This is a genomic window from Bacillus sp. RO2 (assembly GCF_012911845.1).
Taxonomy (GTDB): domain Bacteria; phylum Bacillota; class Bacilli; order Bacillales; family Bacillaceae_I; genus Sutcliffiella_A.
This window is the reverse complement of the sequence record NZ_JAAXCU010000041.1, coordinates 1-57671: the sequence shown is the minus strand read 5'-3', so window position 1 is coordinate 57671 and position 57671 is coordinate 1. Positions and strand designations below refer to the sequence as shown.

Below are 57671 nucleotides of genomic sequence, written 5' to 3'. Positions count from 1 at the left end.
CATCCAATCTTTCGGCCACCAACATTAAATGATTTCCTTCCGTAAAATCCATCACATCTTCTTTTTGCAATAGGGCCTGCAAGGATTGAATGCAGTTTCGGTATCTGGCTGCACGCTCGAAGTCCAAGTCATCCGCAAGCTGACTCATCTCCTGCTGCATGTGTTCCAGCAATTCCGCACTTTCCCCATTAAGCAAGTGGATGAGCTGTTCTACGATCGCGTTGTATTCCCCCACTGCTTTGCCGCCAAGACAGATGCCGCGGCATAGACCAAGGGAATAGTTTAGGCAGGGTGATCCGTTTATGGCGGGGTTAGAACAGTCGAGGCGGTACACATCCTTCAACCCTCGTATCGCAAAACTGACTGTTTTCCTGTTTGAATATGGTCCAAAGCTCCAGCCATCGCCGCCACGCAAGGGTTGGGTGGAGGGGCGAAGACGATAGAGCTTGCCGACCTTCCGGATTGTTAGATAGAGGAAGGCCTCTGGTGTTTTCATTTGCCGGTTGTATTGCGGGCGTATTTCTTGGATGAGCTGCCATTCGAGCAGTAGGGCTTCAAATTCCGTGTCTGTCTCGATGATCTCTAGATCATGGATATGCTTGACAAGTTTTCGGATTTTGTTGGTATGGGTAGCAGATTCTCTGAAATAAGATTGAACGCGTTGACGTAGACGCTTTGATTTCCCCACATAGATGACTTGGCCGGCAGAGTCTTTCATTAGATAAACGCCTGGGGTTGCAGGGATTTCTTTAATTTTTTCTAAAAGACTCATGACCAATCACCTCTCTATTGTGCTGTTTTGTAAACTTTGTTTTTGTAATGCATAGTTAAATTAGCCGTTATATTAATTACTGTCGGGCTCTTTTTTTTGTCGAATGAAGCATACTACTTGCTATTTCTATAGTACGTAAGCAGTAAAAAGTCCAACTGCCGACTTTTTACAAGAGAATAGCAACAATCTTTTAGAAGAAAAGAGCTCTCTAGGAAGATAGTTCTATGTTTAAATTTTCGAAACCTTACAAAAACGTGCGTGTTCATGTAAAATTAGAAGTGTCATTACTTAATAGAATATCAAAGAAAATAAGGAACCGACAAGAAATAAGAGGGGGTCATGCAATTGAGCAGGGAAACATGGAAAAAGGTATTTAGTACGATTCCGGATGGGGAATTGGTGGCACTAGTGGACTTTTGGTCAATCCAGGTAAAAGGCTTCCGTCAAATAAATCAGGAAAATATAAAACACGCAAGGGCAATGGTTATCGCAGAAGCCCTGAAACCGCGAAATCTAAAAATGATAAAAGCTTATTACACGATAAACGATGATGATACAGATGAACCTGCTGACAAAGGGGACGACATTACGTTAGAAGCGTTAATAGAATTATATGAAGAAGGTAAAGAGCTTCATCTGATTCTTGGTGGCTTATATGCAAGCGAAGAGGAGCAGTTTGAAAAGCTTGCATCGGAGTTTGAAGAGACGTTGATGGAAAAATATGAGGTAGATGAGTTAAGTAGTCTTGTAGATAGACAGGAAAAAAAGGAAGAGGAAGTTTTACCTGAGAAGGTAGATTCCACCTCTACAACGGAGTGGGAGAAAAAATGGAATAAGTCCGAAGACAAGAATAAGGATTTACGCGCGAAAATAGGGGAGTGGGAAAAAAAGTACTCGCAGTTAAAGCAGCAGTCTAAGGAAGAGAAACAATCAGCACTGAGCGAAAAGCTTAAACTGCAGCAGGAACTTGGAACCGAACGAGCGCAGCACAGGGAGACGGTGGAAAACAACAAGAAAACCGCCGAGGTAAATGAAGCGTTAAAAGAGGAAGTGGCAAAGTTGAAGGGAGAAATTTCTCACTTAAACGCGATGTTGCTTCACCAACAACAAGAGGTAGCCGCAACAACAACAGTTAGAACAGATGAAAAAATATCTGCTATAAAGGACCAAAAGGAAATAGTCTTGGTGGGTGACCCAAAAAATAAATTAACTGAAAATTCAGCAAAACATATTTTTTGTGTGTTGGAGCTGAAGGATGTTCCAGACGCCTTGGAATCGGATTTGCTTGAAAAATGTGATGAGGTTTGGATGATGACGTATCTTGTGCCACCACAGGTGAGAAGGAAAATAAAGCGGACGGTACAGAAGAATATAAAAGAATTTAGCGATTTTCCGACAATGAAACGTTATATAGAGAAAGGTTGAGAGCGATGAATAAGGTTTGGGAGAATGACTTAGTTGGTGTGCTGGCAGATGTCGATCAGAGTGAGTTGCTCTACAGGGACTCGATACTTATAAATAAGCAGGACAGTCTCCAGTTTTTTGTCCGAATCATTTCACAGCCTGCCGAAAGCTTTCCGAATGTAAAAGCGGTGACAGGATTCTATTCTGACTTGGAAAAATGGGGATTTGAGGATGATTATACGCAGCCGGAATTTATCCGTAAAGAAAAGTTACGGGAATGGCTTGATGATCGGCTGTTAATTTTTAAGGTGGAAAAACGCATTCGTTACAATCATGAAGAAGTGTATAACATGTTCGGGGTGCGCGTGATGCCTAAGCTACCAAGCTATGAAAAGGATTTAAAATTAATTCCAGTTCCTATTTTCAGCAAAAAAGTAAATGGGATGGAGCAGGATGTATTTCTCTCAAGGCTTGTGGAGAAGAAGTTCGTCGGCCGCATTACAGAAGTGTCACATGAGGCGAATGACACACCGCCGATTGTGTTGTGGAAAGAAGAAACGGAGGAAGACGAGCAGTTTACCGTTTATGGAGTGTTGGAAAAACATCAGTATGCTCATGGTGGGTTTAACTTTGAATTGCGTGATGAGTTGAAGATGCTTACTTTGGAAGAGGAATGGCTGGATGAGTGCTATCTGACGGATGAGAGCCCTCATGTTGCATTTGTACCAATTGCGCACTTTCAGAAGTTACTGCATCGTTTAGAAGAACAAAAGGCGGTGCAGGTGGCAGATTCGTCTGACCGAGAAACTCTACCTCAAGAGGTGGCAGTTTCTTCTTTAGACAAGCAAACCTCACCAGAAATCCAAAGCAGCAGGCAAGAGGTTGCCGTCTCGGTTATGGAAAAGCCGACAAGTGAAATTAACGTACCTATCCCAAAAGGAAACGAGAAGGAACAGGAGTTTTTGGAGCTTCTGTTCAGCCACACGCAGGATGCGGGACTCATTTATCGGAAAGAGAATCTAATCAATTTTCACACTTCCATGAAGTCGTCGTCTCTTGTCATTTTGTCCGGAATGAGTGGAACTGGCAAGACAAAATTGGTGGAATTGTATAGCCAGTCACTTGGCTTAAAAGGAGAGCAGCTTACTGTTATTCCAGTAAGCCCGTCCTGGACGTCAGATTCAGATTTAATCGGCTATGCGGACACGCTGAATATGGTGTATCGTCCTGGGGATTCGGGGTTGATCAATGCGCTTCGTAAGGCGGAAGATGACAAGGATAAACTGTATATCATCTGTTTTGATGAGATGAATTTGGCAAGAGTGGAGCATTATTTCTCCCAGTTCTTATCGATTTTGGAAATGGATCATGGGAAGCGAGTGCTCCGGTTATATAACGACGATTTGGAAAGCAGGCTGTATAACTCTGCACAATATCCACCGACTATTGTGATACGTGAAAACGTCTTGTTTGTCGGCACGGTCAATATGGATGAGTCGACCTATCATTTTTCCGATAAGGTGTTAGATCGTGCGAATGTCCTGTCGTTAGATGTGATGCCGTTCACCGAGATGAAACAGCTTCCGGAAAAGAAAAAAGGGATGGTCGCACGTGCGGATGAAGTGGATTATGATACGTTTGAATCTTTTCAATATAAAAATAGAAGTTTAAGTCTTCATGATGATGAATTGGGATTGTTATGGGAAGTTCATCAAATGATGCAAAATGTGAACAAGCAGGTCGGGGTGGGGCCGCGGATTGTAAAGCAGATAGATCAGTATTTGGGCAATCTTCCGGCACAGGAATATATTTTACGAGAAGATGCTTTTGACCTTCAAGTTGTTCAGCGTGTGTTGACAAAAGTGAGAGGGTCAGAGGATCAGCTTAGAGACTTGCTTGGTCGATATAACCGTGAAAAGGATACCGTGGAGGGCAGTTTGATCATTCGGTTATTTGATCGCTACACGAATATTTCCATTTTCAAGGAAAGCAGAAATGTTATCAAACAAAAAGCGAAAGAGCTGAAATATAATGGATACACCATGTAGAACGCAGCCTTTTTCGGTTATTTTTACACATGTTTTTCAAAATGGATCTCGGGAGGATACGGAGGTTCAAAGCTTTGTTGAGCACCTTTCTGACTGGGATGAAGCTGTACATGTTTACACGGAGATAAGAGAGAACGTCAATCTTGAGCTGCGGTTCCGATGTGAAGATCGCGGGGCAAGATGTTATATGGACGGATTTGATGGGCTTGGAGATGATAGGTTGCTGGTTGATCAGGATTCAGAGGAGAATTATCTAGGCTGCGATGGAATGGTGACACTTTTCAGGCATTCCACTTCTGACAATTATTATCCTTATATTCCTGGTCTGTACAGCTTGAGAGTCGAAACGTCGGATGGGAAGACGTTCTACACGCTAGTAAAGGTCATATCTAACAGACTTTTTGACGATCAGCTTGCAACGATGCGCTCTGAAGTGGAAGAGAAACTAAAGGGTGTAGCACTCGACGTCATCCGCAAACAGCATAGTCCGAAGAGTTTAGCGGCACTCCGGATTGATCCGAAGTTGTTTCGGCAGTATCAAATGTTGCAACATTACTTTACGGATATCTATGCAATTGTTTCCGACCTTGCACAAAGGGTGAGGTCGTCGGTTGCGAAGGAATACCAGATGCAACCTGCTGAGATGCCGGCGCATGTGGATGTTGTGTCCATTCAGCATCGGCTGAAGCGGCCTGACACAATGAATCTGGTGAAATCAGTGCAAAAGCGGATAAATTATGACCTCCCTGAAAATCAGATGTTAAAAGCGATTTTAGAAAAATGGAATCAATTATTGCACGAGTTTGTGGCATGTATGGACACGACCATTAAAGGGTTATCAAATCGCAAGGACTACTCCTTCTCCATTTCTCTTCCATTGGAGAGGAAGCGTCGCCTAGTGGAGGAATTGAAGGAATATCGCGGAAAAGCGATGCGGATGAGTGGTGCGTTAAATCTTGTGAAATCCAGTCACTGGTATAGGGAGGTGTCTTATAAAAAGGCGCTTTCGGTTCCAATGGTGATGTTTGTAGATGTTCGATACCGAAAGCTATATCAAATTGATCAGTCTCTTCAGGGAGAGGAGATTCCGGTTCATACTGGGCTTGGCCAGCAGTGGAAACGGACTGACCAGTTATATGAGATTTGGGGTTGGCTGCAGGTGGTGGATGTGTTTGGCATGGTTGACAGTGGAGAGCCAGGGAACCGTGGCAGCCTCGTGATAACTAGTAAGCCAGTCGCAAAAGATAATATGATTCAATATCAATTCGGGGAAATCTCTCTTCATATTACCTATGACGGAACCATCCCGAGCCATCCGGAAGCAACGGATAAATGGACGGTCCCTGTCTATACCACTGGTACGAATAATAACCCAGATGTGCGGATGGATTTGTTCTTACGGGAAGTTTATATCGGCACCATTATGATTGACATGAAGTATCGCAAGCGCCATGCGCTGACAGATTCTATGAGACAGCTGACGAGTTATGCCGATAATGTAAGGTCTCCCTATATTTACGGGAAAAAGCGTTGGCAGAAGTATCGACCTGTTCATCAGGTGCTCGTCTTCTATCCTGAAAAGCACGGTGGCATCGAAGTGGAAGAACTGGACGGAAAAAGTATCAGTTTCGTCCCATTGACTCCTGCTGAGGATCAGACAGTTTTCCAAGAGACATTAAGGTGGCTTGTGGCGGAGATGCTGTTGGAGGCAGAGGAGGAAGGGATACAGTAGAGAGAGGTATGGTCGGTGGGTCTAGTAAAGAAGGACCACGGCGGATGAAGGTTTTGGTGGCAAAGCTCCCGATTTGGGGAGCTTTGTTTTTTGTTAAGTAGGCTAAAATGGATATATTGGATTTACAATGGATAAATGATTTTTGCAATGGATATATCTTTTTTACAATGGATATATCTCCGCTTACAATGGATATATTATTTTTACAATGGATAAGTCCCATTGCGCCGTAACAAATAGAACCTCAGTTATTACCGTATCGCCGGCACCTTGATTTTCACGGTAAATTCCTCATCTTTACACACAAAATCCAACAAACCGTGGTGCTCTTCCACAATATCCTTCATTATTTTGGTCCCTAATCCTTCGTGCCCGCCACCCTTTGTGGTATGTCCATACGTATCGAACAGGGAGTCCAAGACATTAACGGGTACAGGCAAGGTGTTATTTTTGCAAATCAACATATACAGGCCACTGCGTTTATAAAACTGTAACGTTAACATGGCTTGCCCACCTCGCTCCCGCTGCCATTCTTCGCATGCGTCAAGGCTGTTGCCCAACAGGTTTCCAAGGAGCCCGACAATTTGCTGGTCCCCAATCGGTAACATAGACAAAGGCAGATCTAAATCATACACCACACTGACCCCGGCAGCTTTGCCGCGTCGATACATTTGATGTAGCACGCCAGCGACAACCCCGCGCTCTCCTCTAATAGAGTAATTGGTCTCTTCGTAGCTTTTCACAAGGTCATCAAGATAAAGTTTTGCTTCTGAAGCCTTATCGTTTTCTAACATGAAGTGGACGGCTGAAACATGCTTGAGGAAATCATGACGCTCGCTGCGGACAATGCGAAAGGTTTCATTGATATGGGCTCGTTGCTCTTCGTGTTGAGCAAGTTCGCGCTGCAATCTAGTAAAATGCTGACCAGTCGTTATCCGTACATATTCACAGGCAACAAACACGATTATCGGTGCAACCGCAAGCCTTGGAGGCAGGGACACACCTAAAGCAATCGTCACAACCAACACTTGCACAATCCACAGACCACTATTGGCTTTCCATCCTAACCTTTCAATCTCCACTGCTATTTTTCTATGAAAATAAAAGGCAATTACTGTGGCAACCATTAAACTAACATAAGGCAAAATCCACTCACCGAAGAGTGCATGCATATGTAAAAATAAGAGCGCACCTATCGCCCCCGAGTAAATAAAGGAAGTCTTCAACGCTAATCAATCCTTACTAAAAGTAATTCTCTTGCAGAAATTCCACTTTATCTTTGGTAATCATCGCCTGTTCCTCCATGCCTTCAAACGTTACGATGTATGAGTTCTTGGCATAGAGTGAGAAGTTTTTCACGTGATGAATGTTTATAATGAAGGACCGGTGGGAGCGGAGAAAGTCTCGCTCACGCAGTTCTCCTTCTAGTTCATTCAATGTCTGGTAGGTTTTGATGGGTCCGCTTTTGGTGTAGATGGTGGTGGAGCGGCCAGATCTTTCAATAAAAACGATGTCCTTCTTTTGAACAATGTGGATGTCGTTTTTTTGTTTAAGATAGAGTCTTCCAGCAATTTCAGCAGACTTGGATTTCTCCAGTAATCTTTCCATACTTTTGACAAGTCGGTCTTTTGTATAAGGCTTCATGATGTAGTCATGTACATTCAACTCGAAGGCGTGGACGGCATAGCCACTGCTTCCTGTAACAAAAATAACAGCGATGTTCAATGCGTGCGAGTGGATGATGTCTGCGAGCTCGTACCCGGATAGGTTGGGCATTTCAATGTCCGCAATCAAAAGGTCCACTGCTTCTTTTTTAATATATTCATAGGCTTCTTCCGCAGATTGAGTAGAGAAGACAATCTCCACATTCGGTACGGCTGCTACAATTCCATTTAGTTTGTCCAAATCTATGTATCTGTCATCTACAAGACCAACTCGCATCGTTTTACCCTCACCTTGAAGTTTTGTTTCATTCCATATTCATGGTAATTATCTTTATTTTACCATCAAAAAGGATAGAAAGGTCATTTTCGCGACATCAAAAGGAATATTCGCGACATAACTAGAGATTCAAACCAAAATAGTTTGTATGATAAAAACAAGAAATCAAACAGACGAGGTGAAAGAATTATGATCGAAATTAATCAAGTAACAAAGAAATTTCAAGATAAAAAGGCTTATGTGACGGCGCTCAAGCATGTAACATTTACAGTGAACAAAGGGCAGGTTGTAGGATTGCTTGGGGAGAACGGAGCGGGGAAAACGACGCTGTTAAGGTCCATCGCAACGTTATTAACTCCGACTGAAGGGTCAATCAGTGTAGCGGGTTTTGATACGGTTAAGAATTCCGACTCCATAAAAAGAAAAATCGGGGTGCTCTTCGGCGGGGAAACCGGTTTGTATGACCGCCTTACAGCACGCGAAAACCTGGAGTATTTTGCTGCTCTATACGGAATGAGCAAGCATGAGACAAAGGTACGGATTGAAGAATTAGCAAAAATGTTTGGGATGAAGGATTACTTGAATCGTAAGGTCGGCGGCTTTTCAAAAGGGATGCGTCAAAAAGTGGCAATTGCCCGCACATTGATTCATAACCCTGATATCATCTTGTTCGATGAGCCAACCACCGGTTTGGACATTACATCTTCTAACGTATTTCGCCAGCTCGTCCATCAGTTGAAGCGCGATGGAAAAACAATTATTTTTTCTAGTCACATCATGGAAGAAGTGAGCATGCTGTGCGATACGGTGGCGATGATGCATAAAGGTGAACTCGTCCACCATGGTTCATTGGAAGCTTTATATAAATCAGAAGGCTCTCGTGACCTTAACTATATTTTCATGAGTAAACTTGTAAGGGGGAACGAACACTATGCTTCGTAAAATATACGTTAAAGAAATGAAAGATTCGTTCAGGGACAGACGAACTCTTTTATTAACCGTTTTATTGCCGATTGTGATGATGACAGGACTTGTGTTGTTTTATGAAAGCATGCTGTCGGATGGAGAAGGGGAAACTTATTCCCTTGCTGTGAATGAAACATTTGGTACAGAGGAAGAAGCGTTATTCGCGGGGATAGAGAATATTGAATTTGTAAAAACGGCAGATCCGGAGGCGGTGTTGGAAGAAGGAGATGCTCAAGCTGCATTGGTTTTGGAAGGCGGATTTTTAGAAAAAGTGGAAAAGGGAGAAGAGGCCGGTGTAACGCTTATAGGAAATTCCTTTAGTCAAAACTCTTCTATATTAATGAACCAGGTTACTACTGTTCTTGGAGCCTATGAAAAACTAGTCATTGCCGATCGATTAGAAGCACAGGGTACTCCTCAGGAGCTTGTTCAACCATTTACGATTGAACAAAAAGAACTGACAGAGGAGACAGCTGGTGTGAATATGGTTGCCATGCTTGTACCATTGATTTTGGCATTGGCAATAGGGATCGGCGCAGGTCCGTCTGCCTCTGATTTGTTTGCCGGAGAGAAAGAGAAGAAAACAATGGAAGCGTTATTGATGACACCAGTTAACCGTATGACTTTATTACTTGCCAAGTGGCTCACTATTTCAACTATTGGCGCTCTAACTGGCATTGTTACGTTGATTGTAGTGGCTTTAGAGATAAATTTCTTAACGGAGAATATGAAAAATGCCATTTCGTTTGGTGAAAATGTGTACTTGATTGTTGGATTTGCCATTTTGGTTTCTGTCGTCTATGCCATGTTTATGGCAACTTTCCAGATGATCACAAGCATTATGGGTAAAACAGTAAAGGAATCGCAGAGTTACAGTACTCCAATCATGATGATTGCTGTATTTCCAATCATGATCATCTCAGGTATTGGAATCAATGAATTATCATTCGAGCACTTTGCAATACCAATCATGAACATTTTCACAGTACTAAAAGAACTGAGCTTCGGCATCATCAACTACGAACACCTGGCCATCATGATTGGAAGCAACCTAATCTGCATCATCGTAACATTTGTGATTGCTAGAGTTATGTTTATGAAGGATAAATGGGTGATGAACTAAAGATGGGGTCTGACCCGCTCTGCGTTAAAGTGTTAAAGAGGGGTCTGACCCCTCTTTTTTTGCTTATTTTAATTATGTCAACAATACGTTTGCCAAATGGGTCTTTAGTAACAATGGATTGTTTGGTGAAACCGCTTTATCATAAGGGTAAGCAAGAATATTATGATAAGGGGGCAGTAAAATGAGCTCTGAGACAAAATCATCTTCTAATTTTAAAGTGAAAATACAGCGTTTTGGTAGTCATCTTAGTGGTATGATCATGCCCAATATTGGGGCGTTCATCGCATGGGGACTTATCACGGCATTATTCATACCTACTGGCTGGTGGCCAAATGAGGAACTAGCGACTCTTGTCGGTCCAATGATTACGTTCCTATTGCCGATATTGATCGGTTTTACGGGAGGACGCCTTGTGTATGACCTGCGCGGCGGAGTTGTTGGGGCAACTGCGACCATGGGGGTTATCGTGGGAGCAGATATTCCGATGTTCCTTGGTGCGATGGTGATGGGTCCGCTTGGTGGATATGCGATCAAGAAATTTGACCAAGCGATTGATGGAAAGGTACGACAAGGGTTTGAGATGCTTGTGAACAACTTTTCTGCTGGTATTATTGCCGGTATCCTTACGATTATTGGTTTTAAAGGTATCGGACCGATTGTTTTAACTTTGAACAAAACGTTAGCGGCTGGAGTAGAAACGCTAGTACAGGCGAACCTGCTTCCGATTGCAAGTATCATTATCGAGCCGGCAAAGGTTCTCTTCTTGAACAATGCGATCAACCATGGGATCTTAGGGCCTATTGGTATTGAACAGGCGGCACGTGAAGGCATGTCTATCTTGTTCCTACTTGAAGCAAATCCTGGACCAGGTCTTGGAATCTTGTTGGCATTTGTCATTTTCGGAAAAGGAATGGCTAAACAATCTGCATCTGGAGCAACCATCATCCATTTCTTTGGTGGGATTCATGAAATCTACTTCCCATATATATTGATGAAACCTGCACTTATCTTGGCAGCAATTGGTGGGGGAGCATCTGGTGTATTCACGCTTTTACTATTTAACGGAGGGCTGGTTGCTGCACCATCACCTGGTAGTATTTTTGCTATAGCTGCTATGGCTCCAAGAGGTGGGTTCCTTGCAGTCATGGCTGGTGTCCTTGTAGCTACTACTGTTTCCTTCTTAATTGCATCTGTCATCTTAAAAAATTCTAAATCTACAGATGATGATTTAGCAAAAGCAACAGAAAAAACATCTGCACTAAAGGGGAAAGAAAGCAGAGCGAGCTCTCTTGTTGCAAAAGAAAAAGAAGCTCCTTTGGAAGAAAAAGAAGTAAACAAGATTATCTTTGCATGTGATGCGGGAATGGGGTCAAGTGCCATGGGTGCATCCATCATGAAGAATAAAGTTAAAAAAGCAGGATTGTCCGTTGATGTAGCGAACTCCTCCATCAGTAATATTCCAATGGATGCTGACATCGTCATCACGCATAAAGACTTAACAGACCGTGCAAAGGCAAAGCATCCGAATGCGACTCATATTTCTGTTGAGAATTTCTTGAACAGTCCTAAATATGATGAGCTTATTAAAAACCTAAAGTAATATTAAAGAAGGAGGAAAGAGCACGGACTCTCTCCTTCTTTTTTGCATGCAGGGGGAATGGAAAAGAGATGTCATTATTAACTTTTGTCAACAATAATTTTGACGAATCCTTACTTTCCTTTCATTGAATCAATAATATCTGTGTTTTATGATGAAACTATAAACATAGTATTAAAAAATTGTCATCATCCAAGGGTATTGGAGTGAGCGCTATGTATATTACCGCAAGAGAGAGGCAGATCCTTGAGATTCTTTTATCGACGGATAAAGAAATGACAGTCGGGGATCTGGCGAATGAAATAAATGTAAGTACCCGAACCATCCACCGTGATTTAAAAGAAGTCGAGGGAACCTTGGCTCAGTATCAGCTGTCTTTACTAAAGAAATCAGGTGTGGGTGTCCAGATAATCGGGGAACAGGATAATATAGAACATTTAAAGCTTTTTCTTTTCAATGTAGATCATAATCAGTACACCGCTGAAGAAAGGCAGACAATCATTCTATGTGCACTATTGGAATCGGTCGAACCGGTCAAGTTGTTTGCGCTCGCTAATGATTTGAATGTCACTATCGCGACGGTTAGTAATGATCTTAATAAAGTGGAGGAACGGCTAAACCAATTTCGCAATCTATCACTTATCCGAAAAAGAGGATATGGTGTACAGATAGAAGGCGATGAGAATGACAAGCGTAAGGCGATGAGCAAGGTAATCACTGATAATGTGGATGAGTATGAACTGCTGAGCCTTATAAAAGAAAGCATTCAAAAGAAGAGTAAGCCGTCATCCGACCCGATTTCGGAAAGATTGCTTGGTCTAGTAGAGAAAAAAAATCTGCATATTGTAGAGCGGACAGTGGATGAAATGAACAAAGAGCTGCCCTATTCCATTGCAGATAGCGCGTATATGGGGCTGGTTGTTCATTTGGCATTGGCGATGGAGCGAATCATGCGTGGAGAAAATATTTCCATAGATCAGGCCTACCTTTTAGAACTGAAAGGGACTCCTGAATATATGATTGCCCAAAAAATCATTGAGAAGCTTGAAAAAGTGTATCAAACAGAGATTCCAGTCGCCGAAATTGGCTACATCACCATGCATCTAAGAGGAGCGAAGTTAAGACAGGACAAGGAATATTTTGCAGAAGAAGCGGGAATGCAGGATGCCTTAAAAGCAAAGCACCTCATCCGATTTGTAGAAGAGAGGATCCACCAAAATCTTTCAGATAATCCTTCTTTATTGCAGGGGCTTGTTGCCCATCTTGGTCCTGCATTATTCCGCATCAAGCAAAATATGGGCATAACAAACCCGCTCTTAGATCGAATCAAAACGGAATATGCAGAATTATTTTCCATTATTAAAGAAGGTGTCGAGGTGACATTCCATGATCTCGTGATTCCAGAAGAAGAAGTCGGTTTTCTGGTCATGCACTTTGGCTCTGTCTTATTGAACATCCATCAAGCCAGACCGCTGCAGGCACTTGTCGTTTGTTCGACAGGCATTGGAACCTCAAAAATGCTTGCGACAAGGCTTCAAAAAGAAATTCCTGAAATAAAAGTATGTCAGAATGTATCTCTTTTCGAGTTGAATCAGTTAGATGATGCAAACTATGATCTGATCATCTCTACGATTCGTTTGCCTGATTTAAACAGAGACTATTTTATCGTCAATCCAATTTTAACAGATGAAGAATTAGATAAAATCAAACAGTATATCTATGAGCAGCATAAAAACAAATTGATAGAGTTAAAAGGTAATCTAGAACTAGAGGAAGCCTTTTATAACCAAGATCTTTCTATAGAAGCGGTGGCAGATAATTTAGAAAAGGTTTCTCTCTATTCCAAAGCAGTTTCAACCTTATTGAATGGCTTTATTTTTAAGAAGGGGGAAGGTGGCGAGTCCATTAGGGCTGCGTTGCAGATTCTATGCTTGGAGTTACAACATTTGGAGCAACTCTCCGATGTGACTCAGGTATTAAAAGACCTTTTGGAGAGGGAAAGGATGGGAGGACTTGGGATACCGGGTACAAAGCTGGCATTGTTCCACGCCAAAAGTGAGGCCGTTATTAAACCAACTTTTTCTATATACAAATTAACTCATTCATGTCCGACAACAGGAATGGATCAGGAGCCCATGAAAGTGGAGTCAGTCCTCCTTCTTCTTGCCCCCTCAAAGGCAGAAAAAGAGGTATTAGAAGTACTGAGTCATATTAGTGCATCTATCATAGAAGATGACCGAAGCATTGCACGATTTGAATCAACGGACGGGGTTGCGATCGGGAATCATCTCGCTGCCACATTAAACCGTTATTTTAACGAAAAATTAACTGAATTAAGGAGTGTTTGAATCATGACCTTACCAATCTTAGCTAAAGAAAATATCTTATTAAACGAAACTGTAGGGACAAAAGAGGAAGCAATTAAAAAGACAGGACAATTGTTAGTGGACCGTGGATACGTAGATGAAACATATATTGAAAAGATGTTGGAACGGGAGGAATTAACGTCCACCTACATGGGTAATTTTGTTGCGATTCCACATGGTACAGAAGATGCAAAAAAAGCGGTGAAAGAATCCGGGATTGCTATTGTACAAGTTCCAGCAGGTGTGGAATTTGGAGCAGAAAATGAAGTGAAATTACTGATTGGCATAGCAGGGAAAGGCGATGAACACCTAGAAATTCTATCGCAAATTGCGATTGTCTGCTCTGAAGAAGAAAATGTTCAACAAATTGTGAAGGCAACATCTGCTGAAGAGATCCTTGAATTATTTGAAGGGGTTCAATAACATGAAGGCACTTCATTATGGTGCAGGCAATATCGGCAGAGGCTTTATTGGAGCTTTGCTTTACAAGGCAGGCTTTACCACCACTTTCGTGGATGTAAACAGTGAAATAGTAGATCTGATAAATGAAAAGAAAGCTTATCGAGTGGTGCTGGCGGATAAAACACAGGAAGAGTTGGTTGTACGCAATGTGTCGGCCATCAATAGTATAAAAGATAGCGACAGGTTGGAAAAGGCGATAGTGGAAGCGGATATCATTACTACTGCAGTAGGCCCGTCCATCCTTCCAATTATTGCGAAATCGCTTGTAAGTGGATTGCGTAAACGTCTTGAAACCAACGATGCGCCATTAAACATCATAGCTTGTGAAAATCTTATTGGCGGAAGCTCCTTGTTGAAACAGCATGTATACGAAGATTTGGCACCAGAAGAAATCGTGTTATTTGATGAGCTATTTGCTTTTCCAGATGCCGCTGTCGACAGAATTGTTCCAAATCAAACGAACACTGATAAGCTGATGGTCACAGTGGAACCGTATCATGAGTGGGTAGTGGATGAAACTGCACTTGTTGGAGAATCTCCGGCCATTGAAGGAATCACATTTGTCGGTGATTTGGCACCGTATATTGAACGAAAGTTGTTCACGGTGAATACAGGACATGCCGCAGTTGCCTATTTGGGTTATCAAAAGGGCTGCAAAACGATAGACGAAGCACTGACAAATGGGGAAGTCCGTAAAGTGGCGGAGTCCGCTTTGAAGGAAACAGGAATGGTCCTTGTTGGGAAATACGGATTCGATAAAAAAGAACATGAGGCATACATCGACAAGATTCTTTCGCGTTTTGAGAATTCCTATATCACGGATGATGTCACTAGGGTAGGACGCGCTCCGCTCAGAAAGCTCGGTGGGAACGACCGCCTAGTAGGACCGGCAAAACAATACCTTGAGCTTTTCGGTCACCCTCCAGAAAACCTGATAAAAGCAATCGCAGCCGCCATCACATACGATGTGCTAAATGATGAGGAAGCCCAGACAATCCAACAACTAATCCGCGAAAAAGGATTGCAGCAAGCCATTACAGAAATAACCGGACTTGAAACGGATAACCTTATCGTGGAGGAGATCATGAAGGAAGTAGGGGTCTGGAAATAGGGGTCTGACCCGCTGTGCGGTGAAGTGGTGAATAGGTAAAGAGATAAAGAGGGATCTGACCCTCGCTACCGGTTGTGGGAGTTATGCTTTTTGTTTCGGCGGCAAGGCTAGTTAAGATGGATATATTGTTTTTACAATGGATAAATGACTTTTATGATGGATATATTGTTTTTACAATGGATATCTCCCCTTTTACTTTGGATAAATCATTTATACAATGGATATAACCATCAATTGCTGGTTTTCGCTAGATTGCATCCTTCAATTTTCCAAAAGAACACCTTCTTTCTTGCAGGATTCGTCAATCGTTTAGGTCTTATTGGCAAGAAAGTGGATATCCGTAAGCTAAACAGGTTGATTGCTCAGCAGATCTTATAACATAAACAATCTATTATTATAGACCATGCACCTCCCCACACTCGTTCTGCATAAGTTATTAGGCAGAAGTCTAGTTAGGGGAGGTTTTTTATATGTTTTCACATCAGAATCCCGGTCAAAATCCTTATGCGTATCGGCAAACGCCAACTGATGAGCGGCTGATTTTTTTCTATCCTCGTCCAAGGCCATATTATCCTTATTATTATCCATATTATCCGGCGCCATATTATTACCCATATTACTACCCTCGCCCACGTCCATATCCGTACTATAGAGATGACGAAAATGAGATGCGGGCAAGTTGGCGAGAGTGGGAGGATCTTGGGTCGCCTTTGCTCGGTATGAAAGGGGCACCCGCTGTTTCATCGTGGTCTGCCAATCGTCTTGACACGTTCGTGCGTGGGGAAGACAATCGTTTATGGCAAAAGTTTTGGAACGGAAGGCGATGGAGTCGCTGGAATGACCTTGGCGCTCCTCGAGGCGGATTGAAAAGTTCTCCGGCAGCTGTATCTTGGGGACAGAACCGGATTGATACGTTTGCCCGCGGTGCCAGTGAAGGGATGTGGCACAAATGGTGGGATGGACAGCGTTGGAGTCAATGGGAGGATCTTGGTTCCCCCCGTGGCGGTTTTAAAGGAACGCCATCAGTAGCTTCTTGGTCAGTGAACCGCTTAGACTGCTTTGTACAAGGAATGGACAATAATATGTGGCACAAGTGGTGGGACGGATCTAGCTGGAGTCAGTGGGAGAATCTTGGCGCACCACGAGGCGGCTTAACGGGATCACCAGGTGCTGTGTCATGGGGGCCAAACCGCATCGATTGCTTTGTCAGAGGAATGAATGAGCGCATGTGGCATAAATGGTGGGACGGCAGTAGCTGGAGTCAATGGGAGAATCTCGGTACCCCAAGAGGCGGATTTGAAGGTGCACCAGCTGCGGCATCATGGTCACCAAATCGGATTGACGTTTTTGTAAAAGGTGATGATAACCGCATGTGGCAGAAATATTGGAATGGCCAGCGTTGGAGTGAGTGGGGCAACCTTGGCGCACCACGAGGTGGCGTACAATCCCATCCAGCTGCCGTATCATGGGGAATGGGCCGAATTGATACTTTTGTAAGAGGCAACAACAAGAAAATGTGGCACAAGTGGTATGCGTAATTAACAGAAAATTATTGAAATTAATACCAATAGAGGATAAACTGGTAATACCACTCGTAATTTTGGTATTACCAGTTTTATTTTATTTTTTATAGAAGGAGAGGCTCTCAGCAATATGCGAGTAAGTGATAAGGTCGAAAAGTTATTTATCCAAAAAATCCTACAAGGGGAATTTGTGCAGGGCACACAAATACCATCGGAACGAGAACTTGCAACCACAATGGAAGTAGGACGGCCAGTCATTCGTGAAGTATTGCAACGGCTTGAACGTGATGGATGGTTAACTATTCGCCATAACCAACGTGCTACCGTGAATGATTACTGGAAAGAGGGCAATCTCATGACAATCGCCCACATTTTAAATGAAGAGGACAGTATTCCGAACGAATTTATCATCCACCTCCTCGAGCTGAGAAAAAACCTTTCTCCTTCCTATGTAAAAGGAGCGGTCTTACATAAACCTATGGAGGTCATTTCTTTATTAAAAGAAAGCGAAAGCGTTGAGAATCATCCGGTTTCTTTTGCTGAGTACGACTGGCGTCTCCAAAGAGGGCTTGCAGCTGCTGGACAGAATCCTATCTATCTACTTACCCTTAATAGCTTCGGGCATCTTTATCTTAAACTTGCAACCTACTACTTCACAGACGCCTCCAACCGGGAAGCCTCAAAAAACTATTATATGAAGTTGATGAAAGCTGCTTTAGATAAAGACGGTGACAAAGCGGAACGGCTTGTGCACGACATGATGGAACAAAGCATTAAGATGTGGAAGGAACAAACCGCTGTAAAATAATATAAAACTAGGGGGAAGAGAGATGAAGGGGTACTACAGGGAGTTCTTTTTATTTCCAGACATCACTGTTTTAATGATGCTGATTGTTGCGAGTATGGGGTGGCTGGGTTGGAGTGGGTTGACGTGGGGAGCGTTAGCGGTGTTTGTGTCAGGAATGCTGACCTTCATGTTCAGTGAGTATCTTACACACCGTTTTGTATTCCATCTGAAGCCGCCAAAAAATCCATTTTTACTAAAACTGTTAAAACGTCTCCATTATGACCACCATACTCACCCGAATGATTTGCATTTATTATTTTTACCGCTTTGGTACAGCATGCCGAATCTGTCGGTGCTCGCTTTAATCTTCTATTTAATAGCTGGCAGCTGGGGATTGACGGTGGCGTTTACATGTGGATTGATGATGATGCTCTTTATTTATGAGTGGAAGCACTATGTTGCGCACCGTCCCATTAAACCGCGGACGAAATTTGGCAAATGGGTGAAGAAGACTCATATTCTGCATCACTTTAAAAATGAAAATTTTTGGTATGGGGTGTCTACGCCTTTTGTGGATGTGCTGTTTGGCACACTTAAAAACGAGAAAGAGGTGGAAACGAGCAAAACTGCCAAAGATTTGGAAAAGCGAGTGTGAAACACAAACAAGGGAGGATGGGTATTCCATAGAAAAGTTCGAAAATAGAAGCATTGTTTACCATTCGGTCGCAATCCTCCCCTTTTGAAAGATAAGTGGGCCTCGAAGGTATATACTGTCGAATATAATGGATTATCATTCCTCCTCCCTTTTTCCAATCTATCAGTATTGTGGTTTAATTAATAGGATTGTAGGGAAAAGATTAAAGATTATAAAAAAGGGATGTTGATGCTTATGGACAGGTCAGTTTTTAAAATTTCGGTGGGAATCGCCGCAGTGTTTGTATTAATAGGTGTTTTAATTCCAGATCAACTTGGTGATGCAATGGGAATTGCGCAAGCTTTTGTTTTGGAAACGTTTGGGTGGTTTTATCAGTTAGTTGCCACATTCTTCCTCTTATTTGCCGCATTCATGATCTTCAGTAAATATGGAAAAATAAAACTCGGAAAAAAAGATGATAAGCCTGAATATAATCGTCCGACATGGTTTGCGATGCTTTTTTCCGCAGGAATGGGAATAGGATTGCTCTTCTATGGCGTTTCAGAGCCGATTTCTCACTTTGCTGCACCGCCACTTGGTGAAGGAAGCACGGAACAGTCTGCAATCTTAGGTATGAGATATACGTGGTTGCATTGGGGACTTCATGCTTGGGCCATTTACGCAATCGTAGCGATGGCGCTTGCTTATCAAAAATTCAAAAATAATGCACCTGGATTAATGAGTGCAACACTTCGCCCTGTACTTGGTGAAAAGGTGAAAGGACCCATTGGTAAAACCATTGATGTTGTGGCTGTATTTGCTACATTGTTTGGCGTAGCTGCATCACTCGGACTAGGTTCGCAACAGATAAATGCCGGGCTGGAGTATTTAGTCGGCATTCCAAATAACTTTATGGTACAGTTCATCATTATGGCTGTTATTACCGTACTTTTCATCGTTTCAGCAACTACAGGTATTTCAAAGGGAATCAAGTACTTGAGCAATATTAATATGTCACTTGCGGTTGTGTTGTTTTTAGCCATGCTGATTCTTGGACCAACTCTTTTCTTATTAAATATGTTCACTACTACCTTAGGAAGCTACGTGCAAAATGTAGCATTGATGGGCTTGCGCCTATCACCTTTTGATGCCACAGAAGCTGCATGGACACAAGGCTGGACCGTATTTTACTGGGCTTGGTGGATTTCTTGGACACCATTTGTCGGTATGTTTATTGCACGTGTGTCCAAGGGAAGAACCATCAGGGAGTTTACAATCGCCGTTCTCCTCGTTCCAAGTCTGGTTTGTGCTCTTTGGTTTACTGTTTTTGGGGGAACAGGGATACATTTAGAATTTGTTCAAGGTCTGAATGTCTCTGATCAAAGTCTAGAAACGGCATTATTCTATGTTTTTGAACAACTGCCTTTTGGAGCGCTTTTATCGGTATTAACGGTAGCGTTAATTACCACATTCTTTGTCACTTCTGCTGATTCGGCAACCTTTGTCTTGGGAATGCAGACAACTGGCGGGAAACTTAACCCTCCAAACAAGATTAAAGTTGTTTGGGGAATTATTCTAGTGGCATCAACGCTAGTATTGATGGCCTCAGGAGGACTAGCTGGTTTACAGACCGCAATTATTGTTAGTGCCCTGCCTTTAACATTTATCGTTTTAGTTATGTGTTATGGGTTGTTAAAGGAGCTAAACAAAGAGTTGAAGCATGAAAAAGGTAGAGATAAGCAAGTAAAAAAAGTAAGTTAATAATTTTGAGGCCTGCCCTGGTTTTGGGTAGGCCTTTTGTGTATTTAGCCACTACAAAACACTACTAAAGCGATAATAGCCAAGGAATCCACACTCACCCACTATAATATTTTCATATTCACTCGAACCCCAAAGATATCTCTATTTATTTATAATATTCTGAAAAAACCTTTATTTCCAATATAAAAGAAAATTTGTCCAAAATATGAAAACGTTTTTATGGTAAATAGAAAGTTTTTTCTGTATAATTTAGGTGTGAGAGAAATAGGCAAGGGTATATGATTTATAGATGATCGAATTAAGTACCTGAGCCTTTATAATAATAACTATTTCAGAGGCATTTTAAAAACGTCACAGCCTAAGATGGGGGCATATAATAATGAGTAAGGTCGAAGTTGAACAAATTTGGGAGCGCTTTTATGGACCAAATATGGGTTATGTGTATGACATGTATGAAAAGTACCAACAAGATCCGGAATCAGTGGACGGATCTATTCGTGCGCTTTTTGAAGAACTGGGCCAACCGCCTGGAATGGATTCCATTTCCATTTCAAATGAAAATCCAGCTAGCGAGGCAAGCAACCCTCAAGCTGTACCTCAAATGGCAATCAAAAAAGTAATCTCTGCCAACAAGCTTCTACGTAATATTCGTGAGCTTGGGCACCTTGCTGCAAACATTAATCCCCTGCACAAGGAGCCACAAGATGATGTTGGTTTCCTTGATGTAGAGACATACGGATTAAGCAAACAGGACCTTGTGCAAATTCCAATTGATCTTGTATGGGAAGCTGCACCAGAGGCAATTTCTAATGCGTGGGAGGCATACGAGCACCTAAAGCGCATTTATACAGGAACAATTGCGTATGAATTCGGTCATATTCATGATGAGGAAGAGCAAACATGGCTGAACTCATATATTGAGAATACGAGAATTGAGCGACCGTTCACTAAAGAACAGCGAGTGGAACTTCTTGAAAGGTTGATATCGGTTGATGGCTTCGAAAAGTTTTTACATAAAACATTCGTTGGCCAGAAGCGTTTCTCGATCGAAGGGTTGGACATGCTTGTACCGATGTTTGACAAATTAATTCAGTCCGGCTGTGAGGATGGAACGAAAAATATCAGTATCGGGATGGCGCACCGTGGCCGTCTGAATGTACTTGCGCATGTTCTTGGCAAGCCGTACGAGCTGATTTTCTCTGAATTCCACCATTCACCAAACAAGGAGCTGGTTCCTTCTGAAGGTTCCCGCGGGATCAACTTTGGTTGGTCTGGTGATGTAAAGTACCATATGGGTGCAGACCGTCAAGTGACAGGTGAAAAGGAACAAGTAGTGCGCATCAATCTTGCTCACAACCCAAGTCACTTGGAATTTGTCAATCCTGTTGTTCAAGGGGTGGCACGTGCTTCCCAGGAAGACCGTTCAGAAAAAGGTTATCCAAAACAGAACAAACAATCTTCCTTCAGTGTTCTTGTACACGGAGATGCAGCGTTCCCTGGTGAAGGTGTCGTTGCAGAAACGTTAAACCTGACAAAGCTAAAGGGATACGCAACAGGTGGGACGATTCATATCATTGCAAACAACCTGCTTGGATTCACAACAAACTATGGTGATTCCCGTTCAACGAAGTATGCAAGTGACCTTGCAAAAGGATATGAGATCCCGGTTATCCACGTGAATGCTGACGATCCGGAAAGCTGTTTGGCTGTTATGGTGTTTGCTTATGAATACCGTAAGAAGTTTAAGAAAGATTTCGTGATAGATCTAATTGGTTACCGCCGTTTCGGACACAACGAAATGGATGATGCCAATGTGACACAACCACTTTTATATGAAAAAATCAACAACCATCCGGTAATTGCAGAAAAGTACGGAAAAGAGCTTGTGAACAGAGGCATTCTTTCTGAAGAAGAATTTACGGGCAAAAAAACGGAATTCATGCAGAAACTGCAAGATATTTTCGATAAGCTGCGTAAAGAAGACGAAGGCAATGTGAAAATTAAGCAGGTGCCAAAACCGATCAGTGATCAGGTTCCTGAGCTGGAAACGGCAGTGCCCGAAGACTTGTTGAAATCCATCAACAGTAATCTGGTGAAGTTCCCGGATACTTTTACTGTCTACCCGAAACTTGGCCGTATTTTGAAAAAGCGTGAAAGCCTACTTGCTAATGACAACAAAGTGGATTGGTCCTTAGGGGAGACACTTGCGTTTGCATCCATTCTTGCTGACGGCACGCCAATTCGCTTAACAGGTCAGGACAGTGAGCGCGGAACGTTCTCACACCGCCACCTTGTGTTGCATGATAATAAAACGGGCGAGCGTTTCATTCCGTTGCATGAATTACCGGAAGCAAAAGCTTCTCTTTCCCTATACAACAGTCCTTTATCGGAGACGGCAGTTCTTGGTTTTGATTATGGATATAGCGTACAATCGCCAGAATCCCTTGTTATTTGGGAAGCACAGTTTGGGGATTTCGTAAACGTAGCACAGGTAATCATTGACCAGTTCATCGCATCCGGAAGAGCGAAGTGGGGCCAAAAGTCAAGCCTAGTTATGCTTCTGCCACATGGTTACGAAGGACAAGGTCCAGAGCACTCCAGCGGCCGCGTGGAACGATTCTTGAATTCTGCTGCAGAAAATAACTGGATTGTTGCAAACGTGACAAGCGCAGCGCAATACTTCCATCTTTTAAGAAGACAGGCTAAGCTGACAACAAAAGAAGATGCAAGACCACTTATCGTTATGACACCAAAGAGCTTATTGCGTAACGCTATGACTGTTTCCGATGTGTCTGAGTTGACAGAGGGTAGCTTTAAGTTGTTGGTCGAAGAAAAGCGTACAGGTCAAAACAAAGATAAAGTAAAACGATTGGCATTATGTACAGGTAAAGTGGCAATTGACCTAGCTTCTAAAGTGGATGAGATGAGTAGTGAGGAAGTAGATTCCTTACACATTGCCCGTGTTGAGCAACTATACCCATTCCCTCATAAGGAAGTGGAAGAGCTTGCTGCACAATTCCCTAACCTAGAAGAAATCGTTTGGGTTCAGGAAGAACCGAAGAACATGGGAGCTTGGCCTGTTGTTAAAGCAAATCTTCATGAAATTGCAACAGACGGCATCGCAGTGGACTACATCGGGCGTCCGAAACGCTCAAGTCCTGCAACAGGTGAGCCGCATATTCATAAACAAGAACAAGCATGGATCGTGGAAGATACAGTGAACGTACACAAAGGGCATGGAGGGGAAAACAAATGATTGAAATTAAAGTGCCAGAACTAGCAGAATCAATTACAGAAGGTACGATTGCAGAATGGACAGTAAAAACAGGTGACGCGATTGAAAAGGGAGAAACAATTGCAGAGCTTGAAACAGATAAGGTAAACGTAGAAATTAAAAGCGATTTCAGCGGGGTAATCCAAGAGCTTTTAGCTGAACCAGGTGACAATGTTGTTGTTGGACAAGTTATAGCAAAGCTTGGAGAAGAAGGCGCAAGCGCTGCTTCTGATGCTGCGACTAAAGAAGAAACACCTAAAGCGGAAGAGGCTCCTAAAGCAGAGCCTGCTAAAGAGGCGGCACCAGCTCCAGTTTCGGAAGAGAAAAAAGTAAGCAAATCCAGAACGGTAGCTTCTCCTGCAGCGCGCAAAAAAGCAAGAGAACTTGGCATCGATCTTGATGAAGTTTCCTTCCGCGATCCAATGGGACGCGTTCGTGTGGAAGATGTGGAAGCACACAGCCAAGCTAAGAATGCACCAAAGGCCGAAGCTCCATCCAAACCGGCAGCTGCACCATCTAAACCAGCTGCGGCAGCCCCGGTTCAAGACGACGCACGCGTAGAGCGCATCAAAATGAGCAGAAGACGTCAAACAATCGCGAAGCGCCTAGTAGAAGCTCAGCACACAGCAGCAATGTTAACGACATTCAACGAGGTTGATATGACAGCAGTAATGGACGTCCGTAACCGTCGTAAAGATGCTTTCTTCAAAAAGAATGGCGTCAAACTCGGCTTCATGTCTTTCTTTACAAAGGCAGTTATCGGCGCGCTTAAATCTTTCCCATTGTTAAATGCGGAAATCCAAGGCGACGAAATTCTTTTAAAGAAATTCTATGATATTGGTGTAGCTGTATCAACAGAAGAAGGACTAGTAGTACCTGTTGTACGTGACGCTGACAAACTAAGCTTCGCCGGTATTGAAAAAGAAATCGGTGACCTTGGTAAAAAGGCTCGTGACAACTCCTTAGGATTAAAAGATCTTCAAGGTGGTACGTTCACCATTACTAACGGTGGAATCTTCGGTTCTCTTTATTCCACTCCTATCCTAAACACACCACAGGTTGGTATTCTTGGAATGCACACCATCCAACGCCGTCCTGTCGTTGTGGATGACAATGATACAGTGGAAGTAAGACCGATGATGTATATCGCTCTTTCTTACGATCACCGTATTGTCGATGGAAAAGATGCTGTACAGTTCTTAGTACGCGTAAAACAATTGCTAGAAGATCCGGAAGACTTGTTGTTGGAAGGTTGATAGTTTGGAGAGGGCCTATCACTATGATAGGTCCTCTTTTGTGTGTGTTCCTGAAAATGGAATTAAAATTTGCGGAGAATATTGTCGGAATACTAGCAATTCTGCGAAAACATACAGTATAATCATCCATATACACAAAAAAGAGATTCAGTCACACAAGGGGGAAACATACTATGAAGAAAGTTCTATCCTTATTTTTAATAGGGCTACTAGTTGTGGTGCTTGCGGCATGCACATCAGATGATAAGAAAGCAAATGAAGAAGGGTTTGCAGAAGAAACTGAGGAAAGAGAAGATGAAGAGAGTTTAATTCCAGTTGGTGAAACTGCTGAAACAGAGGGTGGAAGCTTTACGTACCACGCGAGAAACAACCGACTAAAACCAATTGAAACAGACTCTTTCAACATTAATGTGGACAAAGTATCTGTTATGAGTGGCAAGCTTGCTGGAGGATTCAAAGATTATATGGGTCAAGAAGAAATTCAATATATTCAATTCGATTTGGAAGTTGAAAATAAAACGTCCAATTCTCTTAATTTTGAAGCTTATCAAGCTAGCATCGTGACAAATACAGGAGAAGAAGTTGCTGCACCTGATTCCAGGCTGACAACCAAGAGTGAAGATACTGCTGAATTGAATGAAAAATTCGCTGGCGGCGAAAAGAAACAAGGAGCTATATTCTTCCTCTTAGAAGAAACAAAAGCAGAAGATGTAGAGTGGGTGCAGATCAATATGAAAGCACCTGTGGATGAGAACAACGAAAAAATCGGGGAAGATATTCAAATAAAAGTAAAGCTATAAGTATGTCTGGTTGTATATAAGGCAGGGGCGACTCTGTCTTTTTTTGAATGTACTTAATTAACAGTCGTAAAAAAGGAGGCACCACTTATGATCAGAACTGCCCTACTTAGTAAATGGCATGTACATGCACAAGAATACGCAGAGGAAGCGATTCAGAACGAACACATTACCCTGACACACGTCTGGGATGAGGAAAAAGAAAGAGGACAAGCATGGGCAGAGGAGCTGAACCTTGCCTTTGAAGAAGAACTAGAGAAGATATTCACAAATCCGGATATTGATGCGGTCATTGTTGCCTCTCCCACCAACATGCACACGGAAATCATCACAAAAGCCGCTCAGCACGGTAAGCATGTTTTTACGGAAAAAGTGCTCGCAGAAACCGAAACAGACGCAAGGTCAATCCTGGAAGAGATAGAGCAGCACGGGGTCAAATTGATGATTTCCCTTCCGAGACTAACAGCAAACTATTATCTCTACGCTCAAAAAGTAGTGGACGAAGGATTACTGGGAAAACTGACTACCATTAGGTGCCGAGTTGCCCATAATGGATCCGTTCCGACAAAGCTGAATCCTAATGGTTGGCTGCCACAGCACTTTTACGATAAGGAACTCTGCGGTGGTGGTGCCTTCATCGATCTTGGCGCCCATCCAATTTATTTGACAAACCGACTAGGCGGACAAGCAAAAGCAGTAACAGCACGATTTAATCAAACGTTTGATTATGAGGTAGATGATAATGCTGTTGCCATTGTGGAGTATGAATCTGGTGCACTTGGGATCTTAGAAACAGGGTTTGTTTCTTCAGGTAGTCCATTCCAATTGGAGGTTTATGGAACAGAGGGAACCTTAATGATAGAAGACGATATCATTCGAATCAAAAGTGTGAAGCTTGAAGAAGGCTGGCATACACCATCTGAAGGTGAACTGCCTGAGTCCGCTCCATCTGCTATGATGCAATGGGTCACGGAGATCTTATCAGGTAAAAAGCCCGACATCAGCCACCAAGACGCATACTTACTCACCTTGATAAATGATGCAGCACGTCGTTCCAATGAAGATGGCTGTAGAATAGACTTGAAAAGAAGTTATGAATAACAATTAAACAAATAAAAATGGTGTCCCTAATAGTTGGGACACCATTTTCTTATTCTTCTTTCTCGTTTTCATCCATATTAAACCAAAGTGGATCCATCTCATCCACATCACCGTTATAGTTAATGAGGATCTCTTCTCCGGCTTTAATGTCCTTATAGGCAAAAAAGTCAAAGACATGTTCATCAAAGTTAATTTCATACCTTGCATTTGGTTCATAGGAATGGTTGAAGAGCATTCCGTAGCCGAGCAAGATGGCTGAGTGGTTAATGCCATATTCAAACGCGTAGTCCGCTAGTAATGTCTTTTCGATATGTTCATGCTGTTCATTTGGATAGGATATTACCGGTGCGGAATGAAACAGAGTACCTTCTTTGATATCTTCCGTTGCAAATACACCTCTATTGAATTCCCCATCACTGACTGGAGAGCTTTTTACTTCGATCATGGTCATCACCTTCACGTTTCCGAAAAATTTCCTGACCTATTAAGGGTGCCACTTTCTGCAACGGAATGCAACTGGTTAGTTTAAACAAATGAAAAAAGCTCTCTCACATTGCCTTTGTGAGAAAGCTTTTGTTACATTCCAATAAAAAAATATTGTTTATTGGAATGTTCCATTGCAGAAACTTGTTTTGTGTAATCAACCCAGAATACTTGCTGCATTCTCTTATCTGCTTCAGCCTTTATAGCCTGCTCAATCTCTAGCATAAGACTTCGTGCAGTTTCCACAGGCATGTGAAAATGCTCTGCTGCCTGCACATATGGATGGCGTTTCACAAGTAAATCAAAATATTGGTCAGGGGTTTCTGCTTGATCTTCATAGGCATATTCCACGTCCTGAATATAATGGTAGAAAAGTTGCTTTTCAGGGGGAAGCTCCGCCACACTGCATTTTATAAGGTATCTATACAAGCTTTCCTTCATCTAAAACACCTCACCATCTGTAAATGGTTTCTCATAGTATATGCATGAAAAGCGTTGGAAGATGCTAACTTACCAACTTGCCTTCTTCACGCCAGGAACCTGCCCCTTGTGTGCAAACTCACGGAATGCAATACGTGACATCTTGAATTTGCGAATATAGCCTCGTGGTCTGCCAGTTACCTCACAACGATTTTTTAAACGCGTTGGGGAAGAGTCCCGTGGCAATTTACGAAGACCTTCAATATCACCTTTTGCTTTCAGTTCTCTGCGCATCTCTGCATATTGCTCAACTAGCTGCTGACGCTTCCTTTCTTTTGCTACTTTAGATTTCTTCGCCATAATGTATCTCTCCTTTTGTGAAAATAGTAATCGTTACGATTTATTAAAACATAAATCATTTTAGAGTTCAAATGAAAAGTAATCCTTATGTATTTTTAATTTAGTTTGGACCATAACGAATGTTTGGAAGACGTGGTCGATATTTTGTTGAGATTAGATTTGATGCACCTAGAAAAAGCGCCTTCTGTTTTAAAAGAGTAAATTTTAACAAATGGATTAATCATCACCAGTAACAAGCGAACACTTCCACAAAATAATTTTTACTCGTCCACATTTGGAATGGTATAATTAAAGAAAGGTGAGCCTAAGCATGTTCCTTTGTTTAGGTTTTTTTATTTTCTATAGGGGTATTGCCCTTTACATATGACTTTGACTTATCGACTACGGAGTGATGATTATTTATGCGAATGCGGACACGTCTTATAAAAAGCATACCCAACATGTTCACACTGGGGAATTTATTTTGTGGTTTCTTATCGATCGGCTTTGCCGCAAGTGGAGAATATAGTAACGCTGCTATCTTGATCCTTATTGGAATGATGCTTGATAGTATGGACGGTCGCCTGGCGAGGATGTTAAATGCGGATGGAGAACTTGGGAAAGAACTAGATTCCTTGGCGGACGTCGTTACATTTGGTGTGGCACCTTCCTTTTTAGTGTATTACACTTACTTTTATCAGTTTGGCATGCTAGGCATGGCCATTGCAGGTTTATTTCCACTGTTTGGTGCATACAGATTGGCTCGTTTTAATATAAGTACAAGTAAATCTTCCGGAAAATACTTCACGGGAGTTCCGATCACAGCAGCTGGAGGTATCCTGGCGCTGTTAACTCTTTTCGGAGATTTTATACCACAGATTGTAACAACCGTTATTTTTACAGCGTTTTGTTTCTTGATGGTTAGTAAAATAAAGATTCCGAGTTTTAAGGATGTCCCATTACCGAAGTATGGAACGATTGTTACATTGTTTTTAGGAGCGTCTTTATTTATCGTTTATAAAGGAACTTACGCACAATACCCTTATTTAATTTATATTGCCATTCCGTTATATTTTGCTTATCTTGCATACAGATTTGTACGTGTGCGGGGAAAGAATAGACGAGAGACGGATTGAGTTTGAATGGACTTACCTTTTTAAGAAAGGTAGGTTTTTTTTTGTTTCAAAAAACTGTTGAACTTTACGTTAACGTCAATGGTAAACTGAAAATATCTAAATTTTCAGTAAAGGGAAGTCGTCATCATGTATACAATTTCGCAACTGGCCAAAGAATTTCACATTTCCACGAGAACGGTCCGCTATTATGAGGAGCTCGGGCTACTCGATCCTTCCCGAACTGAAGGAAACCAACGAGTTTTTTCTAAAAGGGAGTATGCCCGCTTAAAGCTGATTACGAGAGGCAAGCGGTATGGTTTTCAGCTTGATGAGATTAAAGAGATGGTTACATTGTTTGATAAAGATCGAACAGGTACAAAACAACTTCAAAAAACCATTGAATACGGGACAAAGAAAGTAGCGGAAATCGACGAAAGAATACGAGAGCTCAACGAATTGAAGGATGAAATGAATGAACTTCTCACAGATTTTCAAAAAAGGTTAGGAGGAGAAACGCATGACTATGACACGTAATTTTTTTACAGAGGATAATCATTTGCAACAAGTTCTTAAAAAACACTTGGAGCCGACATTTTACGAGTGGGCAAAGAAAGAGCTTACAGAGTTTGGGGAGAGTTGTGCGAATGAGATAGAAGAGCGTGCAGTCCACACAGATAGGGAAGGGCAACCAAGGCTCATAAAATACAATAGGATGGGCGATGACGTTTCAGAAGTGTGGGTAAATGAAGGGTATAAAAAAACGGTACAGGAAACCTACAATAGAGGGATTGTTGGATATGTGCATAAGGAAATCCCGGAGTTAGGCCAAAGAGGAGACTACTTATACTCATACGCTCAGGGCTATCTGCTTTCCCAGACAGAACCTGGATTCTATTGTCCGGTAACGTTGACCATGGCTACTGCCTACCTACTTGAGCATTATGCCGATGAACACATAAAGAATAAATTCCTGCCGCATGTCATTTCAACTGGAGAAGTGGAACTTTTCGAAGGAGCGACATTCTTGACGGAAAGACAAGGGGGATCCGATGTCGGGGCGAATGAGACGCAGGCGGTGCCAAGCTCAAATAAGTATCTTTTGACTGGTGAAAAATATTTTGCATCAAATGCCGGGCAGTGTGGTGTAGCGATGGTGTTAGCAAGAATACCGGGAGCACCAAAAGGAACGAAGGGACTCAGTCTATTTGCCGTTCCTTGGAGAAAGGAAGATGGCAGCGGCAAGCTGAACGGTATTGAAATTCGCCGTTTAAAGGATAAACTCGGTGTCAGGGCAGTTCCTTCTGCAGAAGTTCTCTTTAACGGTGCCGAAGGGTATCTAGTTGGAGAACCGAGCAAGGGCATCCATTATATGATGGAAGCCTTGAACTTGTCGCGTGTCTGTAATGCGATTGCATCTCTTGGAATCATGCAGAGAGCATATACGGAAGCACGCAATTATGCAAAAAGCCGTGTCACATTTGGTGATCAGTTGATCAATTTTCCTATGATCCGAGAATCATTGGTCGACATGGCGGTAAAGCAAGAGGTGGAGACGAGTGCTTGTTTTGAGCTTGTGTCACTTTTTGATCGGGTTATGCGGGATGGTGGGGCAAAAGTATCCGAAGAAGAGATTGCATTGAATCGACTCTTGATTGCATTGTTGAAAAAAGAAACCGCAGAACAGGCCGTCCACTTTTCCCATGAAGCAATTGAAATGCATGGGGGTAATGGTTTTATTGAGGATTTTGTTACACCGAGGTTGCTTCGGGATGCACAGGTGTTAACTGTATGGGAAGGAACCGCGAATATTCTTGGGATGGAAGTGCTCAGATTAATGGGGCGTTTTAAAGTAGAACGTATTTTCATAGAGTCTATGAGAGAGAGACTGGCGTCACTTCAAATCGACAATACGATGAAGGAACCGGTGGAAGAGGCACTTGTGAAACTTCAGGATCTATGCAATTTTTCTAGCAGTAGTGCGCCAGAGATTCAAACCGTCTATTCGAAAAAGATTGCTAGCCTGATGGTGAAGATTTTTGAAAGTGTGGTAGCTTTGGACGGCGCTAATTCTGGTGATGCTCGTGAACTAGCAAAGGCAGAACTGTTCCTTCAAATAACTTGGAAAGAGTCAGATTTGTGGTTTGATCGTGAAAATAAAAAACTTCGATACTTCAATTTAATCGTAAACTGGGAGAAGAGCTCGGTTGGAGTGGAATAGAGGAAAAAACAGGCAGCCGAGAGAGGCTGCCTGTTCTAGTATTATGCTACACGCTTTTCTACAGTGCTAGACTTCATGTTACGATGTTTCCAAATTTGACTTACAAACCATCCAAGTATCACGAAAGTCAAAGCAGAACCTATTAGTAACGAAGTGTTATAATCCATTCCAAATCCTTCTGGTGCATAGAAAATATACGTGCAGACCACTCCTGACATGAATAGTGCCGGAACGCTTGCAATCCAGTGGAATTTATTTTCTTTTACAAGATACATAGCCGCTGTCCAAAGCATCACAGTGGCAACAAGCTGGTTTGTCCATCCCACATATCTCCAAAGGAAGGTATAGTCTATCGTAGCAAGGTAAAGGGCAGGTACAGCAAGCAACAAGGTTACTAGTAAAACTTTTACCTTTCCTTCCATATTGAAAAACTTCGCGAATACTTCTGTTAAAATCATTCTGGAAGAACGTAGTGCTGTATCACCTGTTGTAATGGGAAGGATGATAACGCCAAGGATGGCAAGAATCCCACCTAGTGTTCCTAGTAAAGAAATAGAGATTTCATTTACCACATAAGATGGTCCCCCAAGGGCAAGTGCTTCTTGCAGGCCACCTGTGCCATTGAAGAATGTCATCCCCGCTGCTGCCCATACTAGTGCAATCACACCCTCTGTAATCATCGCGCCGTAAAAAATCTTACGACCATGTGATTCCTTCTTCATCGTGCAAGCAACGATGGGACTTTGTGTACAGTGAAAACCAGAAATCGCTCCGCAAGAGATGGTGACCATCAATAACGGCCAAATTGGCAGTTCCTGAGGATGCAAGTTTGCAAACGTCAGGTTTGGAATCTGTTTATCAGTAAATAACAGTGCAGCGGCGATGGCTACTGCCATGAAAAGCAAAATGGCACCAAGTAATGGATATATTTTACCGATTACTCGATTGACCGGTAATAGAGTAGCCAATAAAAAATACCCGAAGATTAACAGCAAGGCCATCATGAAGCTAAGTGGTGTTAATTGTGCGATTAGTTGTGCGGGTCCTGCAGTAAAAGCCGCCGCCACAAGTACCATTAATACTAGGGAAACTACATAAATACAAGACTTCACTACATTACCTAGATATTTTCCAACAATGGTCGGATATTGTGCCCCGTTATGACGCAGGGATAACATACCGGAAAAGTAATCATGAACCGCACCGGCAAAGATGCTTCCTACCACAATCCAAATGAAAGCAACCGGACCATATAATGCCCCAAGGATGGCACCATAGATAGGACCCAATCCAGCAATATTTAAGAGCTGAATTAAATTCCCCTTCCACCAAGGCATAGGAACAAAGTCAAAATCGTCCCTCTTCGTATAGGCAGGAGTAGGGGTTTGATCATTAATAACGAAAACACGTTCTACGAATTTAGAATAAAAAACATAACCTAAAACTAGTAATAGTAGTGCGCCAAAAAATGTGATCATGTTGTTCTCCTCCTGTTGAGTAAAAATTACAATTTCAAACATTTTAACACGTTTAAGCATAAAAACAACAGATTGTTCTGAAAAATTTAAACTTTTTGTAAAATAAACTGTTTGCATGCCGGATAGGATTTGATGAGAGGGGAAATAGTTTAAATATTCGCCAAAAATTGCTTTGGTCATTGATATGGAATACAATGAAAGCTGATTAATTTACTAGACAACTCAGAGATTCGAGTGTGATATCGATGGAAACTTACTATCAAAGACATAAATTGATAATAAACTTACTTGTCGTATTCCTATTAGGCTTTGGCCTTTTTATCGTACATCTGCAAACTCCGGTTCCCTTTTTTACAACGAAGCCAACCCTATTTGTTTTACTGGTAGTTTCACTTGTGCTTTTAAATATTAATACCGTTCCTCTTCCGCCAAAAGGAAATTCACTCAGTATGGACTCAGCCATTTTTCTAGCGATTTTGTTTGTATTCGGTTTGAATCTGTCCTTGTGGACCTTGCTTGCCAGTGGAGTAGTATATGGTTTATTAAAAAGGGATATAGCCTGGTGGAAGCATCTTGTGAACTTCGCCATGTATTCTCTAATGATTACAGGAGCACATTATATCTTTTTATGGACAGGTGGGGCGATCGGATTTTTACAAGCTTCCAACATGTTGTCTTATTTGACCACCTTAATTAGTTATTTCTTTATTAATATAGTAATTATTGGCGTTTTCTTTTACTCTATGAATCATCCCCAGTTAATCCAGGAATTGAAAAGCACACTGCAGAAATCTGTTTCCAATTATGCTATATCATTGGCTTCTGCGCTCTTATTAGCATTGTTGTTTGAGTCAGATGCCGTGCTGGGGTTGATTATTTTTACTGTGATTATTTTATTGGTATCGAAAGGGTTCAAGGAATACTTTTACCTTAATGAAGAAATAAACAAGGATCGTTCTTATCGGCAACAAATTCTCAATTCCTTGCCTGTTGGGATTATTACAGCGGATGATAAGCAATCCAACTTTTCATTGAACACTTCAGCTTCCTGCTTATTGGACCTGAACGCTCAAGAAATCAGAGAGGTCCTTATGATGAAGGAACCCCCATTGTTCAATTCATCTTTTTGGGAAATCATGCTTTCCAAGAGAATTTGTCAAAATGTCAAAGTAGGCTATTCAAGAAGCGGGGAAGACCTGCACTTGCTTGTATCACAGTCCGTATTGCATGACGAGGAAAATAACATTATCGGAAGAATTTTTTATTTTATTGATATAACAGAAACGGAAGAACTGGAGAAAAGGATGAATCAATCGGAAAAACTTGCTGCCTTGGGGGAGCTTGCTGCAGGAGCGGCACACGAAATTCGGAACCCATTGGCAGTGTTGCATGGCTTCTTCTCTTTGATGAAACAATCTTTTACGAAAGAAGAGCTTGAAAAGTACCAGGTGCCTTTACTAATAAAAGAGTTTGACAGAATCAACGCGATTATCGAAGACATGTTGCTCATGGCGAGACCCGGAGCACCGAGATTACAAGAAACTACGTTCAAGTCGATCTTTGATCAGATACCTTCATACCGTGATATAAATGAAAATGAACTTGAGTTGAAGGTGATGCTTGACGATACGAAAGTAATGGTTGATCTGAAGCAGATGAAACAGGTTATCTACAACCTTTATCGAAATAGCAGAGAGTCAATTAAAGGAAAAGGTGTCATAACCATTACCTCTCAGAAAGTAAACGGAAAGTATCTTCTATTTTTCAAGGATAATGGGACAGGTATCAAAGAAGAAATGAAGAAATCCCTTTTTCACCCGTTTCATACTTCCAAAGAAACCGGCACTGGGCTTGGGCTGACGATTGTTCAGCGTATTATTGAAAACCATGAAGGGAGTATCGAGGTGTATGAGACATCGTTTAGAGGGACGACTTTCCTAATAACGTTACCTTTATCCCCTTATTAAAAAAGAAGGAGTGTCAGCATGTACCTATCCGTTAAAGAGACTGCCGAATATTTATCCTGTTCAGAGTCGTATGTGAAAACCCTCATACAAGAAAAGAAGATTCGGGCATTGTATGATGGGGCCGATTATATGATCAACAAAGAACAATTTACCACCCATATGAGACAGATGGAAAAATATAAAGAATTGATTGAGGAAGTAAGAAGCGAACCGATTCCTGAGGATGTTGATATCAAGGATGAGGATTGAGGAAAAGGCACCTGGTTAGGGTGCTTTTTTTATAGAAAAATTTATAAAACTTTGATTTCCGTTCCAGGCGCTTCGCTTGCCTGCGGGCGGTCCGTGAGCCTCCTCACTTCGTTGCGGGGTCTCACCTGTCCCTTCCTCCCGCGGGCGTCTCCGCGCCTTCCACTCCAATCAATAGGGTGACTTCATTTATCTTAAGGGTAAGGAAAGCTATCTAAGCGAATTGGTGATTAACAAAACAACTAAAGTCTTTTAGCTTTGAAAGACCGGATGATTTTAGTCCAATTTTTCTCTTACTTGACTACTATTTATTGAATGTTTAAACTTTTAAACATAATAACAGGCAAAAACTTGTCTATTTCATTCTATTTGTAAGACAATAGAAATAACATAATTTGAATATGCGAAAACAGGAGGAATCTTGTATGACGACAGCAACAACTAACATAAACGAGACGGTTGAAACATTACTTGCCAATCATAGGAGTTATTTTGAAAAAGGGGAAACGAAGGATATTGAGTTTCGGTTGAAGCAGCTGGCAACGTTAAAGAAGGCGGTTCAGAAATATGAAGCGGAATTAATGAATGCTTTAAAAAAGGATTTAGGGAAATCAATATTCGAAGCATATGGTTCTGAAGTGGGGTATATTCTCGACAGTATTGGCTTTTTTATGAAGAATTTAAAAAGTTGGGCAAAAGTGAAAAAAGTCAAAACACCGCTAGTTCATACCGGTTCCAAAAGCTTAATATACTCTCAGCCATATGGGACAGTATTGATTGTAGGGCCCTTCAATTACCCGGTTCAATTAGTATTAGAGCCTCTAATTGGAGCAATTTCAGCTGGAAACTGCGCTGTGATCAAGCCTTCAGAATTCACGCCGACGGTATCTAGTGTGCTTTCAAAAATGATAGGAGAGTTTTTTAATAAAGAGTATATCAGTGTGGTGGAGGGAGCGAAAGAAGAAACAGCCGCCCTTATACATGCGCCATTTGATTATATCTTTTTCACAGGAAGCGTAGAGGTTGGCAAAATCGTGATGCAGGCTGCGGCCAAACGACTTGTCCCGGTAACCCTCGAGCTTGGAGGCAAAAGCCCATGTATCGTCCATAAAGACGCCAATATTGAGGTGGCGGCGCAACGGATTGCGTGGGGGAAATTTATGAATGCTGGCCAAACATGTGTAGCACCTGACTATATCCTTGTCCATAAGGATGTACGAGAGAAACTTGTTAAGGCATTGAAAAAAACGATACATGATTTCTATGGAGAAAACCCACAACAAAGTAAGGACTACGGACGTGTGGTGAATGAACGTCAATTTGACAGGCTAGCTTCTTTAATCGATAAGGAGAAAGTGGTCGTTGGCGGAGGTATAGATCGGGAAGAGCTTTATATGGAACCGACTGTGATGGATGGTGTTTCGTGGGAAGATAAGGTGATGAAGGGGGAGATATTTGGCCCTATTTTACCTGTTCTAGAATACAAAGACCTGAACGACGCCATGAGACAGATTAATAACTATCCAAAGCCCCTGGCATTGTATGTGTTTACTGAAAATAGTGAAGTAGAGGAACAGGTTATTGAAGGTACTTCTTTTGGAGGAGGTTGTGTGAACGATACGGTCACGCATTTGACCAATCCGTACTTGCCCTTTGGTGGAGTGGGTACATCAGGCATTGGTTCCTATCATGGAAAAGATAGCTTTGATACTTTTTCCCATAAGAAAAGTGTGATGAAAAAAAGCACGAAAATCAATTTAAGCTTTCTCTATCCTCCTTATTCTGATAAAAGCATCAAAATACTAAAGAAATTTATGAAATAGAATAGCTTGGAATCACAGGAATCAGGAAGTTCTTTACATTTCTTTTAAAAGTCTTCTGTGTTAATATTTAGATAGACGAAATATATAGCAGACGCAGCCTTTCTTTGGAAAATGAATCTTCGTACATGGAGATTCATTTTCCTATTTATTAGCAATTGTTACGCAGGCGCGTCTTTTTATAATGGGAGAGTGTAAGAATGGTACCGATTCAGAAAAAAGAAGTGTTATGGACGAAATCGTTTATCATGTTGATGGTAGGAAATTTGTTTGTGTTCATGTCTTTTCAGATGCTGATACCTACGCTGCCTCCTTATGTAAAATCGTTGGGAGCAACGGGCTTTGAAATTGGATTGGTCACAGCCTTATTTTCCATTGGTGCCGTCTTGAGCAGACCATTTATCGGTTATATGCTGGAGTACCGGGCACGAAAACCGCTTGTGATGATTGGTGCAGTTGCGTTGCTTGCTGTGACGATTATCTATCCGTTATCTCAGATAGTGGTGGTATTTCTATTATTCCGTTTGATCCATGGTCTGGCATGGGGATGGTCCACAACCGTGAATGGAACGGCAGCGGTAGATGTTATTCCGCGTTCCCGTTTAGGTGAAGGGATGGGATACTACGGACTATCGATTACGATTGGGATGATTATCGCCCCTAGTTTAGGAATCTATCTTTATCAGGTAACAGAGTTTTCTAACTTGATTATGGTAAGTGCAGTTCTTGGTTTGATTGCGCTTGTACTGTTAGGGGTTGTTCATTACCAGACACCTCCTTCTGTGGAAAAGGCGAATAAGGAGGACCTCAAGTTTTCCTATTTCGGTTCGCTTGTGGAAAAGAGTAGCTGGTATCCCGCATTTGTTACATTAATTGCGACGTTTGGCTATGGCTCGATTGTCACGTTCATCGTTATATTTGGGGAAGAACGTGGCATTGATCAGATTTTTCTTTTCTATCTTGTTAATGCAATCATGGCTTCATTATCTCGTCCGGTAGCAGGTAAATGGTTTGATAATCATGGACCCCGCGGCTTGGTGCTATTGTGTATGTTCCTATCGTTTGTTGGAATGTGGGTACTTTCCTTTGCGCACTCCAATTTGTTTATTGTGATCGCTGGTGCGTTGTTTGGGGTAGGTTTCGGATCTTTGATTCCAACTTTGCAATCATGGACATTATCCATGACACCTGAAAACCGTCGCGGAGTGGCAAACGGCATGTTCTTCTCTTCCATCGACCTGGGAATTGGATTAAGCGGGATTATCTTTGGCCTTCTTGCCCAATTCGTCCAAACCGCCGCACTCTTCCAAATCTCCAGCACCTTCATGCTCCTCGCCATGCTCTTCGCATGGATCGAAGGAAAACGAAGAAAACGAACACTGCTTGAAGAGATGAGGGAAGGGGCTTAAAGAAAAGGGGTCAAAAAAAGGGGTCTGACCCGCTGTGCTTTGAAGTGTTAGAGAGATAAAGAGGGGTCTAACCCGCTGTGCTTTAAAGTGTTAGTGGGGTAAAAAGGGGTCTGACCCTCACACTGTTAAAGCATTAAAGCAAAAAAGCGTAACCGCCTTCAGATGGAGGGGTTACGCTTTTTCGATTTGTTTGACCCTGCCGACTTGTCCGTCTTGGAGGCGGACTTTGATGCCGTGGGGGTGGTTGGGGGATTTGGTTAGGATGTCTTTGACGATCCCGCTTGTAAGTTTGCCTGTGCGTTGGTCTTGTTTAAGTACAATTTTAACTGATTGGCCGATAGCGATATCTGACCGTTTTTGTCCATTCATTTCTAGAGCCTCACGTTTCATATTTACTAATAGTTATTATAACATAATAAAGGTCCCCGCATTCTTAGTATCCCATTTCCTTCCTCACCTCAAGCAGCAGGTCTGGGCGATTAGTCAGGATCCCATCTGCCCCTCGTTCAAGCAAGTAGCGCATCGTTTCCTTGTCATCAATAGTCCAGTAGTGCATCTGCACACCGCTTCTTTGGGCATCGCCTATTAGCCGTTGATTTGTCAAATCGAATATACTCTCTTGTAAAGGCACTTGAAAAGCATCTACTTCTGGTTTATAGAGGTTGCGGGCAAATAGCTTGTGAAGAAGGACGAATCTAGTGATTTCCTGTCTGCCGCCAACAAGTGCCACTTTCCCATCTGTTAAACGATTAAATGTCTCCAGAATTTCCTGGTCGAAAGATGCGACAAGCAACGTATCTTCTCTGTTATACTGTTTGGTTAACTCCCATAGTTTCCTTGCAATCTCCTCATATTTTTCAGTAGGATTGGTGTCTTTGATTTCAATTTCAATTCGGGTGTTAGGAAAGGATTGAAACATTTCTTCCACGGTAGGGATAGTAGCTCCTTTACCGCGAAAACTGTTATTGCCTTCAAGATCTACGAAATGATAGCCTGCATCTAACTGTTTTATTTCCTCTAAGGTCAGCTCTGCTACCGTTCCTTGCCCATTTGTAGTTCGATCGACAGTGGGGTCATGGATTGCAACAAGGTGCCCATCTTTGGTGATATGTATATCTGTTTCAAGTACATCAACCCCCATTTCGACGGCCTGTTCAAAAGCAATCATCGTATTGGAAGGGGCGAGGTGTTCCCCGCCTTGATGGGCAATGACTAACGGAACTCCACCATTTTCAAAATAAGGTTTTGATGCCAGTTTGTTAATTGGGAAAAAAGTAAATATAAGTCCTAGTGTGCCAAGCGTACCCGCAATGGTCCCTAGGGCAACCCAAACTTTTCTTTTCTTACGGGATTTCTTTTGTGAAGGAATAATAATTTCGGCCATGTGTGAACAACCTCTCTCTTTTCGTCTACTAGTACTTTAATTATAGAATACTCAGAAAATAAAAAAAGAGGGAAGCCTTAAATTTTCCGGCTCCCTTTATTATTCTAAAAACCCTAATTCCCTCGCAATGTCGTCTACTAGATCTTTTCGGTTGTATTCTTGATACAGTCCCATAGCTAATCGAGTCGGACAGCCAAAGAAGAAGCGTTCGTACAGCGTTTGACGGGAACCGAATGCACTCATGCTGACATCCCATGCTAATCGGAACAGCTTGATGCGGCTCTTTGCATCAGTAGTGGCTGATTGAAGGTATTGGTCAATGTCAGCGCGAATTGGGGATTCCAGGTCTGCTTCTGTAGGAATGGATACCAGTCCGCTGGCACCAAGCAGCTGTAGAATTTCCATGAATCTTGGATACACTTTAGGAAACTGCACGACCGCAACGGATAGAGGCGTGACGTCCGGAATCATTGTCCCATGTTTATCCGGTTTAGCGTTGATTTCTGAAGCGAGGAGCAAAGCCTTATGATTTTCCACTGCAATGATCATCTCGCTTATCTTTTCTTTTACATGCCCATACTCGCCAATCGCAATGGTATTGACTAAAAGTTGTGCAATCCCTAAAACAAATTCAGCTTTCATTACCTGTCTTGATACGACCTGGTGAGTGACAAGCGGTTTAAAATTACTAATTGAATACAGTTTATTGGCAACATCAATATTTTCCGATACAAATACCCGTTCCCATGGCACCAAAACATTATCTAGCACGACAATGGCATCCATCTCCTCAAACCTCGACCCAAGTGGATGATTGAATGGAGAAGAGTCATAAGAAAAAGATTCGCGGCAGATAAATTTCAGACCTTCTGTGTTACTTGGAATACTGAACGCATAGGCGAAGGGCTCTTCAAACATTTTTAATCCAGAAGACGAAATGATAATTTCATCCGTAATCCCGGCTTGTGTAGCCAATAACCGAGCCCCTTTTATAACAATCCCTTCCGATGTTTTATCAATCATCCGTGCCGCTACAATGTTATCATCATCTTCGTAATGAAAAGAAGAGCGGTTTACTTGTGGAGAAATGAATGTATGAGTAAAAGAGAGATCCTTTTCTCTAGCGTACTCGTAAAAGTTTTTCAGGTTCTTTGGAAATTGAGGTCCTTGTTCCTCCAGTAGGTCCGCAGAGGAAGCCAGAGCCATCAAGGTAGAGTTTTTATAGTCAGGGGAGCGTCCCATCATTCCAAAGGTTGCTTTTGCCCAAATCTGAACCATCTTTCTTCTTTTCTCCAAATCCTCTTTGGATGTTGGTCGAAGAAAAGAGGTTCCTACCAGATTTCCGGTTGTATCCGATTTAAATGTCATAATGTCTTTGTACTTTTCATCATGTTGCATATCAAACAAAGCAGCTTGACTTCTCATTACACCTGAAAAAGCCGGGTGTTCTGAAATATTACCTTGGACCTGTTTTCCGTTATGCCATACATTTGCCTGAAGCGAGTCGATTCGGTCCAAATACTGTTTACCATTGATTATTCCCATGCATCTCACCCTTTGCCCAGATTACTTCTTTCAATGTATGCATATGGGATTGTCTGATTTACAAATGTGCATTCATCAAAATTATGAACGGCCCTCATGGCGTGGTATAGTGAGGAAAAGAAGGTCTGGAGGGAGAAAAAATGAAGCAGGAATGGATGGAACTTGATACACCGACCTTATTATTGGATAAGGGGATTCTAATGGAAAATATCCGCAAAATGGGCGATTTTGCGAGAAGAAATAATGTGAGTTTGCGTCCACATATTAAAACGCATAAATCTGTCGAAATTGCTAAACTCCAGTTTGAATATGGAGCAATAGGTATTACAACTGCAAAACTTGAAGAAGCAGAAGTGATGGCAGCCGCAGGAATCAAGGATATTTTAGTGGCATATCCGGTTTCAAACACCGCTAAAATAGAGCGGGTAATTACTCTTTTAAACCTAGGAATTGATTTGAAAGTTACAGTAGATAATTTGGAACAGGTGAAGTTGCTTCAAAAAGCATTGGAAAACACAAGGCACACGTTAGAAGTGTGGATTAAAGTGAATTCCGGTTTAAACCGATGTGGTGTGGAGCCAGGAGCGAGTGCTGTTGAGCTTGCAAAAGCCATCATATTATTATCCCGGCTTCGAATCGGCGGAACCTTCACCCATGCTGGTCACTCTTATGGTGCAAGAGGAGAAGAAGAGCTAGAACGGATTGCTCTAGCTGAAGCAGATGCGGTGGTTAAAAGCGCGAAAGCATGTGAAAACGCAGGTATTCCTATCTTGGTAAGAAGCGTTGGTTCTACCCCCACTTATCGCATTTCCGGATTAGTCGATGGCATTACAGAAGTACGGCCCGGCAACGCCGTCTTTTTTGATAGCATTCAAGTGGGACTTGGAGTAGCAGACAGGTCAGAATGTGCGTTAACTGTTTTGGCCTCCGTAGTAGGTGTGTATGAGGGGAGGATTGTTCTGGATGCGGGAAGTAAAACTTTGTGTCTGGATAAGGGAGCACATGGATTGGACTCTGTTAAGGGATATGGATTTGTGGTGGACCATCCGGAACTTACAATTGAGAGGCTGTCCGAGGAGCATGGAGTGGCGGTTTTTAAAGGCGATTGTGGATTACGATTGAATGATAAAGTGCGCATTATTCCCAATCATGCGTGTACAGTGGCTAATATGTTTGATGAGTATGTGGTTGTGGAAGGCGAGCGTGTTTTAGAGAAGTGGAAGGTGGATGCGAGGGGGATGCGGAAGTAAGAAGGCGTAAGCGCCGTGTATTCTTAGCAGGATGTTAGGTCAGGGCGGTGTTTCGTTCTAGAATATCCTATTTTTTAAGGGAAATAGGTGCTTTTGATACGGTTTAAAATGGTTCGGACATTTAAGTTGGTGTTTTGGTCATTTATGCTTCTTGTTTTATATAGCTTTGGTCAAAAAAGCTCTCCCTTCGGACAAGAAAGGAGAGCTGTTCGGTCACTTCAAAATCTCGTTCGGTCAACTTTCCTAAAACTTCGCAAAAACTTCGGTCAACTTTCCCAAAACTTTGGTCAACTTCGCAAAATCTTCGGACATTTATCAAAAGATGATCTAGAAATTTGTGTTGCACCAACCAAAATTCACTGCAATTGCTGGCCATCACAAACTAAACGATCACTCCACATTCAACGCTACCGCCAACTCCTCCCAATACGCACATAGTGTCAGCAAACCTTTATCAAAATTCTTCAGCTTAAAATTTTCATTAGGTGCATGCACATTGTCAGAAGGCAGTCCAAAGCCCATCAACACAATAGGTGCTTGCAACACTTCATCCAACGTGGAAACAATCGGCAAGGAGCCGCCTCCACGGGTAAAAGTGGTCGGGACTTCCCAGATCTTTTCAAAAGCGCGACTTGCCGCTTGAATGGCAGGGTGATTGAATGGTGTCACAAATGGCGCTCCTTTGTCAAAAAGGGAAACAGTAACCTCTACTCCAGCAGGTTTATGCATAGTAACATGTTCTTGCAAAAGTGCCAGAATTTCATCTGGATCCTGATCTGGTACAAGGCGGCATGTTATTTTTGCATGTGCTTCAGATGGAAGGACTGTTTTAATTCCATCTCCTTGGAATCCACCGTATACGCCGTTTATTTCCAGTGTCGGACGTACCCATGTACGTTCATAAAAGCTATATCCTTTTTCTCCATAAAACTCTTGAACACCGACTTCCTCTTTGACCACAGCTTCATCAAAACCAATCTCTTCAAAAGCTGCTTTCTCTTCTGACGTCAATGGGACAACCTTGTTATAGAATCCATCGACTGTCACCACGCCATCGCCATTATGGAAAGAACTTAGCAATTCTACCACTGCATGGATCGGGTTTGCCACAGCTCCACCATAAAGACCGGAATGAAGGTCACGTTTTGGGCCTTTTACATCGAGTTGAAATCCGCACATCCCGCGCAGACCATAGCAAATGGTCGGTTTGTCTTCTTCAATCATCGATGTGTCTGACACAACCACTACATCAGTAGCAAGCAATTCTTTATTTTCTTCAATAAATGCTGGCAAATTAGGACTACCGACTTCTTCCTCTCCTTCAATGCAGAACTTAAAGTTGAATGGAAGTGTTCCCGTCGTCGCAAGAACGGCCTCCAAAGCTTTTATATGCATAAAGGTTTGCCCTTTGTCATCGCTAGCACCACGTGCATAAATGCGCTCGTCACGGATTGCGGGTTCAAAAGGCGGGGTATCCCATAAGTGAAGGGGGTCAACGGGCTGAACATCATAGTGCCCATATATTAAAACAGTGGGCTTGTCCTCTCCTGCGTGTAGCCAATCACCATATACAATGGGGTGCCCTACTGTTGGGTGCAGCGAAACATTTTCCATGCCAAGCTTTCTTAAAGACACTGCCATCCATTCCGCAGCTCGTAACGTATCTGCATTATGTGCAGGTAGGGCGCTTACACTTGGAATAGATAATAGGTCCTTTAACTCTTCTAAATGCCTTTTCCTATGGTCTGTTAAATAAGAAGTGATGGTTGCAGTTGTCATGATTTTACCTCCGTCTTTTGAAGTGTAGGTGCTTTACGAAGCTTTGTTGCTTGTTCATAGCCATAGGCAATCTGGATGAGGGTGCTCTCTTCAAAGGCCCTTGCGGTAAATGTCACTCCAACTGGTTTCCCCTCTTTCGTATAGCCTGCAGGAACAGTGATGGAAGGATAACCAGCCTTAGCAGGAATACCGGCGCCGAAGTTGTTAGGTGTAAGAATTGCATCAAGTCTGTGTTTTTTCATGGCGGCATCTAATCCGCCTTCCCTAGAGCGATAAAGATCTTTTTCACGACTAGAAATATATTCTTCTTCGGTTAATGTACCGCTGTGTGTTTCGCTTTCTTCCAAGACAGTCTGCTTATGCTGAAGCATTTCAGATGAATTTTTTTCGTTAAAAGCAATTAAATCTTTTAAACTCTTAATCGTTACAGACGCACCGGTATTGCGCAAGTAAGCGTTGAGACTTGGTTTGAATTCATAAAACAGCGTATGGTAATCCCATTCTTCTTTTGCAAAAGGAATGTCGATGGAGCCTATTACTTCTGCACCTTTTTCTCTAAGGCTAGCAATTGCTTCTTCCATAAGGAGGGCTTCCTCGTCAGAAAAATAGGTAAAATAAGGGTCGCGGGCCACTCCTATCCGCATCCCGTTAAGTCCTTCTTTTAATAGGAAGGAAGTGTAGGATATTCCTGGGGTTGGATTAGTCTTGGTGGCAATATCTTTTTCATCAGCCTCCGTCAATACGCTCAAAAGGATGGCGGCATCTTTAACTGTTTTAGTCATGGGTCCGGCGGTATCCTGACTGAAAGAAATAGGGATGATGCCTCTGCGACTAATGAGACCTACAGTTGGTTTTATCCCAACAATGGAATTAGAACTTGCAGGGCTTAAGATGGAACCGGAAGTTTCAGTTCCGATGGCTGCCGCTGCTAAGCCTGCTGCGATAGCTGCTCCAGAACCACTGCTTGATCCACCGACATCAAATTGTCCTGGTCCATATGGATTCAGTACCTGACCACCTCTGGAACTGTAACCGTTTGGCATTTTCTCTGTCATGAAATTAGCCCATTCTGTCATATTTGTTTTACCAAGGATGACGGCTCCTGCTTTCCGTAACTGGCTTGCGACCGCGGAATCTTCCACTGCTACGTGATGTTCCAAGGCAAGGGAACCTGCGCTTGTGTGCATCATATCGCCTGTATCAATATTATCTTTTAATAGAATAGGTATGCCGTGAAGAGGCCCGCGTGCACCAGACTGTTTTCTTTCCAAGTCAAGCGCTTCGGCAATAAAAACCGCATCAGGATTAACTTCAAGAACTGAGTTCAACTTTGGCCCGTTTTTATCGTATTTGCTGATACGGTGAAGATACATGAGAACTAAATCTTTCGAAGTAACTTTGCCATTTTCCATTGCCGTTTGTAGCTCCTCAATCGTCGCATCCGGCAACCAATCGTCTACAAGCCCAGAGAGTTTCGGGTGGTTCATCCAAAAAACCTCCTTTATAATTTAGGGTAAATGTTATTACCTTGGTAAACAGTATCTCCTGTAGATTGTAGTGCAAGGTGTGAGACACCGCAGGCAAAGCGAAGCAACTGAAAAACTGAACATCATGTAATTAGTAATTTCAAGCTGTGGATTGGAGTAAAAGGCGAAGACTCCTGAGGGAGATAGCTGTAGCTTGAGACCCCGCAGCGAAGCGAGGAGGCTCAAGCACAGCCCCTAGGAAAGCGAAGCCATTTGCGGAAATCCACAGCGGCGTCTAAACAATTGCTAAAACTAAAGACTTTTTCAGTGGCTCAAGCACCGTCCCGCGGAAAGAACATCTGGAACGAAAATCTACAGGAAGTTTAAACAGTAAATTTTTTCAACTTCCTACCAATAATAATAATTCAAACTATTTAAAAAACATAGTAATAAAGGTATGATAATAGGATAATATATAAATTTCAAGATATTCGTTTCGCTAAACGAATTACCACATGCGTTTAAAATAGATTTACTCATTTCAACGCAGACTAAACAGAGTGAAAGGTTTGGAGGATTACGTATTATGGGGAGAATTTTTTCATACTTAAAACCGTATAGGCTGGCCGTAACAATCGCCTTGCTCCTAATGCTGACAGAACTCGTTGTGGAACTGTTGCATCCACTTCTAATGGCCAAAATTATTGATGAGGGAATTCTGACAGGCGACTTGGATGCGGTGATGAAATGGGGAGGCATCATGGTGCTGTTCTCCTTTATCGCCTTTGCTGCAGGGGTTACTAACTCCTTTTTTGCCGCCCATGTCAGCCAAAGTTTTGGATTTGACATTAGAAGAGGGTTATTTGGAAAAATACAGTCGTTTTCGTTTGCGAATTTCAGCTTGTTTCCGACTTCCTCTCTCATCACACGAATGACAAATGATGTGATCCAAGTTCAAAATACAGTCTTTATGAGCTTGCGAATCATGCTCCGTGCACCACTTCTTGTGGTAGGTGGCGTGATTATGGCTTTGATTGTCAATTGGCAGCTAGCTCTATTTCTTGTCATTGGAGTACCAGTACTTTTTATTTTCCTTGTATGGGTGATGAAAAAAGGTGGTGCGCTGTTCAAAGCTGTACAGGAAAAACTGGATGGCGTGAATAATGTAATGAGGGAAAACCTTGGGGGCATCCGCTTAATTAAAGCTTTTCTCCGTAAAAAGCATGAAATTAAACGGTTCGGTAATGCAAGCGAAGAATTGAAGGACCAGACGGTATCTGCACTTCGACTAATGGAGATCACTATGCCGATTCTCCTTTTAATTATGAACGGAAGCATCCTTGCTGTCCTTTGGTTTGGTACCATCGGCGTCACTAACGGTGGAGCCCAAGTTGGGGAGGTTGTTGCAATCGTCAACTATGCGACCAGAATCACAGGTGCATTATCCATCTTTTCTTTTATCATCATGGCATTTGCCCGTGCAAAAGCCTCTGCTCACCGGATAACGGACGTGTTGGAGGAAGAAATAGACCTAGTGGATAAGGTAGATGTGGATAAAGAGGCTACGTTTCATCAAGGAGGAATCGAATTTGACTCCGTATCTTTCCGCTATCCGAACACAGACATACCGGTTCTCGAGGATATCAGCTTCCGTGCGGATGCAGGATCGACTGTTGCCATTATGGGAGCTACAGGTGCTGGAAAATCATCCTTATTCCAATTGATACCTAGGCTTTACGATGTCGATAAAGGAGTCATCAGGGTAGACGGAAAAGACCTCACCGATTTGTCCCTGAAAAAGCTAAGAAAACAAATAGGCTATGTGCCACAAGAAGCGCTCCTTTTTTCAGGAACGGTTAAAGAAAATATAGCATGGGGAAAAGAGGATGCTACATTAGAAGAAATCATTCAGGTGGCGAAGGATGCACAGATTCATGAAACCATTGATCGCTTGCCCAAAAAATATGAGACTGTTCTTGGTCAAAAAGGGGTCAATCTCTCCGGTGGCCAAAAACAACGCCTCTCCATTGCAAGGGCTCTTGTGAGGAACCCGAAGATTCTCATGCTCGATGACAGTACAAGCGCACTTGACTTAAAAACAGAAGCAAAGCTGCTTGCGGCCATTAAGAAATATCAATGCACGATGTTCATTGTGACGCAAAAGGTAAGCACGGCCATGGAAGCAGATAAAATCTTACTGATTGAAGACGGAAAGTTACTGGAAGAGGGAAGCCATGAGAAACTTATGGCAACCTCGGAACTTTACATGAAAATTTATCATTCTCAGTTTGGAACGGAGGTGGCAGAGCATGTCTAGGCGTATAAGTAGCAGTGCCGCCGTTGCAAGTAAAGCAAATCCAAAGCCGAAAGCAAAGGATTGGAAAGGAACCATTAAACGAGTTTGGAGATATTTAGGGGAAAATAAAGGCTTATTGATACTCGTTATGCTAATGGTGGTTGCTAGCTCCGCCTTAGGGCTGTTGGGTCCTTTTATTGTCGGAATGGCCATTGATAATTATGTAGTCGAACAAAATACTTCAGGACTATTGAATGTCCTTATAGGACTTGTATTCATTTATATGTTCTATTCTCTATCCATGTGGCTACAAAACTATTGGATGGTCGGGATTGCGCAAAATACAGTATTGAAGATGAGAACACAACTGTTTGAACATTTACAGAAGCTCCCAATTCCTTATTTTGATAAAAGACAGCATGGTGAATTAATGAGCCGTGTTACCAATGATATGGAAAATGTCAGTTCAACGTTAAACAGTTCTGTCATTCAGATTTTCTCCAGTATCTTGACCTTGGTTGGAACAGTTTCGGTCATGTTATATCTAAGTCCAATGCTTACAGCCATTACACTAATAATCGTGCCAGTCATGTTCTTTGGTTTAAGGTGGATCACAAACCGAACAGGCCCATTGTTCAAGCAAACGCAAAAGAATCTTGGAGACCTGAATGGTTATATTGAAGAAACCATCTCAGGACAGAGAATCGTGAAAACATTCTCTCAAGAAGACAAGGTGATGGAGGAATTTACGGAAAAAAGTTTGAATCTGAAGAAGTCCGCATACTGGGCTCAGACCTATTCCGGATTTATTCCAAAACTTATGAACATGTTGAATAACTTAAGTTTTGCCATTATCGCGGGAGTTGGTGGAATACTGGCTTTAAACACGCAATCGGGAATAACCATTGGAGTTATCGTTATTTTCGCGGAGTACTCCAGACAATTCACGCGTCCGTTAAACGACCTCGCCAACCAGTTTAATACATTGTTGTCTGCTGTTGCAGGTGCGGAGCGGGTGTTTGATGTGCTTGATGAACAAGAGGAAGAAAGTGATGAAACTGAGGCAATAGAACTTGAAACAGTAAGAGGTGAAGTAGAATTTCGTGATGCTTCCTTCTCTTATGAGGACGATGACATGACTATTCGCAACATAAGTTTTCATGTTGACGCAGGGGATACAGTAGCGTTTGTTGGTCCGACGGGTGCCGGTAAGACAACGGTCATCAATTTGATATCCAGGTTCTATGACCTCGATAGTGGCAGTATCTTATTAGATGGTCACCCAATCAATAGAATTAAACGCTCGAATTTACGTAAACATATGGCCTTCGTTTTACAGGATTCGTTTCTTTTTGAAGGAACGGTTCGAGAAAATATCCGCTACGGAAGACTGGATGCTACGGACGCGGAAGTAGAGGAAGCGGCAAAAATGGCCAATGCACATTCCTTTATTAGAAAATTACCGGGAGGATATGATTTCAAGCTGAAGCAGGATGGAAGCGGAATTAGTCAAGGACAGAAACAGTTATTGTCCATTGCGCGTGCGGTTTTAGCAAATCCTACCATTTTAATACTTGATGAAGCAACAAGTAGTATTGATACTATTACTGAGATGAAAATACAGGAAGCGCTCCAACGCTTGATGGAGGGAAGAACTAGCTTTGTTATCGCCCATCGCTTGAATACCATTCAGAGTGCCGATCAGATTCTGGTACTGAAAGAAGGGGAAATCATTGAAAAAGGATCCCACAGTGAATTGTTGACAGAAGAAGGGTTTTACTATGATTTGTTTACTAGTCAGTTGAAGAAGGAAGTAGGGTAATATGGAATATTTATTGCACCTGAACGTTCATGGAAAGTTATCATAAACGTTCAGGTGCTTTTTCGTTCAAGTTCTACAATTAATAAAAAAAATCATGTGATTTTCCCCGGGAAATACGTCGTCCTATAAAGGTTCTTGTCTTAATGGCGCATTAATTGTATAAGACATGTATTGTCTATTTCCCGAATATGATTTATAATGCAGTACAGAACGAAAATTCTAAATATTACAAATAAGTTAAAGGGGGATTACAATTTGGATGCATTTTTGCAAGATCCGATTGGTGGTTTAGTAAGTCTTCTTTGGAGCACACCTATGATTGTTTTCTGTTTGGGAGTCGGATTGTTATTTACCATTTTGACAAAGTTTGTACAAGTAAGATTATTCGGGGATATGGTGAAACAAATATTCGCCGGTAAATCGTCTAAAGCAGGGGTTTCTTCCTTTCAGGCATTATCCATTTCATTATCAGGACGTGTAGGAACCGGGAATATTGCTGGTACAGCAACTGCTATTGCGATGGGGGGACCTGGTGCCGTATTTTGGATGTGGACCATCGCTTTTATAGGAGCGGCGAGTGCTTTTGTTGAATCCGCTCTTGCTCAAGTATACAAATCAAAGCAAGATGGAGAATATCGTGGAGGTCCAGCTTATTACATAGAAAAAGGGATTGGCTGGAAATGGTATGGAATTGTCTTTGCATCTGCTGCACTTTTAGCAATGAGTCTATTAATGCCAGGTTTGCAAGCTAATGCCATCGGGACAGGATTGAATAATGCTTTTGGAATTAATAAGCAAGTAATCGCAATTACACTAGTTGTTATCATAGGATTAATTATTTTTGGTGGAGTTAAACGTATTGCGTCTGTTGCTCAACTTGTCGTTCCTTTCATGGCGATAGCATATATGTTAGTAGCTTTTGGTATCATTATCATGAATATTACGGAGTTACCGGCAGTATTCGGATTGATCTTCCGTAGTGCGTTTGGCTTTGATTCTGCGTTTGGCGGTATCATTGGGGCAGCTATTGCATGGGGAGTTAAACGTGGTATCTTCTCCAATGAAGCGGGTCAAGGTACTGGACCGCATGCAGCAGCGGCTGCTGAGGTATCACACCCAGCTAAACAAGGGTTAGTTCAAGCGTTCTCTATCTATATTGATACTATTCTAGTTTGTTCGGCTACAGCATTCATGATTCTTTTCACTGGATCTTATAACGTGGTAGATCCTGCAAACGAGGGACAATTCCTTGTCAATAACCTTGGTGCAGGAGTGGAAGCAGGAGCGGAATATACTCAGGCTGCCGTTGAGACCGTCTTACCTGGCTTCGGTGCTGGTTTTGTAGGAATTGCTTTGTTATTCTTCGCATTTACAACGATCATGGCTTATTACTATATTGCGGAAACGAATGTTGCTTACTTGGTAAGAGGTAGAAGCAATAAGATCCCGATGTTCATATTAAAGGTTGTTCTTTTAGCTGCCACTTATTTTGGGGTTGTCAGAACCACTCAAGTAGCATGGAATTTGGGGGATATTGGACTTGGATTGATGGTATGGCTCAATCTGATTGCACTTCTCCTACTTGCGAAACCTGCCCTTGCAGTGCTGAGGGATTATGATGAACAAAGGAAGCAAGGTGTGGACCCTGTATTTAACCCAGACAAATTGGGTATTAAAAATGCGGAGTTCTGGACAGAGGAATACAAGAAAGACGATGAAAAAGCTTCATAATACATGAATGAAAAATCCCTCACCATTGCGGTGTGAGGGATTTTCTTCATTTACAAGGCTAAAACTGGCGTTAAAATATTGGGGCCGGGCTTGCCAATCAGATAGCCTTGTCCATAATGGATTCCAATATCGCGGCAAAATTCCAATTCTTCCAATCTTTCTATTCCTTCTGCCAACACTTTGATATTCAGTTTGGTGGCAACATTTAGGACGCTTTTTAAGAAGAGTTGCTTTTCGAGTATCGTATCACATTGAGAAACATAGTCACGGTCTATTTTGACAAAGTCGGGCTGTAGCTTTTCGAGTACTTCTAAAGTTGAATATCCGGCACCAACATCATCTAGTGCCACTTGCATTCCAGATTTCTTATATGTTTTAAATATTGATTCTAAGTGGTCGATATCATGAATTTTCTCGGATTCTACCACTTCAAAAACGAGCTGATCAGGTGTGATATGATTCTCTCGTACAATCTTGAATGTATGCTGTAGGCAATATTCTGGATTGTAAATGGATGATGGCAGGAAGTTGATAAATAATTTTACTTGAAAAGGAATCTGTTGCTTACTTCCTGAAACAATCGAGCTTTCGCGAGCCTTTTGGTCTAAATAGTTATGTAGATTTGTTTCACGGGCGAATTCAAATAGTTTAAATGGTGGAACTGACTGCCCCTTCCAGTGTGGGCGTAACAAGCACTCGTATGCAAATAGTTCATCGTTGTTCTGTAAATCTATGATTGGTTGAAAGTGTGTGGTGAAGGAATCGAATGTAATTAATTCTAATAGATCATGATTCTTCACCAATTCCAACAATTGCTTCGGTGGATAAAAGCCCCGTTGTGAAGAAGTTTTCACCAAAACGTCTGATTTTTTATTTTGTTTATCTATTTCTTGAAGGAGTTGCTCTAAATCTTCAATCGATTCATAAAGGTGTTCTTCTTGTATTTCTCCTCTTTTTATGAAAAATACTCCAGAATGTTCAATCTTGTCAGGTACCCCGCAATCCGTACAGTGCATATAAATCACCCCATCTCATATATAGGATGATTTTACTATTAATTTATTGTTGGCAGAAGTTTTTAGACTGAAATGTTGAAAAAAAGGTTTGAATAGATGGAAAGTAGTAGAATAGATACATTTTTTGACGGATTGTACAAGGATTTTCTCCGATATTGTCGAAACATAACTATACAATACAATTTTAAGGATATGGTTAGGAGCGGGCTTGTATGTTGGCGGAAAAACTACTTTTACATGTATTGATCATTTTAGCACCGGTGCTGATTTATTATGTTGTTTCCGAAAATAAAAGGTTTGGTCAATCGCCATATTTTATAGGGATCTTGCAGGGGCTTTCTGCGAGTCTATGTTTATTTTTTGCGTTCTATGATTATGGCCTCTATTGGGACTTGAGATACATACCGTTGGTGCTAGCCATCCTCTATGGCGGACCAAAGGCTGGGGTTATTGTGCTCGCTGCCATTCTGGGGACAAGAACATACCTTGGAGGCGATGCTTTAGCATTTGGGTATGTTAGTGGACTTGTGGCAGCAGCCATTCCATTTTTGATGCTAAGGCGTTTTAAAAAAGTTAAAACGAAGAAAAAAAGAATCCGTTTTGCTGTGCTTGTAGGGTTATGGCCAAACTTTGTCATGCTAGCAATCTTAATAGCTTATTTGGTCAGTTCACCTACTGTAAACGATGGACCAAATCTACTATTATACATCTTGCTTTTCGGACTGATTCAAGTAGTAGGTGTGGGTTTCGCGTCCACCTTACATGAAGCGGTGCTTGAGCGGGAATTGCTGAAACAGGAAATTAGGCGTGCGGAAAAGTTAAATACATTAGGTGAACTTGCAGCATCCATTGCCCATGAAGTAAGAAATCCGTTAACTGTAGTGAAAGGGTTTCTCCAACTCATGCATAGAGAAGACAAGGGGAATAGTTTTCAATATATTGGACTCGTATTAAGTGAATTGGCAAGAGCAGAATCCATCATAAATGATTACCTCAATTTTGCCAAACCAGAGTTCAAAAAAATTGAAAATGTGGATCTGGGAGAATTATTGAATGATGTAAAAATGCTGTTAAATCCATTAGCGGTAAAAGAGGGTATTCATCTTGAAAGTTATCTCGAGAAGAATGTTTTTATGGAAACGGATAAAAATCAGTTTAAACAAGCACTTGTCAACATACTAAAAAACGCCATTGAAGCTACTCCTCAAGATGGCAGAGTCTATATCAAGTTGTTTTCCAATGCAACAGGCATCCAGATCCTCATTAAGGATACAGGGAAAGGCATGACCAAGGAGCAAGTCTCTCGGATCGGAACCTTATTTTATACGACCAAGGATAAGGGGACAGGTCTTGGCACCACTGTTTCGATGCGAATCATTGATACAATGAATGGTAAGGTTGGGTATTCAAGTGAAATTGGGAAAGGGACTGAGGTGAAGATTTCTTTTCCGCCTGTGAGGCAGGAGGAACAGGCTAGGAAGGAGTCGGTTGTGGGATAAAAAAGAAGAGACTGTCCAATAACCTAGGAGGCCACTGAAAAAATCTTGATTTTAGTTTTTTTATTAACACCGCTGTTGATTTCCGCAAATGGCTTCGCTTTCCTAGGGGCTGACGTGAGCCTCCTCGGCTACGCCTGCGGGGTCTCCACCTAGCGCTAGCTCCCTCAGGACAAGGAAGGCTTCGGCAGCGATTCATCGCACGAAGAAAATGCGTAGCATTTTCGAGGAGTCTTCGCCTTTTGCTCCAATCACCAGCTAGGAATCATAAAAAACTTTACGTTATCAGTTTTTCAGTGGCCTCATAACTTAGACAGCTTCTTCTTTTCTTACTCTACAATTTCTCCAACGGTTTATCAGCTGGGCCTTCTAGTACATCGCCATAGATGGAAAAGCGTGAGCCATGGCAAGGGCAATCCCAACTTCTATCACCATGGTTCCACTCCACTTCACATCCAAGATGCGTACAGGTCGTGTCGACGCAGTGCACTTCTCCTTTGTCGTCTTTGTAAGCTCCTGCACGGCGACCGTTGATCATAACGACTCCGCCTTCATCTAGTCCAAGATCTTCGGGCTTTTTTGAAGGGCGATCGAGCTTGCCTTCAATAAGGTGTCCAGCAACATTCATGTTAGAGCTGATGAACTTTTTCAGACTCGGATCGGCAACAAACCGAGATGGTGAGAACAAGTTTTCATAATCGTTCTTTCTCCCAAGTATTAAATCCTGAAGGAGCAGTGCCGCTGCTGTTCCGTTTGTCATTCCCCATTTCCTATAGCCCGTAGCAATTAAGATATTTGGATGCCCAGAGGTGATTCGACCTATATAAGGTACCTTATCTAACGTGTATAAATCCTGTGCAGACCATCGATACATAATTTCCTTGATTCCAAGCACTTCTTCGCCGAAACTTTTCAACGCTTCGTAGTGTTTTAATGTATCTTTGCCTTGCCCTGTCCTGTGGCCGTCTCCACCGATTAAGGCAACCTTTTCCCCATTAATCGTCACATATCGTAAAGACCTTGATGGCTGACCAGCGCTGTAATACATGCCCTCCGGTGGTTCTTTTTCTGTTTTTGCAGCAAGCACATAGGAACGCTCCGCATACATTCTTGTAAAAAAGAAACCATTGCCATCGTAAAAAGGAAAATGGGAGCCAGCAACAATATAGTCACACTCAATCTTGGCTCCGTTCTTCGTCACCACCGATAATCCACGTGACTCCTCCACATCTGTCGCTACTGTATGTTCATAAATTTCTCCACCTTTTTCTACAATGCCATCTACTAACACCTTCAAGTATTGCAGCGGGTGAAACTGTGCCTGATTTTTCATCACGACGACAGATTTTGTCTCAATCGAAAAAGGAATGTCATACGTTATATCACCATCGATTCCTAGTTTTTGATAAGCCTCGAATTCTTTTCTTACCTTTTGGTCATCCTGCTCCGTTTGAGAATAAATATAGGCATTCTGTTCACTAAAGTCACATTGAATACGTTTAAGGTCCACAAGGTCTCTGATAAAATGAAGCCCTTCCTGGTTTGCTTGGTAATAAAGTTTTGCTTTTTCCTGACCTAAATGCTGTAGGAATTCATCATAAATCAGACCGTGTTGAGCAGTCACTTTCGCTGTTGTGTGGCCGGTTGTGCCGTTTAGGATTTGATCTGCATCAATAAGAATGACCTTTAGTCCTTCTTGAGCAAGTTGATAGGCTGTCGTTATTCCAGTAATGCCGCCTCCCACTACACATACATTCGTTTTTTTATTTTCATTTAATGTAGGAAAAGAGGGAAGGGGGGCAGAGTCCCTCCAATATGCCTCAGGTCCTTTTGGAAGTTCGGAAAAATGATGTTGCTCCATAATGTAATTCCTCCTCTAACGTATAAAGATATACATAATTTTTCCAAAAGTGAGGAAAACATGTATCTTTTTAGCGGAAATGACAACGATATTTCTATTGGAACCTCTAGGGAAAAAGGGTAGAATGGAGAATAGCGTAAAACCCCGTATGAGGGTCATAAAGGAGAAAAAAATGTCTACAACTTTTATTAATACATTACAACCTTTTATACAAAACATTTGGGAAAAAAGTGAATTTGACGCTGCAACACCTGTTCAAGAGCAGGCAATTCCAGTCATTCTTGAAGGAAAAGACCTTCTTGTTGAGTCACCGACAGGTACAGGTAAAACTTTAGCGTACTTATTGCCTATCATTGAGCGTATTGATTTATCTAAACAGCATCCACAGGCTCTCATCGTGGCGCCGTCCAAGGAACTTGCCATGCAGATATTAGAACAGATCCAGAAATGGACAGAAGGAAGCGAAATTACTGGCGCATCCTTCATTGGTGGAGCCAATGTGAAACGCCAAATTGAAAAGCTGAAAAAACGACCGCACATCCTCGTTGGGACACCTGGCCGACTGCAGGAGTTAATTCAAATGAAAAAAATTAAGATGCATGAAGTGCAGACCATTGTCATGGATGAAGCGGATCAGTTGTTTGTACCGGAACACAAAAAGACCATAGAAAATATCATTAAATCTTCTATGCAAGAAAGGCAGTTACTATTGTTCTCGGCGACATTAAAAGAGGAGACTGAAAGGCAGGCCGTGGGCTTGTTGAAGGAGCCTCTAGTTATCAAGGTTACTAAGGCGGACTTGCCGCCAGCTCGAGTAGAGCATGTGTACACAGTGGTAGATCAGCGAGATAAAGCAAATGTCCTGGCTAATTTGCTACGTGAGCCCGGGATTAAAGCATTGGCATTTGTACGTGATATCGGAAACCTTGCCGTATTAACGGAAAAACTCATTTATAAACAGTTAAATGTCGGATTCTTGCATTCTGAATCCTCCAAACAGGAGCGTGAGAATGCCATGAAAAACTTCAGAAAAGATGAGTATCCGGTTCTTCTTGCGACAGATGTGGCAGCACGAGGTCTTGATATTAAAGAATTAAGCCATGTTATTCATTACGACCTACCCGAAGAAGTGGAAAGTTATGTGCACCGTTCCGGAAGAACAGGCCGCCAAGGAGCAGAAGGGACTGTTATTTCCATTGTTAGTGAACGTGAAGAGCGCCGCTTGAAGCAGTTTGCTCGCGAACTTGGTTTGACACTTAAAAAGCGAGTTGTGTTTGGCGGAAAGCTTGTTGGAGAAGACCAGCTAAATTCAGGAAAGTCTGGTTCAGGTGGGGGACGAGGCAAAGCTGGAAATGTGAAAAGATCTGTTGGGAACAAGAAGGCCGGTGGCACGAAGGGATCTTTTGGACAACAGAAGACTGGTGCAAAAGCTGGAGTTGTCAGCGGTTCTTCCAAAGGCGGAGAGAAGGCTAAACCGAAGAAACCGGGTTTAAAGAAACAAGGTAAGAAAAAATAAATGTAGGATTCGATGTTACGTGGACCATTCCAATTTAGGGATGGTTTTTGTTGTTTTAGGAGAGTGGGGATTTCTTTCTTCCCACTTTTCGAGGTCTTTGTGACGGAAGTATGAAGAATTGCTGTTTTTTTAGGAAAATGCTGATATTTTTGGTGCGAAAATTTAGTTCGGACATTTACCTTCTCTCTTCGGACAAGTGACGACGGGAAAATGAGGGGGTTCGGACAATTCATGGAGTTCTGTCAATAAAATAGACATCAATACGTATAGGATTGGCGTATTTTTTTCTTCCGCGCTACGTATTCACTTCGCTTGCACGCCTCTACTTAGAGGATCAATTAAAACCGAATTGATCCTCT

Annotated in this window: 45 protein-coding genes (1 of these 45 running past the window's edge); 31 read left to right on the top strand and 14 right to left on the bottom strand. The window is 42.1% G+C overall.

The window, feature by feature from the left end:
• Positions 1 to 772 carry the 5' portion of a GIY-YIG nuclease family protein gene (locus tag HF078_RS10350; RefSeq protein ID WP_169291078.1) on the bottom strand. The gene continues 284 nt to the left of window position 1, outside the view, so the window shows 772 of its 1056 coding nt (coding positions 1-772); the start codon lies at positions 770 to 772; its stop codon lies beyond the left edge, outside the window.
• Positions 773 to 1117: 345 nt separating this feature from the next.
• Here HF078_RS10350 and HF078_RS10345 point away from each other — a divergent pair, with 345 nt between their 5' ends.
• Genes HF078_RS10345 through HF078_RS10335 form a run of 3 tightly spaced genes read left to right on the top strand, consistent with a single transcriptional unit; the run spans position 1118 to position 5956 of the window.
• Entirely contained in the window at positions 1118 to 2197 is a 1080-nt protein-coding gene (locus tag HF078_RS10345) for a hypothetical protein (protein ID WP_169291077.1), read from the top strand.
• A 5-nt stretch (positions 2198 to 2202) separates the two neighbouring features.
• Positions 2203 to 4224, top strand: a complete 2022-nt coding sequence (locus tag HF078_RS10340; protein ID WP_169291076.1) for an McrB family protein — start codon at positions 2203 to 2205, stop codon at positions 4222 to 4224.
• Complete coding sequence (locus tag HF078_RS10335; RefSeq protein ID WP_169291075.1) at positions 4208 to 5956, top strand: DUF2357 domain-containing protein; 1749 nt, start codon at positions 4208 to 4210, stop codon at positions 5954 to 5956. The genes HF078_RS10340 and HF078_RS10335 overlap by 17 nt, the downstream gene beginning before the upstream one ends.
• 251 nt (positions 5957 to 6207) lie before the next feature.
• Here HF078_RS10335 and HF078_RS10330 read toward each other — a convergent pair whose 3' ends face one another.
• Together HF078_RS10330 and HF078_RS10325 are read right to left on the bottom strand one after the other, a co-directional pair.
• Entirely contained in the window at positions 6208 to 7182 is a 975-nt protein-coding gene (locus tag HF078_RS10330) for a sensor histidine kinase (protein WP_240951719.1), read from the bottom strand.
• Between the two features lie 16 nt (positions 7183 to 7198).
• The gene (locus tag HF078_RS10325) at positions 7199 to 7897 is read right to left on the bottom strand and encodes a LytR/AlgR family response regulator transcription factor (protein WP_169291074.1); all 699 of its coding nucleotides are present in this window, start codon (positions 7895 to 7897) and stop codon (positions 7199 to 7201) included.
• A gap of 189 nt (positions 7898 to 8086) precedes the next feature.
• Between HF078_RS10325 and HF078_RS10320 the strand changes: the two genes are divergently transcribed.
• The 15 genes from HF078_RS10320 (at position 8087) to HF078_RS10250 (ending at position 26655) form a co-directional block, all read left to right on the top strand.
• Complete coding sequence (locus tag HF078_RS10320; protein ID WP_169291073.1) at positions 8087 to 8839, top strand: ABC transporter ATP-binding protein; 753 nt, start codon at positions 8087 to 8089, stop codon at positions 8837 to 8839.
• Positions 8829 to 9986: an ABC transporter permease gene (locus HF078_RS10315; RefSeq protein WP_169291072.1), complete on the top strand. Its 1158-nt coding sequence runs from the start codon at positions 8829 to 8831 to the stop codon at positions 9984 to 9986. Before HF078_RS10320 ends, HF078_RS10315 begins: the two co-directional genes overlap by 11 nt.
• Positions 9987 to 10167: 181 nt before the next feature.
• Positions 10168 to 11586 carry a PTS mannitol transporter subunit IIBC gene (locus tag HF078_RS10310; protein ID WP_169291071.1) on the top strand — a complete coding sequence of 473 codons (1419 nt, stop codon included), beginning with the start codon at positions 10168 to 10170 and terminating at the stop codon, positions 11584 to 11586.
• A gap of 212 nt (positions 11587 to 11798) precedes the next feature.
• Positions 11799 to 13931 (top strand): BglG family transcription antiterminator, encoded by a 2133-nt coding sequence (locus HF078_RS10305; protein WP_169291070.1) that lies wholly within the window; start codon positions 11799 to 11801, stop codon positions 13929 to 13931.
• Positions 13932 to 13934: 3 nt separating this feature from the next.
• Positions 13935 to 14372: a PTS mannitol transporter subunit IIA gene (locus HF078_RS10300; RefSeq protein ID WP_169291069.1), complete on the top strand. Its 438-nt coding sequence runs from the start codon at positions 13935 to 13937 to the stop codon at positions 14370 to 14372.
• A 1-nt stretch (position 14373) separates the two neighbouring features.
• Positions 14374 to 15522: a mannitol-1-phosphate 5-dehydrogenase gene (locus HF078_RS10295; RefSeq protein ID WP_169291068.1), complete on the top strand. Its 1149-nt coding sequence runs from the start codon at positions 14374 to 14376 to the stop codon at positions 15520 to 15522.
• 153 nt (positions 15523 to 15675) lie between these two features.
• On the top strand, positions 15676 to 15900 hold the full coding sequence (locus HF078_RS10290) for a hypothetical protein (protein ID WP_169291067.1): 225 nt from the start codon (positions 15676 to 15678) through the stop codon (positions 15898 to 15900).
• Positions 15901 to 15992: 92 nt separating this feature from the next.
• Positions 15993 to 17060, top strand: coding sequence for a PLL family lectin (locus HF078_RS20790; RefSeq protein WP_205831580.1), 1068 nt, complete (start codon positions 15993 to 15995; stop codon positions 17058 to 17060).
• A 115-nt stretch (positions 17061 to 17175) separates the two neighbouring features.
• Positions 17176 to 17853: a GntR family transcriptional regulator gene (locus HF078_RS10280; protein WP_169291066.1), complete on the top strand. Its 678-nt coding sequence runs from the start codon at positions 17176 to 17178 to the stop codon at positions 17851 to 17853.
• A gap of 22 nt (positions 17854 to 17875) precedes the next feature.
• A complete protein-coding gene (locus HF078_RS10275; protein WP_169291065.1) occupies positions 17876 to 18487 on the top strand; it encodes a sterol desaturase family protein in 612 nt (203 codons plus the stop codon).
• Between the two features lie 234 nt (positions 18488 to 18721).
• On the top strand, positions 18722 to 20227 hold the full coding sequence (locus HF078_RS10270) for a glycine betaine uptake BCCT transporter (protein WP_240951718.1): 1506 nt from the start codon (positions 18722 to 18724) through the stop codon (positions 20225 to 20227).
• Between the two features lie 379 nt (positions 20228 to 20606).
• Positions 20607 to 23483 carry a 2-oxoglutarate dehydrogenase E1 component gene (locus HF078_RS10265; RefSeq protein ID WP_169291063.1) on the top strand — a complete coding sequence of 959 codons (2877 nt, stop codon included), beginning with the start codon at positions 20607 to 20609 and terminating at the stop codon, positions 23481 to 23483.
• Positions 23480 to 24757, top strand: a complete 1278-nt coding sequence (gene odhB / locus HF078_RS10260) for a 2-oxoglutarate dehydrogenase complex dihydrolipoyllysine-residue succinyltransferase (RefSeq protein WP_169291062.1) — start codon at positions 23480 to 23482, stop codon at positions 24755 to 24757. The genes HF078_RS10265 and odhB overlap by 4 nt, the downstream gene beginning before the upstream one ends.
• Before the next feature lie 173 nt (positions 24758 to 24930).
• Positions 24931 to 25557 (top strand): hypothetical protein, encoded by a 627-nt coding sequence (locus tag HF078_RS10255; protein WP_169291061.1) that lies wholly within the window; start codon positions 24931 to 24933, stop codon positions 25555 to 25557.
• A gap of 87 nt (positions 25558 to 25644) precedes the next feature.
• On the top strand, positions 25645 to 26655 hold the full coding sequence (locus HF078_RS10250; RefSeq protein ID WP_169291060.1) for a Gfo/Idh/MocA family protein: 1011 nt from the start codon (positions 25645 to 25647) through the stop codon (positions 26653 to 26655).
• Positions 26656 to 26704: 49 nt separating this feature from the next.
• On the opposite strand, the gene HF078_RS10245 is transcribed toward HF078_RS10250, so the two are convergent.
• The 3 genes from HF078_RS10245 to rpsN all read right to left on the bottom strand — a co-directional run bounded on the left by HF078_RS10245 (position 26705) and on the right by rpsN (position 27918).
• Positions 26705 to 27100 (bottom strand): SET domain-containing protein, encoded by a 396-nt coding sequence (locus HF078_RS10245; RefSeq protein ID WP_060664277.1) that lies wholly within the window; start codon positions 27098 to 27100, stop codon positions 26705 to 26707.
• A gap of 131 nt (positions 27101 to 27231) precedes the next feature.
• Entirely contained in the window at positions 27232 to 27579 is a 348-nt protein-coding gene (locus HF078_RS10240) for a hypothetical protein (protein WP_169291059.1), read from the bottom strand.
• 69 nt (positions 27580 to 27648) lie between these two features.
• Entirely contained in the window at positions 27649 to 27918 is a 270-nt protein-coding gene (gene rpsN, locus HF078_RS10235; RefSeq protein ID WP_169291058.1) for a 30S ribosomal protein S14, read from the bottom strand.
• A 401-nt stretch (positions 27919 to 28319) separates the two neighbouring features.
• Between rpsN and pssA the strand changes: the two genes are divergently transcribed.
• From pssA to HF078_RS10220, 3 genes are all read left to right on the top strand, one after another.
• Positions 28320 to 29033 carry a CDP-diacylglycerol--serine O-phosphatidyltransferase gene (gene pssA, locus HF078_RS10230; RefSeq protein ID WP_205831579.1) on the top strand — a complete coding sequence of 238 codons (714 nt, stop codon included), beginning with the start codon at positions 28320 to 28322 and terminating at the stop codon, positions 29031 to 29033.
• A gap of 126 nt (positions 29034 to 29159) precedes the next feature.
• Entirely contained in the window at positions 29160 to 29546 is a 387-nt protein-coding gene (locus tag HF078_RS10225; protein ID WP_169291057.1) for a MerR family transcriptional regulator, read from the top strand.
• Positions 29530 to 31230: an acyl-CoA dehydrogenase family protein gene (locus tag HF078_RS10220; RefSeq protein ID WP_169291056.1), complete on the top strand. Its 1701-nt coding sequence runs from the start codon at positions 29530 to 29532 to the stop codon at positions 31228 to 31230. The genes HF078_RS10225 and HF078_RS10220 overlap by 17 nt, the downstream gene beginning before the upstream one ends.
• 41 nt (positions 31231 to 31271) lie before the next feature.
• Here the strand turns inward: HF078_RS10220 and HF078_RS10215 are convergent, their stop codons facing one another.
• A complete protein-coding gene (locus HF078_RS10215; RefSeq protein ID WP_169291055.1) occupies positions 31272 to 32708 on the bottom strand; it encodes a carbon starvation CstA family protein in 1437 nt (478 codons plus the stop codon).
• A gap of 245 nt (positions 32709 to 32953) precedes the next feature.
• On the opposite strand from HF078_RS10215, the gene HF078_RS10210 reads away from it, so the two are divergent.
• The 4 genes from HF078_RS10210 to HF078_RS10195 all read left to right on the top strand — a co-directional run bounded on the left by HF078_RS10210 (position 32954) and on the right by HF078_RS10195 (position 38150).
• Entirely contained in the window at positions 32954 to 34675 is a 1722-nt protein-coding gene (locus HF078_RS10210) for a two-component system sensor histidine kinase NtrB (protein ID WP_169291054.1), read from the top strand.
• An 18-nt stretch (positions 34676 to 34693) separates the two neighbouring features.
• Complete coding sequence (locus tag HF078_RS10205; RefSeq protein ID WP_169291053.1) at positions 34694 to 34924, top strand: excisionase family DNA-binding protein; 231 nt, start codon at positions 34694 to 34696, stop codon at positions 34922 to 34924.
• 422 nt (positions 34925 to 35346) lie between these two features.
• On the top strand, positions 35347 to 36744 hold the full coding sequence (locus HF078_RS10200) for an aldehyde dehydrogenase (protein WP_169291052.1): 1398 nt from the start codon (positions 35347 to 35349) through the stop codon (positions 36742 to 36744).
• Positions 36745 to 36941: 197 nt separating this feature from the next.
• Complete coding sequence (locus HF078_RS10195) at positions 36942 to 38150, top strand: MFS transporter (RefSeq protein ID WP_169291051.1); 1209 nt, start codon at positions 36942 to 36944, stop codon at positions 38148 to 38150.
• A gap of 171 nt (positions 38151 to 38321) precedes the next feature.
• Here the strand turns inward: HF078_RS10195 and HF078_RS10190 are convergent, their stop codons facing one another.
• The 3 genes from HF078_RS10190 to hpaB all read right to left on the bottom strand — a co-directional run bounded on the left by HF078_RS10190 (position 38322) and on the right by hpaB (position 41079).
• Positions 38322 to 38519: a YwbE family protein gene (locus HF078_RS10190; RefSeq protein WP_168865365.1), complete on the bottom strand. Its 198-nt coding sequence runs from the start codon at positions 38517 to 38519 to the stop codon at positions 38322 to 38324.
• Positions 38520 to 38583: 64 nt separating this feature from the next.
• A complete protein-coding gene (locus HF078_RS10185; protein WP_169291050.1) occupies positions 38584 to 39534 on the bottom strand; it encodes a glycerophosphodiester phosphodiesterase family protein in 951 nt (316 codons plus the stop codon).
• 99 nt (positions 39535 to 39633) lie between these two features.
• Complete coding sequence (gene hpaB, locus HF078_RS10180) at positions 39634 to 41079, bottom strand: 4-hydroxyphenylacetate 3-monooxygenase, oxygenase component (RefSeq protein ID WP_169291049.1); 1446 nt, start codon at positions 41077 to 41079, stop codon at positions 39634 to 39636.
• Between the two features lie 140 nt (positions 41080 to 41219).
• Here hpaB and HF078_RS10175 point away from each other — a divergent pair, with 140 nt between their 5' ends.
• A complete protein-coding gene (locus HF078_RS10175; protein ID WP_240951717.1) occupies positions 41220 to 42329 on the top strand; it encodes a D-TA family PLP-dependent enzyme in 1110 nt (369 codons plus the stop codon).
• Positions 42330 to 42719: 390 nt separating this feature from the next.
• Here HF078_RS10175 and HF078_RS10170 read toward each other — a convergent pair whose 3' ends face one another.
• Together HF078_RS10170 and HF078_RS10165 are read right to left on the bottom strand one after the other, a co-directional pair.
• Entirely contained in the window at positions 42720 to 44108 is a 1389-nt protein-coding gene (locus HF078_RS10170) for a dipeptidase (RefSeq protein ID WP_169291048.1), read from the bottom strand.
• Complete coding sequence (locus HF078_RS10165; protein ID WP_169291047.1) at positions 44105 to 45595, bottom strand: amidase family protein; 1491 nt, start codon at positions 45593 to 45595, stop codon at positions 44105 to 44107. Before HF078_RS10165 ends, HF078_RS10170 begins: the two co-directional genes overlap by 4 nt.
• Before the next feature lie 565 nt (positions 45596 to 46160).
• Here HF078_RS10165 and HF078_RS10160 point away from each other — a divergent pair.
• The 3 genes from HF078_RS10160 (at position 46161) to HF078_RS10150 (ending at position 51423) form a co-directional block, all read left to right on the top strand.
• Positions 46161 to 47891 carry an ABC transporter ATP-binding protein gene (locus HF078_RS10160; RefSeq protein ID WP_169291046.1) on the top strand — a complete coding sequence of 577 codons (1731 nt, stop codon included), beginning with the start codon at positions 46161 to 46163 and terminating at the stop codon, positions 47889 to 47891.
• A complete protein-coding gene (locus tag HF078_RS10155) occupies positions 47884 to 49692 on the top strand; it encodes an ABC transporter ATP-binding protein (RefSeq protein WP_169291045.1) in 1809 nt (602 codons plus the stop codon). The genes HF078_RS10160 and HF078_RS10155 overlap by 8 nt, the downstream gene beginning before the upstream one ends.
• 267 nt (positions 49693 to 49959) lie before the next feature.
• On the top strand, positions 49960 to 51423 hold the full coding sequence (locus HF078_RS10150) for an alanine/glycine:cation symporter family protein (protein WP_481748010.1): 1464 nt from the start codon (positions 49960 to 49962) through the stop codon (positions 51421 to 51423).
• Between the two features lie 50 nt (positions 51424 to 51473).
• Here HF078_RS10150 and HF078_RS10145 read toward each other — a convergent pair whose 3' ends face one another.
• Entirely contained in the window at positions 51474 to 52439 is a 966-nt protein-coding gene (locus HF078_RS10145; RefSeq protein WP_169291044.1) for an EAL domain-containing protein, read from the bottom strand.
• Positions 52440 to 52651: 212 nt separating this feature from the next.
• On the opposite strand from HF078_RS10145, the gene HF078_RS10140 reads away from it, so the two are divergent.
• On the top strand, positions 52652 to 53938 hold the full coding sequence (locus HF078_RS10140; RefSeq protein WP_169291043.1) for an ATP-binding protein: 1287 nt from the start codon (positions 52652 to 52654) through the stop codon (positions 53936 to 53938).
• A 331-nt stretch (positions 53939 to 54269) separates the two neighbouring features.
• Here the strand turns inward: HF078_RS10140 and HF078_RS10135 are convergent, their stop codons facing one another.
• A complete protein-coding gene (locus HF078_RS10135) occupies positions 54270 to 55796 on the bottom strand; it encodes an FAD-dependent oxidoreductase (protein ID WP_169291042.1) in 1527 nt (508 codons plus the stop codon).
• Between the two features lie 172 nt (positions 55797 to 55968).
• Here HF078_RS10135 and HF078_RS10130 point away from each other — a divergent pair, with 172 nt between their 5' ends.
• The gene (locus HF078_RS10130; protein WP_169291041.1) at positions 55969 to 57312 is read left to right on the top strand and encodes a DEAD/DEAH box helicase; all 1344 of its coding nucleotides are present in this window, start codon (positions 55969 to 55971) and stop codon (positions 57310 to 57312) included.
• Positions 57313 to 57671: the final 359 nt, after the last annotated feature.

Coding starts and splice junctions, on each gene's coding strand:
- HF078_RS10135 (WP_169291042.1), bottom strand. CDS start 55,796: ATGGAGCAACATCATTTTTCCGAACTTCCAAAAGGACCTGAGGCATAT.
- HF078_RS10145 (WP_169291044.1), bottom strand. CDS start 52,439: ATGCACTGTACGGATTGCGGGGTACCTGACAAGATTGAACATTCTGGA.
- HF078_RS10315 (WP_169291072.1), top strand. CDS start 8,829: ATGCTTCGTAAAATATACGTTAAAGAAATGAAAGATTCGTTCAGGGAC.
- HF078_RS10195 (WP_169291051.1), top strand. CDS start 36,942: ATGGTACCGATTCAGAAAAAAGAAGTGTTATGGACGAAATCGTTTATC.
- HF078_RS10275 (WP_169291065.1), top strand. CDS start 17,876: ATGAAGGGGTACTACAGGGAGTTCTTTTTATTTCCAGACATCACTGTT.
- HF078_RS10130 (WP_169291041.1), top strand. CDS start 55,969: ATGTCTACAACTTTTATTAATACATTACAACCTTTTATACAAAACATT.
- HF078_RS10140 (WP_169291043.1), top strand. CDS start 52,652: ATGTTGGCGGAAAAACTACTTTTACATGTATTGATCATTTTAGCACCG.
- HF078_RS10190 (WP_168865365.1), bottom strand. CDS start 38,519: ATGAATGGACAAAAACGGTCAGATATCGCTATCGGCCAATCAGTTAAA.
- HF078_RS10215 (WP_169291055.1), bottom strand. CDS start 32,708: ATGATCACATTTTTTGGCGCACTACTATTACTAGTTTTAGGTTATGTT.
- HF078_RS10205 (WP_169291053.1), top strand. CDS start 34,694: ATGTACCTATCCGTTAAAGAGACTGCCGAATATTTATCCTGTTCAGAG.
- HF078_RS10225 (WP_169291057.1), top strand. CDS start 29,160: ATGTATACAATTTCGCAACTGGCCAAAGAATTTCACATTTCCACGAGA.
- HF078_RS10310 (WP_169291071.1), top strand. CDS start 10,168: ATGAGCTCTGAGACAAAATCATCTTCTAATTTTAAAGTGAAAATACAG.
- HF078_RS10305 (WP_169291070.1), top strand. CDS start 11,799: ATGTATATTACCGCAAGAGAGAGGCAGATCCTTGAGATTCTTTTATCG.
- HF078_RS10335 (WP_169291075.1), top strand. CDS start 4,208: ATGGATACACCATGTAGAACGCAGCCTTTTTCGGTTATTTTTACACAT.
- rpsN (WP_169291058.1), bottom strand. CDS start 27,918: ATGGCGAAGAAATCTAAAGTAGCAAAAGAAAGGAAGCGTCAGCAGCTA.
- HF078_RS10245 (WP_060664277.1), bottom strand. CDS start 27,100: ATGATCGAAGTAAAAAGCTCTCCAGTCAGTGATGGGGAATTCAATAGA.
- HF078_RS10250 (WP_169291060.1), top strand. CDS start 25,645: ATGATCAGAACTGCCCTACTTAGTAAATGGCATGTACATGCACAAGAA.
- HF078_RS10210 (WP_169291054.1), top strand. CDS start 32,954: ATGGAAACTTACTATCAAAGACATAAATTGATAATAAACTTACTTGTC.
- HF078_RS10200 (WP_169291052.1), top strand. CDS start 35,347: ATGACGACAGCAACAACTAACATAAACGAGACGGTTGAAACATTACTT.
- HF078_RS10340 (WP_169291076.1), top strand. CDS start 2,203: ATGAATAAGGTTTGGGAGAATGACTTAGTTGGTGTGCTGGCAGATGTC.
- HF078_RS10295 (WP_169291068.1), top strand. CDS start 14,374: ATGAAGGCACTTCATTATGGTGCAGGCAATATCGGCAGAGGCTTTATT.
- HF078_RS10290 (WP_169291067.1), top strand. CDS start 15,676: ATGATGGATATATTGTTTTTACAATGGATATCTCCCCTTTTACTTTGG.
- HF078_RS10160 (WP_169291046.1), top strand. CDS start 46,161: ATGGGGAGAATTTTTTCATACTTAAAACCGTATAGGCTGGCCGTAACA.
- HF078_RS10240 (WP_169291059.1), bottom strand. CDS start 27,579: ATGAAGGAAAGCTTGTATAGATACCTTATAAAATGCAGTGTGGCGGAG.
- HF078_RS10170 (WP_169291048.1), bottom strand. CDS start 44,108: ATGACAACTGCAACCATCACTTCTTATTTAACAGACCATAGGAAAAGG.
- HF078_RS10300 (WP_169291069.1), top strand. CDS start 13,935: ATGACCTTACCAATCTTAGCTAAAGAAAATATCTTATTAAACGAAACT.
- pssA (WP_205831579.1), top strand. CDS start 28,320: ATGCGAATGCGGACACGTCTTATAAAAAGCATACCCAACATGTTCACA.
- HF078_RS20790 (WP_205831580.1), top strand. CDS start 15,993: ATGTTTTCACATCAGAATCCCGGTCAAAATCCTTATGCGTATCGGCAA.
- odhB (WP_169291062.1), top strand. CDS start 23,480: ATGATTGAAATTAAAGTGCCAGAACTAGCAGAATCAATTACAGAAGGT.
- hpaB (WP_169291049.1), bottom strand. CDS start 41,079: ATGGGAATAATCAATGGTAAACAGTATTTGGACCGAATCGACTCGCTT.
- HF078_RS10270 (WP_240951718.1), top strand. CDS start 18,722: ATGGACAGGTCAGTTTTTAAAATTTCGGTGGGAATCGCCGCAGTGTTT.
- HF078_RS10220 (WP_169291056.1), top strand. CDS start 29,530: ATGACTATGACACGTAATTTTTTTACAGAGGATAATCATTTGCAACAA.
- HF078_RS10320 (WP_169291073.1), top strand. CDS start 8,087: ATGATCGAAATTAATCAAGTAACAAAGAAATTTCAAGATAAAAAGGCT.
- HF078_RS10165 (WP_169291047.1), bottom strand. CDS start 45,595: ATGAACCACCCGAAACTCTCTGGGCTTGTAGACGATTGGTTGCCGGAT.
- HF078_RS10175 (WP_240951717.1), top strand. CDS start 41,220: ATGAAGCAGGAATGGATGGAACTTGATACACCGACCTTATTATTGGAT.
- HF078_RS10185 (WP_169291050.1), bottom strand. CDS start 39,534: ATGGCCGAAATTATTATTCCTTCACAAAAGAAATCCCGTAAGAAAAGA.
- HF078_RS10255 (WP_169291061.1), top strand. CDS start 24,931: ATGAAGAAAGTTCTATCCTTATTTTTAATAGGGCTACTAGTTGTGGTG.
- HF078_RS10155 (WP_169291045.1), top strand. CDS start 47,884: ATGTCTAGGCGTATAAGTAGCAGTGCCGCCGTTGCAAGTAAAGCAAAT.
- HF078_RS10325 (WP_169291074.1), bottom strand. CDS start 7,897: ATGCGAGTTGGTCTTGTAGATGACAGATACATAGATTTGGACAAACTA.
- HF078_RS10280 (WP_169291066.1), top strand. CDS start 17,176: ATGCGAGTAAGTGATAAGGTCGAAAAGTTATTTATCCAAAAAATCCTA.
- HF078_RS10265 (WP_169291063.1), top strand. CDS start 20,607: ATGAGTAAGGTCGAAGTTGAACAAATTTGGGAGCGCTTTTATGGACCA.